Source organism: Dongia sp. P2_B8 (genome assembly GCF_056404715.1).
In genome coordinates, this window is record NZ_JBFUDM010000002.1 from 338,239 (window position 1) to 395,909 (window position 57,671).

General features: G+C 62.5%; 47 protein-coding genes (2 of these 47 only partly in view). 23 read left to right on the forward strand and 24 right to left on the reverse strand.

All coding sequences use genetic code 11. The features are described 5' to 3' along the window. The 4 genes from AC1DWZ_RS06475 to AC1DWZ_RS06490 all read right to left on the reverse strand — a co-directional run. Positions 1 to 1,283 carry the 5' portion of a cytochrome ubiquinol oxidase subunit I gene (locus AC1DWZ_RS06475; RefSeq protein ID WP_477168053.1) on the reverse strand. 85 nt of this gene lie to the left of the window's left edge, so 1,283 of the gene's 1,368 nt are visible here — the first part of the coding sequence; the start codon lies at positions 1,281 to 1,283; its stop codon lies off the left edge, out of view. A 135-nt stretch (positions 1,284 to 1,418) separates the two neighbouring features. Beyond that, a complete protein-coding gene (locus tag AC1DWZ_RS06480; protein ID WP_477168054.1) occupies positions 1,419 to 2,672 on the reverse strand; it encodes an adenylate/guanylate cyclase domain-containing protein in 1,254 nt (417 codons plus the stop codon). Positions 2,673 to 2,853: 181 nt separating this feature from the next. Next, a complete protein-coding gene (locus AC1DWZ_RS06485) occupies positions 2,854 to 5,346 on the reverse strand; it encodes a methyl-accepting chemotaxis protein (protein WP_477168055.1) in 2,493 nt (830 codons plus the stop codon). 329 nt (positions 5,347 to 5,675) lie between these two features. Beyond that, positions 5,676 to 7,127 carry a catalase gene (locus tag AC1DWZ_RS06490; RefSeq protein WP_477168056.1) on the reverse strand — a complete coding sequence of 484 codons (1,452 nt, stop codon included), beginning with the start codon at positions 7,125 to 7,127 and terminating at the stop codon, positions 5,676 to 5,678. A gap of 292 nt (positions 7,128 to 7,419) precedes the next feature. On the opposite strand from AC1DWZ_RS06490, the gene AC1DWZ_RS06495 reads away from it, so the two are divergent. Further along, positions 7,420 to 8,751, forward strand: a complete 1,332-nt coding sequence (locus AC1DWZ_RS06495) for a hypothetical protein (protein ID WP_477168057.1) — start codon at positions 7,420 to 7,422, stop codon at positions 8,749 to 8,751. 4 nt (positions 8,752 to 8,755) lie between these two features. On the opposite strand, the gene chrA is transcribed toward AC1DWZ_RS06495, so the two are convergent. The 11 genes from chrA to AC1DWZ_RS06550 all read right to left on the reverse strand — a co-directional run bounded on the left by chrA (position 8,756) and on the right by AC1DWZ_RS06550 (position 21,922). Next, positions 8,756 to 10,102 carry a chromate efflux transporter gene (gene chrA, locus AC1DWZ_RS06500; protein ID WP_477168058.1) on the reverse strand — a complete coding sequence of 449 codons (1,347 nt, stop codon included), beginning with the start codon at positions 10,100 to 10,102 and terminating at the stop codon, positions 8,756 to 8,758. Continuing rightward, positions 10,099 to 10,917: a chromate resistance protein ChrB domain-containing protein gene (locus AC1DWZ_RS06505; RefSeq protein WP_477168059.1), complete on the reverse strand. Its 819-nt coding sequence runs from the start codon at positions 10,915 to 10,917 to the stop codon at positions 10,099 to 10,101. Before AC1DWZ_RS06505 ends, chrA begins: the two co-directional genes overlap by 4 nt. A gap of 210 nt (positions 10,918 to 11,127) precedes the next feature. Continuing rightward, a complete protein-coding gene (locus AC1DWZ_RS06510; protein WP_477168060.1) occupies positions 11,128 to 12,009 on the reverse strand; it encodes an MBL fold metallo-hydrolase in 882 nt (293 codons plus the stop codon). Between the two features lie 204 nt (positions 12,010 to 12,213). Then, positions 12,214 to 13,104: a LysR family transcriptional regulator gene (locus AC1DWZ_RS06515; RefSeq protein WP_477168061.1), complete on the reverse strand. Its 891-nt coding sequence runs from the start codon at positions 13,102 to 13,104 to the stop codon at positions 12,214 to 12,216. Positions 13,105 to 13,220: 116 nt separating this feature from the next. Then, positions 13,221 to 13,457, reverse strand: coding sequence for a formate dehydrogenase subunit delta (locus tag AC1DWZ_RS06520; protein ID WP_477168062.1), 237 nt, complete (start codon positions 13,455 to 13,457; stop codon positions 13,221 to 13,223). A gap of 14 nt (positions 13,458 to 13,471) precedes the next feature. Further along, positions 13,472 to 14,320, reverse strand: a complete 849-nt coding sequence (fdhD, locus tag AC1DWZ_RS06525; protein ID WP_477168063.1) for a formate dehydrogenase accessory sulfurtransferase FdhD — start codon at positions 14,318 to 14,320, stop codon at positions 13,472 to 13,474. Between the two features lie 3 nt (positions 14,321 to 14,323). Then, positions 14,324 to 17,158: a formate dehydrogenase subunit alpha gene (fdhF, locus tag AC1DWZ_RS06530; RefSeq protein WP_477168064.1), complete on the reverse strand. Its 2,835-nt coding sequence runs from the start codon at positions 17,156 to 17,158 to the stop codon at positions 14,324 to 14,326. Between the two features lie 10 nt (positions 17,159 to 17,168). Then, on the reverse strand, positions 17,169 to 18,734 hold the full coding sequence (locus AC1DWZ_RS06535) for a formate dehydrogenase beta subunit (RefSeq protein ID WP_477168065.1): 1,566 nt from the start codon (positions 18,732 to 18,734) through the stop codon (positions 17,169 to 17,171). Continuing rightward, complete coding sequence (locus AC1DWZ_RS06540; protein ID WP_477168066.1) at positions 18,734 to 19,213, reverse strand: formate dehydrogenase subunit gamma; 480 nt, start codon at positions 19,211 to 19,213, stop codon at positions 18,734 to 18,736. Before AC1DWZ_RS06540 ends, AC1DWZ_RS06535 begins: the two co-directional genes overlap by 1 nt. 196 nt (positions 19,214 to 19,409) lie before the next feature. Further along, complete coding sequence (locus AC1DWZ_RS06545) at positions 19,410 to 19,937, reverse strand: GNAT family N-acetyltransferase (protein WP_477168067.1); 528 nt, start codon at positions 19,935 to 19,937, stop codon at positions 19,410 to 19,412. Between the two features lie 164 nt (positions 19,938 to 20,101). Next, positions 20,102 to 21,922, reverse strand: a complete 1,821-nt coding sequence (locus AC1DWZ_RS06550; RefSeq protein ID WP_477168068.1) for an ATP-binding protein — start codon at positions 21,920 to 21,922, stop codon at positions 20,102 to 20,104. A gap of 312 nt (positions 21,923 to 22,234) precedes the next feature. On the opposite strand from AC1DWZ_RS06550, the gene AC1DWZ_RS06555 reads away from it, so the two are divergent. The 9 genes from AC1DWZ_RS06555 (at position 22,235) to AC1DWZ_RS06595 (ending at position 32,768) form a co-directional block, all read left to right on the forward strand. Next, positions 22,235 to 23,017: a carbon-nitrogen hydrolase family protein gene (locus AC1DWZ_RS06555; RefSeq protein WP_477168069.1), complete on the forward strand. Its 783-nt coding sequence runs from the start codon at positions 22,235 to 22,237 to the stop codon at positions 23,015 to 23,017. Between the two features lie 148 nt (positions 23,018 to 23,165). Beyond that, positions 23,166 to 24,164 carry a phosphotransferase enzyme family protein gene (locus AC1DWZ_RS06560; RefSeq protein WP_477168070.1) on the forward strand — a complete coding sequence of 333 codons (999 nt, stop codon included), beginning with the start codon at positions 23,166 to 23,168 and terminating at the stop codon, positions 24,162 to 24,164. A 361-nt stretch (positions 24,165 to 24,525) separates the two neighbouring features. Beyond that, positions 24,526 to 25,413: a proline iminopeptidase-family hydrolase gene (locus tag AC1DWZ_RS06565; RefSeq protein ID WP_477168071.1), complete on the forward strand. Its 888-nt coding sequence runs from the start codon at positions 24,526 to 24,528 to the stop codon at positions 25,411 to 25,413. Between the two features lie 20 nt (positions 25,414 to 25,433). After that, a complete protein-coding gene (locus AC1DWZ_RS06570; RefSeq protein ID WP_477168072.1) occupies positions 25,434 to 26,378 on the forward strand; it encodes an ABC transporter permease in 945 nt (314 codons plus the stop codon). Then, positions 26,375 to 27,226, forward strand: a complete 852-nt coding sequence (locus tag AC1DWZ_RS06575) for an ABC transporter permease (protein WP_477168073.1) — start codon at positions 26,375 to 26,377, stop codon at positions 27,224 to 27,226. The genes AC1DWZ_RS06570 and AC1DWZ_RS06575 overlap by 4 nt, the downstream gene beginning before the upstream one ends. Before the next feature lie 47 nt (positions 27,227 to 27,273). Continuing rightward, positions 27,274 to 28,218: an ABC transporter ATP-binding protein gene (locus tag AC1DWZ_RS06580; RefSeq protein WP_477168074.1), complete on the forward strand. Its 945-nt coding sequence runs from the start codon at positions 27,274 to 27,276 to the stop codon at positions 28,216 to 28,218. Beyond that, the gene (locus tag AC1DWZ_RS06585) at positions 28,215 to 29,225 is read left to right on the forward strand and encodes an ABC transporter ATP-binding protein (protein ID WP_477168075.1); all 1,011 of its coding nucleotides are present in this window, start codon (positions 28,215 to 28,217) and stop codon (positions 29,223 to 29,225) included. The genes AC1DWZ_RS06580 and AC1DWZ_RS06585 overlap by 4 nt, the downstream gene beginning before the upstream one ends. Then, positions 29,218 to 30,738, forward strand: coding sequence for an ABC transporter substrate-binding protein (locus AC1DWZ_RS06590; protein ID WP_477168076.1), 1,521 nt, complete (start codon positions 29,218 to 29,220; stop codon positions 30,736 to 30,738). The genes AC1DWZ_RS06585 and AC1DWZ_RS06590 overlap by 8 nt, the downstream gene beginning before the upstream one ends. A 533-nt stretch (positions 30,739 to 31,271) precedes the next feature. Then, positions 31,272 to 32,768, forward strand: coding sequence for a methyl-accepting chemotaxis protein (locus AC1DWZ_RS06595; RefSeq protein ID WP_477168077.1), 1,497 nt, complete (start codon positions 31,272 to 31,274; stop codon positions 32,766 to 32,768). A 270-nt stretch (positions 32,769 to 33,038) separates the two neighbouring features. On the opposite strand, the gene AC1DWZ_RS06600 is transcribed toward AC1DWZ_RS06595, so the two are convergent. Then, positions 33,039 to 35,162: a methyl-accepting chemotaxis protein gene (locus AC1DWZ_RS06600; RefSeq protein ID WP_477168078.1), complete on the reverse strand. Its 2,124-nt coding sequence runs from the start codon at positions 35,160 to 35,162 to the stop codon at positions 33,039 to 33,041. A 321-nt stretch (positions 35,163 to 35,483) separates the two neighbouring features. Here AC1DWZ_RS06600 and AC1DWZ_RS06605 point away from each other — a divergent pair, with 321 nt between their 5' ends. The 4 genes from AC1DWZ_RS06605 to AC1DWZ_RS06620 all read left to right on the forward strand — a co-directional run bounded on the left by AC1DWZ_RS06605 (position 35,484) and on the right by AC1DWZ_RS06620 (position 41,362). Next, the gene (locus AC1DWZ_RS06605; RefSeq protein WP_477168079.1) at positions 35,484 to 36,317 is read left to right on the forward strand and encodes a pirin family protein; all 834 of its coding nucleotides are present in this window, start codon (positions 35,484 to 35,486) and stop codon (positions 36,315 to 36,317) included. A gap of 179 nt (positions 36,318 to 36,496) precedes the next feature. Then, positions 36,497 to 38,068: a trimethylamine methyltransferase family protein gene (locus tag AC1DWZ_RS06610; protein ID WP_477168080.1), complete on the forward strand. Its 1,572-nt coding sequence runs from the start codon at positions 36,497 to 36,499 to the stop codon at positions 38,066 to 38,068. 131 nt (positions 38,069 to 38,199) lie between these two features. Continuing rightward, complete coding sequence (locus AC1DWZ_RS06615; protein ID WP_477168081.1) at positions 38,200 to 39,003, forward strand: M55 family metallopeptidase; 804 nt, start codon at positions 38,200 to 38,202, stop codon at positions 39,001 to 39,003. 181 nt (positions 39,004 to 39,184) lie between these two features. Next, complete coding sequence (locus AC1DWZ_RS06620) at positions 39,185 to 41,362, forward strand: PAS domain-containing sensor histidine kinase (RefSeq protein WP_477168082.1); 2,178 nt, start codon at positions 39,185 to 39,187, stop codon at positions 41,360 to 41,362. Positions 41,363 to 41,365: 3 nt separating this feature from the next. Here the strand turns inward: AC1DWZ_RS06620 and AC1DWZ_RS06625 are convergent, their stop codons facing one another. Then, on the reverse strand, positions 41,366 to 42,949 hold the full coding sequence (locus tag AC1DWZ_RS06625; protein ID WP_477168083.1) for a winged helix-turn-helix domain-containing tetratricopeptide repeat protein: 1,584 nt from the start codon (positions 42,947 to 42,949) through the stop codon (positions 41,366 to 41,368). Between the two features lie 449 nt (positions 42,950 to 43,398). Here AC1DWZ_RS06625 and AC1DWZ_RS06630 point away from each other — a divergent pair, with 449 nt between their 5' ends. From AC1DWZ_RS06630 to AC1DWZ_RS06645, 4 genes are all read left to right on the forward strand, one after another. Further along, on the forward strand, positions 43,399 to 44,169 hold the full coding sequence (locus AC1DWZ_RS06630; RefSeq protein WP_477168084.1) for an SDR family oxidoreductase: 771 nt from the start codon (positions 43,399 to 43,401) through the stop codon (positions 44,167 to 44,169). 64 nt (positions 44,170 to 44,233) lie between these two features. Continuing rightward, positions 44,234 to 44,650, forward strand: coding sequence for a cupin domain-containing protein (locus AC1DWZ_RS06635; protein ID WP_477168085.1), 417 nt, complete (start codon positions 44,234 to 44,236; stop codon positions 44,648 to 44,650). Positions 44,651 to 44,920: 270 nt separating this feature from the next. After that, positions 44,921 to 45,787, forward strand: coding sequence for a carbon-nitrogen hydrolase family protein (locus AC1DWZ_RS06640; RefSeq protein WP_477168086.1), 867 nt, complete (start codon positions 44,921 to 44,923; stop codon positions 45,785 to 45,787). Then, complete coding sequence (locus AC1DWZ_RS06645) at positions 45,784 to 46,560, forward strand: substrate-binding periplasmic protein (RefSeq protein WP_477168087.1); 777 nt, start codon at positions 45,784 to 45,786, stop codon at positions 46,558 to 46,560. Before AC1DWZ_RS06640 ends, AC1DWZ_RS06645 begins: the two co-directional genes overlap by 4 nt. 51 nt (positions 46,561 to 46,611) lie before the next feature. Here AC1DWZ_RS06645 and AC1DWZ_RS06650 read toward each other — a convergent pair whose 3' ends face one another. The 3 genes from AC1DWZ_RS06650 to AC1DWZ_RS06660 all read right to left on the reverse strand — a co-directional run bounded on the left by AC1DWZ_RS06650 (position 46,612) and on the right by AC1DWZ_RS06660 (position 49,281). Next, positions 46,612 to 47,397, reverse strand: a complete 786-nt coding sequence (locus AC1DWZ_RS06650; RefSeq protein WP_477168088.1) for a sterol desaturase family protein — start codon at positions 47,395 to 47,397, stop codon at positions 46,612 to 46,614. A 19-nt stretch (positions 47,398 to 47,416) separates the two neighbouring features. After that, the gene (locus AC1DWZ_RS06655; RefSeq protein WP_477168089.1) at positions 47,417 to 48,223 is read right to left on the reverse strand and encodes a hypothetical protein; all 807 of its coding nucleotides are present in this window, start codon (positions 48,221 to 48,223) and stop codon (positions 47,417 to 47,419) included. A gap of 161 nt (positions 48,224 to 48,384) precedes the next feature. Continuing rightward, positions 48,385 to 49,281, reverse strand: coding sequence for a LysR substrate-binding domain-containing protein (locus AC1DWZ_RS06660; protein WP_477168090.1), 897 nt, complete (start codon positions 49,279 to 49,281; stop codon positions 48,385 to 48,387). A 131-nt stretch (positions 49,282 to 49,412) separates the two neighbouring features. On the opposite strand from AC1DWZ_RS06660, the gene betC reads away from it, so the two are divergent. The 4 genes from betC to AC1DWZ_RS06680 all read left to right on the forward strand — a co-directional run bounded on the left by betC (position 49,413) and on the right by AC1DWZ_RS06680 (position 52,337). Further along, positions 49,413 to 50,939 carry a choline-sulfatase gene (gene betC, locus AC1DWZ_RS06665; RefSeq protein ID WP_477168091.1) on the forward strand — a complete coding sequence of 509 codons (1,527 nt, stop codon included), beginning with the start codon at positions 49,413 to 49,415 and terminating at the stop codon, positions 50,937 to 50,939. A 140-nt stretch (positions 50,940 to 51,079) separates the two neighbouring features. Further along, complete coding sequence (locus AC1DWZ_RS06670; protein WP_477168092.1) at positions 51,080 to 51,457, forward strand: ArsR/SmtB family transcription factor; 378 nt, start codon at positions 51,080 to 51,082, stop codon at positions 51,455 to 51,457. Positions 51,458 to 51,467: 10 nt separating this feature from the next. After that, positions 51,468 to 51,899: a YeeE/YedE family protein gene (locus AC1DWZ_RS06675; RefSeq protein WP_477168093.1), complete on the forward strand. Its 432-nt coding sequence runs from the start codon at positions 51,468 to 51,470 to the stop codon at positions 51,897 to 51,899. Between the two features lie 3 nt (positions 51,900 to 51,902). Then, positions 51,903 to 52,337: a DUF6691 family protein gene (locus tag AC1DWZ_RS06680; RefSeq protein ID WP_477168094.1), complete on the forward strand. Its 435-nt coding sequence runs from the start codon at positions 51,903 to 51,905 to the stop codon at positions 52,335 to 52,337. Here the strand turns inward: AC1DWZ_RS06680 and AC1DWZ_RS06685 are convergent. Beyond that, positions 52,334 to 54,001 carry a methyl-accepting chemotaxis protein gene (locus AC1DWZ_RS06685; protein ID WP_477168095.1) on the reverse strand — a complete coding sequence of 556 codons (1,668 nt, stop codon included), beginning with the start codon at positions 53,999 to 54,001 and terminating at the stop codon, positions 52,334 to 52,336. The genes AC1DWZ_RS06680 and AC1DWZ_RS06685 overlap by 4 nt on opposite strands. A 178-nt stretch (positions 54,002 to 54,179) precedes the next feature. On the opposite strand from AC1DWZ_RS06685, the gene AC1DWZ_RS06690 reads away from it, so the two are divergent. Then, positions 54,180 to 54,794: a flavin reductase family protein gene (locus tag AC1DWZ_RS06690; RefSeq protein WP_477168096.1), complete on the forward strand. Its 615-nt coding sequence runs from the start codon at positions 54,180 to 54,182 to the stop codon at positions 54,792 to 54,794. A 6-nt stretch (positions 54,795 to 54,800) separates the two neighbouring features. Here AC1DWZ_RS06690 and AC1DWZ_RS06695 read toward each other — a convergent pair whose 3' ends face one another. The 3 genes from AC1DWZ_RS06695 to AC1DWZ_RS06705 form a co-directional block, all read right to left on the reverse strand. Continuing rightward, positions 54,801 to 55,661, reverse strand: a complete 861-nt coding sequence (locus AC1DWZ_RS06695; protein WP_477168097.1) for a TIGR01459 family HAD-type hydrolase — start codon at positions 55,659 to 55,661, stop codon at positions 54,801 to 54,803. A gap of 15 nt (positions 55,662 to 55,676) precedes the next feature. Further along, positions 55,677 to 57,077, reverse strand: coding sequence for an EAL domain-containing protein (locus tag AC1DWZ_RS06700; RefSeq protein WP_477168098.1), 1,401 nt, complete (start codon positions 57,075 to 57,077; stop codon positions 55,677 to 55,679). An 81-nt stretch (positions 57,078 to 57,158) separates the two neighbouring features. After that, positions 57,159 to 57,671, reverse strand: the 3' end of a protein-coding gene (locus AC1DWZ_RS06705) for a quinone-dependent dihydroorotate dehydrogenase (protein ID WP_477168278.1). 570 nt of this gene lie beyond the right edge of the window; the window shows 513 of its 1,083 coding nt (coding positions 571–1,083); its start codon lies off the right edge, out of view — the gene reads right to left on this strand; its stop codon occupies positions 57,159 to 57,161.

Below are 57,671 nucleotides of genomic sequence, written 5' to 3' on the forward strand. Positions count from 1 at the left end.
GTGACGACGCCGATATAGGCGACGATCAGCACAGCATAGACGGTGACGTAGAGGATGAAGCTAAGCCCGATCATCGGCGCCGGCACCGGGCTGATCGCATCTGCCGTTTTGAGGATGCCGGTGACGAGATAGGGCTGGCGGCCCATCTCCGTCACGTACCAGCCGCAGAGCGTCGCCACCCAGCCGGAGAAGGTCATGCCGATGAGCACGCGCTGCAGCAGACGCGGCAGTTCGCCTTTGCGCCACAGCAGGAAAGCCGATACCCACGACACCGCCAGCATCAGGAAACCAAGACCCACCATGATGCGGAACGCGAAGAAGAGCGGCGCCACCGGCGGATGATTGCCGGCATAATCGTTGAGCCCCGGCACCACGCCCTCGGGACTGTGGCGCAGGATCAGGCTGGCGCCATCGGGAATGGCGATCTCCAATTTGTTGCTGCGCGTCTCCAGGTCCGGCCAGGCGAAGAGCAGCAGCGGCACGTGGCTGCTGGTATTCCAGTTTGCCTCCATCGCCGCCACCTTCTGCGGCTGATGCTCCAGCGTGTTGAGCCCGTGCATGTCACCCGCCACGATTTGCAGCGGGATGAGGATGGCGGCGAGATAGATGCCGGTCTTGAGGGCTGCCTTCAAATCATCCGACCGCTCGCCCCAGAACCAGCGCAGCGCCGAGACACCGGCGACGAGAAAACTTGCCGTGATGCCCGATGCCAGCAGCATATGCGTCAAGCGATAGGGAAAGGACGGGTTGAAGATGATGGCGACCCAATCCTCCGCATAGACGATGCCATCGCGGATGACATGGCCGGTCGGCGTCTGCATCCAGGAATTCAGCGCGATGATCCAGAAGGCCGACAAGGTGGTGCCGAACGCCACCAGGAAGGTGGCGACGCTGTGCACCCAATTAGGGACACGGCGGAACCCGAACAGCATGATGCCGAGGAAGACGGCCTCGAGAAAGAACGCGGTCATGACTTCATAAGCGAGCAAAGGCCCGGCGACATTGCCGACCTTCTGCATGTAGCCCGGCCAATTGGTGCCGAACTGGAAACTCATGGTGATGCCGGAGACGACGCCCATGGCGAAGCTGAGCGCAAAGATCTTGATCCAGAAGCGATAAGCGAGGATCCAGCGTTCATCACCGGGTGATGTCCGTTGCAGCCGGTCGTGGCGCAGCTTGAAATAGAGCAGCACCCAGCCAAGGGCGATGGTGATGGTCGGGAACAGAATGTGGAACGAGATGTTGGCGGCAAACTGCAACCGGGCCAAGATCACGGCGTCCATGGTGTCACTCCTGCGCACCGATGCCGCGGTCGCATGACCCGCTCGGGCTGGCTGAATATTGGAACAACTCTAACAAGCATTGGCGGCTGCGGCCTAGCCGGCAATTGGCCGCATGCGTCGAGATGTCCTAACGCGCTACAGAATCGGTGCGTAGAGATCGATCGGCGCCTCGACACCGCGCACATGACGCGAACCCAGCGGACGCATCGGCACCGGCAGGGCGGCGGCAAAATCGCCAGACGCCAGAATCGGTGTCTGCATTTCCTTGGTCAGATCCTGAATGCGGCTCGCATGATTGACGGCAGGCCCGATGACGGTGAAATCCAGCCGCGTCTTGGTACCGATATTGCCGAAGGCGACCGTGCCCGCATGAAGCCCGATGCCGAAATCGATGGCGGCCTTGCCTTCCGCAATAAGGGCCGCGTTCAGGCCAGCAAGATTGACGCGGGAGGCCAGCGCCGCGGCCAGGGCCTTGCCATGCATGATGCCGGGGGCGCGGCCCGCCTCTGCCGGGAAGACGGCCAGCAGCCCGTCGCCCATGAATTTCAGGATCTGCCCGTCATGGGCCTCAATGGCATCGCCCAGCGTATCGAAATAGCGGTTGAGCAGATCGACCATGGCGATCTCGCCCAGCTGATCGCTGAGCTGCGTGAAGCCGCGCAGGTCCGCGACCAGGATGGCGGCATCGATGGGGTCGATCGCACCGCGCTCGATCTGCCCGGCAAAGACCCGCGCCCCTGCCGCCTTGCCGACATATGAATCGAGAAGGTCGAGCGCGATGATGTGCAATGCCACGCGCTCGAGATAAGGGGTCATCGCCCAGGCAACACGGCGCAGGACGCCAAGACCCTGCGCGTCACCGCCCAAATCGCCGAAGCCGCCAGGGCGCCTGGTGGCGAAGGACATGGTGCTGGTCCGGCTGGTATCCAGGATTGGCAGGGGGAACAGGCAGTAATCGGTGACGCCCTGTGCGTGAAGATCCTGGATAAGCTGCATGTCAGGAACCGGTTCGCCCACGCGCCAGCGCCAGGGCCGGTTGGTCTGTTCGGATTGATAGACCGGGCTGCGCAGGTAATCATCGAAGGTAAGGATGCCGGCACGCTTGATCTGCGCTTCCTCGATCTCGCCGTCCCGCCAATACAGTGTCCCGCCGGAAAGTTCCGGATGCAGGACCTCCATGGCAAGCGAGATGCGCGAGAACGGCCCGATCCAATCATGCAGCCGGTCGCAATAGCCGGCAAAGACATCAACGAACGGAAGCGCGCCAAGATTGTTGGCAGGCGACCCGTCGCTGCGCCTGCCGGTATCGCCCAGCGCCGCCGTGGCAAGCCAGGCAATGAGCCGGCCAAAGCCGGCATCGTCGGCGCGGGTATGAAGAGTGGTTGTCATGGCGAGGAGGATAAGCGGTGCTCGCTATCACCGCAACGAAGGAAGCCCCCTCTCCCTAACCCTCCCCCACGTTGGGGGGAGGGGACTATAGCGAGACTGATCGCGATGTCCGATGCAAACTCGATGGGATTCCCTCCCTCCAACGTGGGGGAGGGTTAGGGAGAGGGGGTCACCTCGGTCTCTACGACAATTTCAGCGCCAACCTTACCGCGCCCCAATGCTTGCCGCCGGCGCGGATCGGGGCATCGATTTCTTTCAGCACGACGAATTTGCCGCCGCCCATGTCGCGGGCATAGGTCTGCACCACGGGCCGCGTGGCGCGGCCGGCAAGCGTGCCGGCGCGGTCGGTATAGATGCGGCGGTTCCGGCAATTGGCGGTGTTCCAGACCGTCTCGCCGCGCTTCTGCGGGTGCGAGTATTTCTTGTTGTGGGCGGCGATATAGCCCTTGCGGTCGATGATGCAGCAGAACACCAGGCGCTGGTCCTTCTCCAGCGGCGGTTCGATGATCGGCGGAAACAGGCGTTCGACCAGCAAAGTGTGCTTGGCCATCACCTGCTGCGGATCGGAACCGGTGATCGGCTCATATTCGACATCGAAGAGATCGTCGAGATTGATGCTGCGCTCCTGCAGCGCCTGCTCGAGTGCTGCCGATGCCCGCTCAGCCACGTCGTTGGCGAGCGCCATATAGGGCTCGTCCTCCACGCTTGCCGCCTGCAGACGGGCCTGCAGCGCCGCGATCTCGCCAGCCCCTGGATCGATGAACTGCACATGAATGCCAAGCGGATCCTGGCTGACGAGCTGTGCCTTGAAGCGGCCGACATCCTTCAGTTCGCAATAACCCTGGCCGGGTTTGACCACTGCGTTGCCATCGGCCACCACCAGCACGCCGCCATCGGAGACATCGCCGGTGAAACCGGTCACGATCTGCCCGCCAAAATCGCCGCGGAAGGCGATGGCGGCGGTGCGCCGGTGCGAATCGCCGCGACTGCCGCCGACCGACGAGCGCAGGATGACATAAAGGCGCTGCTGCAGAGCGGCGATGTCGCGGTTGACCAGGGCGGAGAGGTCGTTCACCTGGCCGGCGGTGACGCCGGTCAGCTCGACGCCTTCCAGCATGCGCGCGACATTGCCGGCAACCGAACGGGTGGACGCGGCTGCCTGGTTGGCGCTCTCCATGATCTCGGCCGTGGCGGCGCGCTGCTCTTCGCTGGCGCGTGCTACTTCGACCGTGACCGCATCGATATCGCGAATGCCGCCGGCCACCGCGTCGACGATGCCGACCGCCTTCGCCGTCGACTGTGTGATCTCCTCTGCCTGCGCATTGACCTGGGCGATGCCTTCTTCGGTCTGGCGTGCCAGGCTCTTCACCTCATCGGCCACCACGGCGAAACCCTTGCCCATATCGCCGGCGCGCGCGGCCTCGATGGTGGCATTGAGGGCCAGCATGCGGGTGCGTGCCGCGATCTCCTGGATCATGGTGACGACATTGCCGATATGGCTCGCGGTCTTGGCAAGGCCGGCCACCTCATTGTTGGCGACCTCCGCCCCATCACGCGCCTGGCCAGCGAGCTTCGTCGAATGGCTGATCTGGGACGAGATCGAGCGGCTGGATGCTTCCAGCTCTGCCGTGGCGCTGGCGACCGTTTCGACATTGCGGTTGGTGGCGTCGACCAGGCCGCTGACTTCCTGCGCCATCTCGCGGAGATGGCTTGCGGTCTGCGACAGCTTCAGCGCGTTTTCCGACAGCTTGTTGGATTGGACCGTGATGTCACCGACCGTTTCCTTGACCTCGTTCTCCAAGGTTTCGGTGAGCTGTGCCATCTCGTGTTTCAATTGCTCGTCGGCCCGCTGCCGGTCTTCTTCCTGGCGGTGCCGCAATTGTTCATTCTCGCGCGCGTTGTTGCGGAAGATTTCGACGGCGCGCGCCATGGCGCCGATCTCGTCGCGGCGGCCGAGCGAGGGGATCTCGATCTCGTTCTGACCTTGCGCCAGATTGGTCATGGTGCCGGTCATGCGGATAATCGGCCGGATGACGCCAAGGGCAATGGCTGCGATCCCGGCAGCAACCAGGGCCAGCACGATGATGGCCACGGACCAGACGATGACGAGGAAGCTGCTATCCTTGGCGGCAGCCAGCGCTTCGGTTTTGGCATTGGCATCGTTGGCGCCGGCGACGATCTCGTCGACCACCTTGCGGTGTGCCTGATAGGCGCTGCTCACCGCGGCATAGGCGGTTTCGATGGCGCCCTGATCGTTCTTCTCGATCGCCGGCAGCAGTTGGTCGATCGCCGCGAAGAATTTCACCACCTCGGCATGGCTGGTCTCGACCAGCTTCTGGCGCAGGCCGGTATCGTAATCGGCGGTCAGCCAATATTCGTGGCGCAGATCGTAATCCTTGCGCAGCTGCGCCAGGCGGTCGCGATGGGCGGCAAGCTCGCCGGGATTGCGCACCGCCAGCGTCGCCTCGAGATAGGCCTCGATGACATATTCCGGCGGCGGCAGGATGTCGGCGATGAGGTCCTTGCCAAGGACGACCTGCCGGTAGAGCGGACCGCCGACCTTGAGCTCATTCAACGCCAGCGAATTGGTGACGAGAATGGCGGCGAACCCGCCGGCGATCAGCAGGCCGAACAACAGGATGGCCTTGGCGACACTCACTCGAAGACGCATCATGTCCCCTGCCCGAAGAATGGGTTAATGGCAAATAGGTAAATGGACCCAGCTCAACCATCAGTATGCGGCTGTTGGACTTAAGGGTGGGTTAAGTCGGCACGGGGCGGAAGAGCGACGAACGTCGTAGACGGATGGTGTCGTCGATGGGCGGCGCCCGGATACGCGGTTTGTGCAGCTGCAAAACGCGCCGCGGCAGCATGCCGCATAAAGTAAACGGGCAGCCCAGCCTTGTGGCCCGACTGCCCGTTCATCCCATCCCGCGGCCTCTCCTGCTACTGGAGGACGGCCATTCGGTGACCGGGGCCTGACCCCGATCAGTCGCCGCAAAGTCAGGCGCGTTGGAGAGCCTCAGCCACGCCCTTCGCGTAATCGGGATGGACCTTCTCGAAATGCGCCAGCTGGCGCGCCACGATCTCCTTCGGTACGCCGCCCATGGCCGCGGCGATGTTGCTGAACAGACGCTGCTTCTGCGCGGCATCGAACAGGTTGAACAAGGCCCGCGGCTGACCGTAATCGTCATTGCCCGTGCGATGATTGTAGCGGTCGGCATCGCCCGAGATCTTCAGCGGCGGCTCACGGTAATCGGGGGCCTCTTTCGGCCCGCTGAACGAATTGGGCTCGTAATAGGCATCCGGGTTTGGGTTATTCGGGGTGAACCGCATCGCCCCATCCTTGTGATAATGATGCACCGGGCATTTCGGCGCATTTACCGGCAAGGCTTCGTAATGCGTCCCCAACCGATAGCGATGCGCATCGGCATAGGAGAAGATGCGCGCCTGCAGCATCTTGTCCGGCGAGAAGCCGATGCCCGGCACGATGTTGGAGGGCGAGAATGCCGCCTGCTCGATCTCGGCAAAATAATTCTCCGCATTGCGGTTGAGCTCGACCACGCCGACATCGATCAGCGGATAGTCGCCATGCGGCCAGACCTTGGTGAGATCGAACGGGTTGTAGGGCGTTTTCTCCGCATCCAGCTCCGGCATCACCTGGATCTGCATCTTCCATTTCGGGAACTCGCCGCGCTCGATCGCCCCAAAGAGATCGGCCTGGGTCGATTCACGCGTCTGCCCCACGACCTTCTCGGCCTCGGCATTGGTCCAGTGCCTGTGGCCCTGCAGGGTCTTGAAGTGGAACTTCACCCAATGCCGCTCGCCTGCAGCACTGATCAGGCTGAACGTGTGCGAGCCATAGCCGTTGATATGCCGCACATCCGTGGGCAGGCCACGGTCGGAGAACAAGGTCGTGACCTGATGCAGGCTCTCCGGCGACAGCGACCAGAAATCCCACATCGCCGTGGGCGAGCGCATGTTCGTCTTCGGGTGGCGCTTCTGCGTGTGGATGAAATCCGGGAACTTCAGCGGATCGCGGATGAAGAAGACCGGCGTATTGTTGCCGACCAGATCCCAATTGCCTTCCTCGGTATAGAATTTAAGCGCAAAGCCGCGCACGTCGCGCTCGGCATCCGCCGCACCCAGCTCGCCGGCCACGGTCGAGAACCGGAGCAGCATGTCGGTCTTCTTGCCGACGGCACCGAAGATCTTGGCGCGGGTATATTTGGTGATGTCATGGGTGATGGTGAGGGTGCCGAACGCCCCCCAGCCCTTAGCATGGACCACGCGCTCGGGAATGCGCTCGCGGTTCTGGTGGGCGAGCTTTTCCAGCAAATGCACGTCCTGCAACAGCACCGGCCCGCGCGGCCCGGCGGTCAGGGAGTTCTGGTTGTCGACGACGGGGGCACCGCCGGTCGTCGTCAATGTCGGAGATTTCGTGTTGTCACTCATTATTGGCTCCCTTTGGGTGGCTTTTGACTTCCCAGGGATAATGGTCGCGATCGCAAAGGCGGGGAAATTGATAGTCCTGGGGTCAGTAATCGGAAGAATCGATTAAGGTGACCACACCGCGCTGAAAAATCGATCAACATGGCCTTCCCAGAGGTATAGGGATAGGCGCGGAACGTGCCGCCGCACCAGCTGTTACACCGTGGTTCAGGCGGCAGGATTTGAGAGACGGGTGAGCGCATAGATGGGCCGGGAAATGCCAGCCAACAGGACCGCTCCGGGCGGCGGGCCTGAGATGAGCGACGAAGATCTCGCTGCCGAGATCAGGCGGCGCATGGATATGGCCCAGCAGCCACCCCGCATCGTCCGCGCGCCGGCAGCGCCTGCCCCGGCCCTTCCACCATCGCCATCCGTCCAGGCACAGCCCGTTCAAAAGGAGCCGGCCGTTCAAAAGGAGCCGGCCGTTCACAAGGAATTGGTGGAGTCCGGGAAGCCGTTAGATGCAGCCGATTTCGGTCTGCTCGACGGCATGCGGATGCCCGCCGATGAACTTGCTGCCGAGATCCAGCGCCGGCTTGCTTATTGGCGCGAGCATGGCGGGACCGCCCCGGAGTCCCGGAATCTCGAGACCCGCGATCCGGAAATTCTTGATCCGAAGACCCGCGATCTGGAGGCCTGGGAGCAGACTCCAGACGGGCTGCCGCTCATGTCCGCGAGCTTGGTGTCGGAGCCTCCCGCGGAACCGCAGCGGCTGGTTGTCCGCCCATCCGACACCCACCCACTCGACACTCACCTCGCCGCAGCTGAGCCGGCCGAGCTCGCCTATATGCCGGTCACGCTGCCAGCCGACCAGGTGATCCTGCACGGTGCGTATGACAGATACGAACAGAGGCTCCGCACGCCACCGGTGCTGGCACCCCGCTCCCGCCGAGGCCGCTACATCGTCGCAGTCGCGGCACTCCTTGCCAGCGTCGCGGCACCCGGTTCCTGGAATGTGATCTCGCGCCACGAGGATCAGGCTGCCACCAACGCAACCAGCCAGCCGGTGACCGCGCCGCGAACTGTCTCCGAAGCACCGCAAGCCATGCCGCAGACCGCGCGTGACGATGATGTGTTGGCGAAATCTGCTTCGCCCGCAAATTCCTCAACAAGCGAGAACCCTGCCGCGACGGCAGCGCCGTCGCAAACAGCCATCGCACCGGCATCGCCAGCATCCGCCCCTTCGCCGGTGGAATCGGCACCGCAGAAAGCGATCACGGAGAAACCGGCGGCAGAGGCTCCATCACCAGCGAAGACGCCAACTGCCGAGCCATCGGCATCAGCGCCGCAAACCGCCGCAGCGCCAGCAAAGCAAGAGCCTGTGAAGCAAAAGCCTGCAAAGCAAAAGCCCGTATCGAAAGAATCTGCGCCGCAAGAATCTATGGACGACGTCATCACCAGGACCAAGACGCTCGTTCCCTCGGTGGACGCCATGACGCCCAAACCGTTGGCGCCATCAGCGCAGTCGCAGAAGGCACAGGCGCCGGCCACCAGCACGGGCGCGTCCGGCGGCACTCTCCCGAAATATACGCCCTCGACGTCGGATAGCTGGCTGAAGCCCAAGCCCTTCGACCCCTCAACGCCTTAAGAAATCAGACGGGAACGAACCAGCTCAGCACCAGACCGGCGATGGCCGTGATGGCAAGCGTGCGGCCCAGCCCTTGGTGCAAGGCAAAGAGAGACAGGGCGGCCAGCGCGGCAAGGCCGAGGACATAGGGATCGAGGCTGCCAATTCGCGGCAGATCCAATGTGATGGGGCCAAGGACGAGTGGCACCTGTTCCCTGAACAGGACATGAAGGCCGAACCACAAGGCCAGATTGGCGATCACGCCCACCACGGCCGCGGTGATGGCAGCAAGGCCACCGGCCAGCAGACGGTTGCCATGCAGACGCTCGATCACCGGCGCGCCCAGGAACACGAAGGCAAAGCAGGGGGCGAAGGTGACCCATAGGGTGAGAAGCGCGCCCGCGACGCCGCCGGCAATGCCATCTGCTTGAAAACCGGCGAGGAAGCCCACGAATTGCAGCACCAAGATAAGCGGTCCCGGTGTGGTTTCGGCCAGGCCGAGGCCCGTCAGCATCTCGGCCGATGTCAGCCAGTGATAGACGGCAACCGCTTCCTGCGCCACATAGGCCAACACCGCATAGGCACCGCCCACGGTGACCACCGCCATCTTGGAAAAGAATCCGGCGATGTCGCCATAGGTGCCGCCGATGAACAGCATGATGAGGGCGACCGGCAACAGCCACAGCAGGATGGCGCAGATGCCGGCATGCCGTGCCCCCTTTGCCATGTCGCGCGCCCGCTGCGGTTCCGCGGCAAACCAGGCATCGATGAGGGCGGGCGGCCCGCTCTCAGCGGCCTCGTGCCAGCGATGGGTGAAGGCATGGGGAAAGATGAGGCCGATGGCGCCTGCCCCCAGCACGATGATGGGAAACGGCAGATGAAACAGGAACAAGCCGACGAAGGCCGCTACCGCCATGCCATAGGCTGCCTTGCCCTTCAACGCACGGCGCGCCACGCGCAGCAGGGCCTCGACAACCAGCACCAGGACAGCGCATTTCAGGCCGAAGAACAGGCCGCCGATAAGCGGTACCGCACCGAACAGCACATAGATGAGCGAAAGGCCCATCATGACCAGGGCACCGGGCAGCACGAACAGGATGCCGGCGGCGAGCCCGCCCTTCACCCCATGCATCAGCCAGCCGAGATAGGTGGCGAGCTGCTGCGCCTCCGGCCCCGGCAGCAGGGTGCAGAAATTGAGCGCGTGGAGAAAGCGCCGCTCTCCGACCCAGCGCAGCTCGTCGACGACGATGCGGTGCATCAGCGCAATCTGCCCGGCCGGCCCACCGAAGGACAGGAGGCCGATCTTCAACCAGATCTTCACCGCCATGCCGAAACTCGGCAATGGCGGTGTCAGCGTGCCGTCGGCGCTCATGAGTCGCGCCCTGGATTGGGCCAGTTGTGGGATTCGGCGACAGCGTCGCGGCACCAGCGATAGAAGGAATCATAAAGCGCCATCGTCGCGTCCAACTGCTCCAGATCGTCCCGGTACATGCGCGAGAAGCCGAGCGAGGCCGCGAGCAAGCCTGCCGCCTGTGGGGCAAGATCCAGCCGGTCGGTATCTGCTGCACGCACGATCAACGCGAGCCGGTCCAGCACATCCGACTGCAGCCCGAACTCCTTCAGCATCACGTCGAAGGTACAGGCCTCGCCGCGGTGGCTCCAGAACACACCATCGATGTCGAAGGGCGTGGCACCGAAGCGCTCGGCCACCGCCAGCACTTCCGATTGCGCGACATAGAGAAAGACGGCGTCGCGGTCGATGAAGCGGCGGATGAGCCACGGGCAGGCGATGCGGTCGATCTTCGGCCGTGCGCGCGTCACCCACACTGTGCGGCCGGCTGCATCGCGGCCGGGCAAGGCAGAATCGCGCAGCAGCAGCCCGTCGCCGGCGACCCAGGCTTCGTGCCCGCCTTCCAGGCTTTCTGCGCTGGCACCTGCCTGCCGCAGCCAGGCGGCAGCACCTTGGCTGAGCTTCAGCCCGCGCTGGCAGGTGACGACGGTCGTCTTGCCGGCAAACCCCGGCGCCCAATCGGCGACCGTGCGATAGTCGCGGCGAATTGCCGTGGGTAAGGACCTGGGATCGCTGGCGTAATCCTCGTCATCGCGCACGTCGATGATGATGGGCGCATCGGGCAAACCGATGCGGCGGGAAAGCTGTGTTGTGGTAATGCTGTCGGGACCGGCCATGTGACGTCCACTCCTAAGCGGGAGACAGGACGCGATTCTCTAGCCAAGGCCTCACGGGGCGATCGCGGTCAACCCCTTGGCCCGCATTGTCGGAAGAAGTGGGGTTGGTGTCAAGGGTGGGGTGCATTGCTTCGATCGGCACAGTCCTATTCGTCATGGCCCGCCTTCGCGGAGGATGACGAATTAAAACACCGCCGGAAACCCTATCTCTCAAAACCTATTCAGCGGCAGCTTCAAGTACCGGACGCCATTGGCCTCCGCCGCCGGCAATTGCCCCGCGCGCATGTTGACCTGGACGGCGGGCAGAATGAGGCGCGGCATGTCGAGCTTCTTGTCTTTGCTCGTGCGCATGGTGACGAACTCGTCTTCGCTGGTGCCCAGCTTCACATGAATATTGTGACGCTTCTGGGCGCCGACGCTGGTCTCCCAGCAGAATTCCGTGCGGGCCCCGGGTGCTTTGGTCGGCAGGTAATCATGACAGAGATACATGCGCGTTTCGTCCGGCAGCGTGAACAGGCGCTGGACGGATCGGTAAAGCTGCCGCGCATCGCCGCCCGGAAAATCGCAGCGCGCTGTCCCGTAATCCGGCATGAACAGGGTGTCGCCGACGAACAGGGCATCGCCGATGAGATAGCTCATGCAGGCCGGCGTGTGGCCGGGCGTATGCAGCGCCCGGGCCTCGATCGACCCCAGCTTGAAGTTTCCATCATCGGGAAAGAGTTCATCGAACTGGCTGCCATCGCGGGCAAAGCCGGCCTCGGCATTGTAGATCTGCGCAAAGGCCTGCTGCACGTCGGCAACGTGCGTGCCGATCGCGGTCCTGCCGCCCAGCCTGCCCTGCAAATAGGGGGCAGCCGACAGATGATCGGCATGAAGATGTGTCTCGATGATCCACGCGACCGTGGCGCCGTTCTCCTCCACACAGGCAACCAGCCTGTCGGCGGACCCGGTGCTGGTACGCCCCGCCGCTTGGTTGAAATCCAGCACGGAATCAATGATCGCCGCCTGTTTCGTCGCGGGATCGATCACGACATAGGAAATCGTCGCGGTATCGGGATCGAAGAAACCGTGGACGGTGGGAGAGATGGGCATCGGGAACTCGCACGATATTCAGCAGAGTGCGAGTGTACAACTGACTTCACTTAAGATTCTACTCCCTCGCCCCACGATAGTGGGGAGAGGGTTGGGGTGAGGGGCGTTACACCGGATCTGCCTCAACGACCCCTCACCCTGCCCTCTCCCCGCAAGCGGGGCGAGGGTTCTAAGATAGGAGGAGGCGAAGGGTGATGGTATCGCCTACCCCTCGTTGAACCCCGGAAACTGCATCGAAAACAAGGCGAGACTGATCGGCGATAGGGGTTCGCGGTCGGGGACGACGAGGCCCACCTGCCGGCTGATGTCGGGCTCAGTCAAATCCAACGCGACGGCACCGCTCGGCATGCCCAGCACTTGAATGAGTGATTTGGGCACGATGCTGGAAAGCCGTCCCGAGCGCACATGGGCGCAGAGGTTGACGACCGAATTGGTCTCCAGCTGTGGCCTTGGGCTGCAATCGACCGACTTGAAGATGGCATCGATGATGCGCCGGTTCTGCATGTTGGGTGTCAGCAGGCAAAGCGGCAATTCGGCTGCCTGCTTCCAGGTGGCGATCCGCGCGGTTCCCAGGGGACCGTGTTCCGGCGTCAGCAATACATAGCGTTCGGTATAGAGCGGCCGCTGCAGCACGCCCTTCAGCGGCTCGGATTCAAGATAGGTGACGCCGGCATCGAGCTCGAAATGATCGATGCCCTGCTGGATCTCGGCGGAGCTCGTCGACCAGACGGTGACGCGCACCTGCGGGTGGCGGTCATAAAGCGGGTCGGTCAGCAAGGGCACCAGCGGCAAGGCCGATGGAATGACGCCGAGCCGTAATGTGCCGGTCAATGAGCGCTTGGCGTTCTGGATACCTTGGCGCAAGGAATCATAGTCGGACAGGATGCGCCGCGCCCACAGCAGCACCTCCTGCCCCTCCGGCGTGAAGCCCTTGAAGCGCTTGTCGCGATCGACCAGCGGAACGCCGAGCTCTTCCTCCAACTGCTTGATGGCGGTGGAAAGCGCCGGCTGCGTGATGTTGCAGGCCGCCGCCGCCCGCGCAAAATGCCGCTCGCGGGCAAGGGCTGCGAGATAGACGAGCTGACGGACGAGCATTTTAGGGCAACAATTCCGTCGTCATGTGGACACACCGTTTGCAACCGCTCGCTCAAAACCCTCTCCCCCCGCGGGAGAGGGGGAAGAGAAAGCCGACCATGACGTGGAAAAAGGTATCACGCGCTCTTCGACAGATTGGGCTGCGTTTCAGCAAGATGCTGCAGCGCTTTCAAGGCAATGGGCTTCAAACCGGCACCGCCGGCATTGAGATGCGCAAAGATGCCCTGGCGCATGCGGGGGTCCCAGAATTTATGGATATGGACGGAAACGCCCTCGATGGCTTCTGCTTCCGGATAGCTCTGGAAGAAATCGGCGATCTGGTTGGCCATCGTGATCAGGCGGTCGTTGTTCAAGGCCAGTGCTCCCGTTAAACCGAAATACGTTCTTGGTGTGTGACACAAAGCGCGCTGTCGTCGCGCGCCAGCGCCAGCAAGGTGATGCCCGCTTCATCCGCCACGCGCTTGGCCATCAGGGTCGGGGCCGACACCGCGACCAGGATGGGGAAACCGGCGATGACCGCCTTCTGCACCATCTCGACCGAGCAGCGGCTGGTGATGACGCAAAAGCCGCTCTGCGGATCGATACCGGCCTTGCCGATAGCCCCGATAAGCTTGTCGAGCGCATTGTGGCGGCCGACATCCTCGCGCAGCAGCAGCAGGTTGCCGGTCCCGTCGCAATAGGCCGCGGCATGCAGCGCCTTGGCCTGGGCGTTATAGGTCTGTGCCGCCGGTAGCGCCAAAAGCGCATGGCGCACGGCGCTCAAGCCGATCTTCCGCCCGCCCGTCACCTGCGGCAGGTCGCGGGCAACCTGTTCCAGGCTGTCGAGACCACAGAGGCCGCAGCCGGTACGCCCGGCAATCGTGCGGCGGCGCTCTTTCAGGCGCCAGAAGGATTCCGGGGCAAGATCAATGAGAAGCTCGATGCCCTTCTCGTGCGGTACGGCCTCGACACCGCGGATCTCAGCCGCACGTTCGATGATGCCTTCGCTCAAGGAAAAGCCGCGGGCGAAATCTTCGAGATCGGCGGGGCTTGCCATCATCACGGCATGAGAGATGCCGTTATAGACCAGCGCCACCGGTACCTCTTCCGCCAGCATGTCGAGCCGGTCGAGACGGGTGCCGTCATAGCGCAGCTGCTGCAGCGTCACTGGCGACACCACTGGCGGCATCTCTGCCACCGGTGGTTCGCTGTCATCCTGCTGCAGGCGTTTGGTCATCGTTTACTCGGCTGCCGTGCCGATGCGGCGCGAGGCCTGGCGGAACAAGGCGTTCTCGCGCTGCCATTCCGACTGGTGGTTGGAAAGACGCACTTCCACCGCCGTCACCTTATATTCCGGGCAATTGGTCGCCCAGTCGGAGAAGTCGGTGGTGATGACGTTGGCGCCGGTACCGAAATGGTGGAAGGTCGTATAGACGACGCCGGGCTGCATGCGCTCGGAAATGACGGCCTTGAGCGATGTCTCACCGACGCGGCTCACGATCGCCACATTGTCGCCGTCGCGGATCCCGCGTTCCTCGGCATCATGGGCATGGATTTCCAGAATGTCTTCCGGATGCCAGGCGATGTTGCCGGTGCGCCGTGTCTGCGCGCCGACATTGTACTGGCTGAGGATTCGCCCCGTCGTGAGGATGAGCGGGAAGCGCGGCCCCACCCGTTCCTCGGTCGGCACGAATTCGGTGATCATGAAGCGGCCCTTGCCGCGCACGAAATGGTCGATATGCATGGTGGGCGTGCCGTTGGGGGCCGCGTCATTGCACGGCCATTGGATCGAGCCCATCTCGTCGAGCCGCTTATAGGACACGTTCTTGAAGGTCGGCGTCAGATGCGCGATCTCGTCCATGATCTCGGACGGGTGCTTGTAATTCATCTCATAGCCCAGCGCCTTGCTGAGCATCATGGTCACTTCCCAATCGGCATAGCCCGGCACCGGCGGGATGGCCTGACGCACCATGTTGATGCGGCGCTCCGCATTGGTGAAGGTGCCGTCCTTTTCCAGGAACGTGGTGCCCGGCAGGAACACATGGGCATAGTTCGCCGTCTCGTTGAGGAAAATATCCTGCACGACCACGCATTCCATCGCCTCAAGGCCGGCGGTCACATGCTTGGTGTTGGGATCGGACTGGGCGATATCTTCGCCCTGGATGTAGATGCCCTTGAAGGTCCCGTCGACCGCGGCATCCAGCATGTTGGGAATGCGCAGGCCGGGTTCCGGATCCAGTGTAACGCCCCAGGCGCTTTCGAACTGATGTCGCACGGCGTCGGTCGCCACATGGCGGTAGCCGGTCAGCTCATGCGGGAACGATCCCATGTCGCAGGAACCCTGGACATTGTTCTGCCCGCGCAGCGGATTCACGCCGGCGCCGATATGCCCGACATTGCCGGTCGCCATGGCAAGGTTCGCCATGCCCATGACCATGGTCGAACCCTGGCTGTGCTCGGTGACACCAAGCCCGTAATAGATGGCGGCATTCCGGACGCTGGCATAGAGCCTTGCGGCGGCCCGCACCTCTTTGGGATCGACGCCGGTATATTGCGCCATCTCTTCGGGCGAATGACGCTTGTCGGAGACGAAGTCGCGCCAGCGGTTGAATTCCGTCATGTCGCAACGCTCGGCGACATAATCTTCCCGCACCAGCCCCTCGGTCACGATGACATGGGCCAGCGCATTGATCATGGCGACATTGGTGCCGGGCTTCAGCGGCAGGTGATGCTGCGCCTCGATATGCGCCGACCTCACCAGGTCGATGCGCCGCGGATCGACGACGATGAGCTTCGCTCCCTGGCGCAGGCGCTTCTTCATATGGCTCGCGAACACCGGATGCGCATCGGTCGGATTGGCGCCGATCACCATGATGACGTCGGCTTCGCGGACGGAATCGAAATCCTGCGTACCGGCCGAGGTGCCGAAGGTGGTGGACAGGCCATAGCCGGTCGGGCTGTGGCAGACGCGGGCGCAGGTATCGACATTGTTGGTGCCGAACGCCGCGCGAATGAGCTTCTGCACCAGATAGGCTTCTTCATTGGTGCAGCGCGACGAGGTGATGCCACCCACCGAGGTGCGGCCGTATGTCTTCTGGATGCGCTTGAACTCAGAGGCCGCGTAACCGATCGCCTCGTCCCAGGAGACTTCCTTCCAGGGATCGGTGATCTTGGCACGGATCATCGGCTTGGTGATGCGGTCCATATGCGTGGTGTAGCCCCAGGCGAAGCGGCCCTTGACGCAGGAATGGCCATGATTGGCTTGGCCGTCCTTATAGGGGACCATGTTGACGACTTCCGTCCCGCGCATCTCGGCCTTGAACGAGCACCCCACCCCGCAATAGGCGCAGGTGGTAACGACCGAATGTTCCGGCTGGCCGGCTTCGATGACGGTCTTCTCCATGAGCGTCGCGGTCGGGCAGGCCTGCACGCAGGCACCGCACGAGACGCATTCGGACCCTAGGAAATCTTCCTTCTGGCCCGGCGACACGGTGGAGGCGAAGCCGCGGCTGTCGATGGTGAGCGCAAAGGTGCCCTGCACTTCTTCGCAGGCGCGCACGCAGCGCGAACAGACGATGCATTTCGAGGCGTCGAAGGTGAAATAGGGATTGCTCTCGTCCTTCACGGCGTCGAGATGGTTGGCGCCCTTGAAACCATAGCGCACATCACGGAGGCCCACGACACCCGCCATGTCCTGCAATTCGCAATTGCCATTGGCCGGGCAGGTCAGGCAATCCAGCGGATGGTCGGAGATATAGAGCTCCATGATATTGCGGCGGAGCTTGGCAAGCTTGCCGGTCTGGGTCCAGACCTTGAGGCCGTTCTCGACCGGCGTCGTGCAGGAGGCCGGCGTGCCGCGGCGCCCTTCGATCTCGACAGCGCACAGACGGCACGAACCAAAGGCCTCGATGCTGTCGGTGGCGCAGAGCTTGGGCACCTTCGTCCCCATCTCGGCGGCGGCGCGCATGATCGAGGTGCCTTCCGGCACCGTCACTTCCTGGCCGTCGATGGTCAGCGTCACCAGATTGGTGGAGAGGCGGATCGGGGTGCCGTAATCGGTTTCCTGGATCAACATGGTCTATCTCCTACTCAGCCGCTGCACGCTTCGCAGCGCTGGGGCGGTTGAAATCTTCCGGGAAGTGGCGGATGGCGCTTTGCACCGGGAAGGGCGTCAGGCCCCCCAGCGCGCAGAGCGAGCCATCCAGCATGGTGTCGCAGAGATCGGCCAGCAGCTCGATATTCTTCTGCCGGTTCTCATCATTGCGGATGCGGTCGATGACTTCGACGCCGCGGGTCGAGCCGATGCGGCAGGGCGTGCATTTGCCGCAGGATTCGATGGCGCAGAATTCCATGGCAAAGCGCGCCTGCAGGGAAAGATCGACACTGTCGTCGAAGACGACGATGCCGCCATGGCCCAGCATGCCCTTGGCCGCGGCCATCGCTTCATAATCGAGCGGCGTGTCGAGGAGCGAGGTCGGGAAATAGGCGCCCAAGGGGCCGCCCACCTGCACCGCGCGCACGGGCTTGCCCGTCGCTGTCCCGCCACCGAAATCCTCGATCACCTGGCGAAGCGTGATGCCGAAGGCTTTCTCGACCAGGCCGCCGCGGCGGATATTGCCGGCAAGCTGCAACGGCATCGTGCCGCGCGAGCGGCCCATGCCGAAATCCTTGTAGAACGCAGCCCCCTTGTCGAGGATGGTGGGCACCGCCACGAAGGAGAGCACGTTGTTGATGACGGTAGGCTTGCCGAAGAGGCCCTTGATCGCCGGCAGCGGCGGCTTTGCGCGCACCATGCCGCGCTTGCCTTCCAAGCTCTCCAGCAACGAGGTTTCCTCGCCGCAGATATAGGCACCAGCCCCCAGGCGCAGTTCGAGATCGAACGCCTTGCCCGAGCCCATCACATCGGGACCGAGATAGCCCTTGCGGTTGGCGGCCACGATCGCTGTTTCCAGCCGCCGGTAGGCATCGGGATATTCGCTGCGGATATAGATGAAGCCCTTGGTGGCACCGACCGCGAGGCCGGCGATGGTCATGCCTTCCACCAGCAGGAACGGATCGCCTTCCATGATCATGCGGTCGGCGAAGGTGCCGCTGTCGCCTTCATCGGCATTGCAGACGATGTATTTCTGGTCCGCCTCGCAGCCCAGCACCGTCTTCCACTTGATGCCCGTGGGGAAGCCGGCACCACCGCGGCCGCGCAGGCCCGATTCCGTCACCGCCTCGACGATGGCGGCACCCTGCATCCGGATCGCGTTCTTCAGACCGCGATAGCCCTCATGGGCGATATAATCTTCGATGTCGCTGGGATCGATGATGCCGCAGCGCGCGAAGGTCACGCGTTCCTGGTTCCGGAGGTACGGGATCTCCTCGGGCTTGCCCAGATAGAGCGGATGGTTCTTGGAGCCCTTGAGGAAATCATCGTTGAACAGACCCGCGACGTCGGTCGCCGTCACGGGACCATAGGCGATGCGGCCGGCAGGCGTCACCACTTCCAGCATCGGCTCCAGCCAGAAGAGGCCGCGGCTGCCATTGCGGATGATCTTGATGTCGAGCTTGCGGGTGAGCGCTTCGACCTGGATCGCGTTTGCGACCTCGTCGGCGCCCAGCGCCAGGGCCGCGGAATCACCAGGCAGGTAAAGAGTGAGGCTCATCAGCGTTTCTCCGCCACGAGTGCATCGAAACGTTCCGGCGTCACCCGGCCGTGCAATTTGCCGTCAATCACCATCGCCGGCGAACAGGCGCACAAGCCCAAGCAATAGACGGCCTCCAGCGTGAACTTCTTGTCGGGCGAGGTGGCCCCCAGCTCGACATTCAGCCGCCGCTTCACATGTTCCTCAAGATCGCGGCCATGCATCGACTGGCAGGCTTCGGCGCGGCAGATCTTCACCACATGGCGGCCGGCTGGTTCCTTGCGGAAATCATGATAGAAGGTGAGGACGCCATGGACTTCGGCGCGGCTGAGATTCAGCTCTTCGGCGATGACCGGCACGACGCTGGCATCGACATAGCCGAATTCGTCGTTAAGGGCGTGGAGGATGGGCATCAAGGCGCCATCCAGTGATTTCTTTTCCTGCACGATGCTCAACGCAGCATCGTTATCCCAGGATCTCGCGGCGGCTAATCCCGACATTGGCTCTCTTCTTCTCTCCCGACGACCGGCTCATATTATGATTGAACCATTAAGCCTTGATTTAAGACGTTGGTGTCGGTTTTGGTGTCTCAAAAGCGACACGCTGGGAGTAATCCACCACCCGGTGGCGAGATTCAAATCTCTCCGGGTTATTACCTAATAAATGAAATTTATCAAAAAGGGCGGTTGAAGCCTATCAGCTTGCCGCCGGAGTCCCTTCCAGGGTCGCAATGCCGAAGGGTGCAGGATAAATTATCCTGCCTTTTCTACCACTTAAGCTATTTTTTGTCAATTCCAGCGCCATGAAGGCCGGGCCCGAGAAGGGAGCGTCGAAGCCCATGGCGGTCTCCGCCCGGAAACCGAAGCGGGCATAGAATTCCGGATGGCCCAGCACGATCACGGCTTCCCACCCTTCCTGTCGCGCCCTCGCCAGGCCAGCCCTGGTGAGGGCGCTGCCGATTCCCCGGCGATGATAGGCCGGATGGACGGCCAAAGGCGCCAGCGACAAAGCCAGCGCGGTCTCGTCCCCGACTTCGGCAATCAGCGGGCTGAACAGGACATGTCCGGCGATGCGCCCGTCCACGACCGCCGTCAATGAAACCACGGCCAGCTCCGCAGCGATCAAATCGGCCACCAGCTTGCCCTCCTCGGGCGTCCCGAAGGCCGCATCATGGAGTGCGATAAGGGCAGGCAGGTCGCCCGCCGATGTCTCTCTGATATCCATGCATGGGATATAAGCAGTTGTTAGCTGACACCAAGCTTAAGCGGTGCCCAAGTGATCCGGCCTCGCACAAAATTGACCATGAAACCCGACTTTGAATGCCGAAACCGGGTGTCAGGCCCAAGCTTCAGACTGGGGGCTTCACGCAGAGGCTTCACGCGGTGGCGTCACGCCCGGTCGCGCTGCCGGAACAGGGCATGGGCACGGCATTGGGTGATGGCGTCGGTCAAGGCATCTGCCCGATAGGGCTTGGCGATGATGGGCAGGTTTTCGGCTGCCACCTCGGCTGTGGCACTGGAATAGCCGCTGGCCAAGAGCACCGCCTGGTCGGGAAAATGCCGGCGAATGCGGCGCGCAAGGTCAAGTCCGCTCATGCCACCCGGCATGACGATATCCGAAAAGACCAGATCAAAGCGCTGACCGCCGAGCAACAGTGCCAGCGCCGTCTGCGCATCCTGAACCCAATGCACGCGATAGCCGATTTGTTCCAGCATGCGGCGCGAGGTTTGCGCAACCGCCGCATCATCTTCGACCAGCAGCACGGTCCCACCGCGCCCGCTGGCGACAACTGCCGGTGTGGCCGGTAGATCGATCTGGACCGCAGCAGCCTTGGCGCGCGGCAGGTGCAGGGTGACGGTGGTACCCTGGCCCAGCGCGCTCTCGATGCCGGCAAAGCCACCGGCCTGGGCGGCGAAACCCTGGACCTGATGCAGGCCGAGCCCACTGCCCTTGCCGACGTCCTTGGTGGTGAAAAAGGGCTGAAAGACCCGTTCCAGGATATCGGCGGCAATGCCGGTCCCGGTATCCCGCACATTGAGCGCCACATAGTCGGCACGCTGCCCATCGGCGTCGGCAGCGCGTGTGACATTGCTGGCATCGATATGCACCATGCCACCGTCCGGCATGGCATCGCGGGCATTGACGCAAAGATTGATGAGGGCCAGCTCCAACTCGTCGAAATCGCATTCGACCGGCCACAGATCCTCCGGCAGGTCGATGTGGATACGCATGTCGCCGCCCAGCACCCGCCCCAGAAATTCCCGCCAGATGTCGGCATGCCCTGACAGTTTGATGATTTCCGGGCGCAGCGCCTGCTGGCGGGTGAAGGCCAGCAACTGGCGCGTGAGGCGCGCACCGCTCACGGCCGCATGTTCGATGGCCTCGACCATGGCGGCGCCATCTTCGTTGGCGACGAAGCGCTCCACCAATTCGGCATTGCCCAGGATGATGGTCAGCAGATTGTTGAAATCATGGGCGACGGCACCGGTCAGGCGGCCGATCGCTTCCAGCTTGTTGCGCTCCAGCAGCGCCTCTTGGGCGCGCTGCCGTTCGTGGATCTCGGCTTCCAATTGCTGCGTGCGCTCCAGGACGCGCTGTTCCAGCGTGGCGTTGAGCTGCTGCAGGCGCTCTTCGCTGTGGCGCAGGGCCTGGTTGCTGGCCAGCAGTTCCTGCGTGCTGCGGACAATCTCCGCCTCCATGCGCTCAGCCACCTGGCGCAGGGAGCGCGTCTCCTGGTCCTTGCGGCTGTCCTGCTGCGACAGATGGATGAGCGCCGTCACATCCTCGACCCGGTGAATGATCCAGGCGACATCGCCGGCTGCATCGAGTACCGGCGTGTTGATCGGGCTCCAATATTTCTCCTCGTAACCGCCGCCTTCATCTTCCGGCCGTCGCACATCGTATTTCTGCACCGCCATCGAATCGGCCATGCGGTTGTGCAGCACCCGCAACAGGGAGGCGCGCAGATTGCCGACCCCATCGGCCTGCAGATCGTCCGGATTGTCCGGAAAGACGTCGAAGATGTTGCGGCCGAGAATGGCGTCGCGCTGGGTGAGGGTGGCTGCCAGATAGGCGTTGCTCACCGCGACGATGTCGAGGTTTGGGTCCAGGATCAGGTAAAGTCCCGGTACTGCTTCAAAGATCGTCCGGAAATCGACCGATTGCGGCACCGGATCGCCGCTGGAAGGCGTGTTGGGTGGCGGAGTCATTCATTCTCCCGACAGAACGCGGCGCATCGAGGCCAAGACCTCGCGAGCTCCCTCCCCAGCTCTCTCACATCGGCCGGCAGACTTTTTAATCTTCATGAAGCCTATCATCGCGCGGAAAGATTTCAAGCAACGGATCGGCTTGCGCGTCACGAGGGTAGGTATTTTCATCACATGACGTCGCTGCAGCACCTGCCCGGCCGGCGAAGATCGTGTATAGGAACGACCCACATGGCCGTCCCCCCAGGACGACGTCTCTAGGACGACGTTTCTGGGGCGATGCAGCTGGGGTGACAGATATCGATGAGGACCGCGATGCGCCTTGCGCTGTTGCAGAATGATTCCGTGCCGGGCGACACCGCATGGCAATTCACCGCACTTGCCGAAGTGGCGCGCCATCTGGCCGGCCGCGCCGATCTTCTGGTAACGCCGGAACTGTTCCAGACCGGCTATCGCATCCCGGCTGCCGACATGCAGCGCCTCGCGGAACCGGCCGACGGCCCCTTTGCGAAAAAGGTGGCAGCCCTGGCGGCGGAAACGGGTGTCGCCATTCTCTATGGCTTTCCGGAACGCGCGGGTGATCTCGTCTACAATGCCGTGCAGGTGTTTGGTGGCGATGGCAAAGCGCTTGCCCTCTATCGCAAGCTGCATCTCCCCAGCGACGATGAGCGTGATGTCTTTGCCGCCGGCGACCGGATCGTGACCTTCGATCTCAAAGGCTTCAAGGTGGCACCGCTCATCTGCTACGACGTCGAATTTCCGGAATCGGTGCGTGCCTGTGCCGCCGCCGGTGCCGATCTGGTCATCGCCCCAACGGCTTTACGCAAGCATTGGGCCCAGATCGCCGAGATGATGATCCCCGTGCGCGCGCTGGAAAACGGATTGTTCCTCGCCTACGCCAACCAGGCCGGGTCCGAGGCCGATTGGCACTATGCCGGCCTGTCGTGCATCATCGGCCCCGACGGCCAGCAGTTGGCGCGCGCCGGCGACGAGCCCGCGGTGATCCTCGCCGAACTCGATCACGGCGCCATCGCCAAAGCGCGGGCGAAGCTGACTTACTTAACTGACGTTCGCTTCAAACTCACCGGGCCAACATGATCTCTTTTGTTTTCCCGTCATGCCCGGGCTTGGCCCGGGCATCCACACCATCCGCGGCACTCGTGGATCCCCGGGTCTCCGCCCGGGGATGACGGGTTTTTAGGACACTCGGCCACCTCACCTGCAAATTCCGGAGCAATACCGACTCATGAGCTCACCGCTCACCTCTGCCACCCTCACACCTATCATCGATGACATCGCTGCCGCCGCGCTCCCGCGCTGGGGTCTTGGCGGGGCTGATCTCACGCTGATCAATCATTCGGAAAACTGGACCTACCGCGTCACGCCAGCCGGTGCCGCACGGCCGGTGATCCTGCGGGTGCACCGGGCCGGCTATCATTCCCTGAACGGCATCCGCAGCGAGCTCGCCTGGATGCGGGCCTTGCAGGCGGACGCCGGTGTGAAGACGCCACAGGCCATTCCGGCGCTGGACGGCAGTGACATTCAGGCCATCTCACATCCTTCGCTCGATGAACCGCGCTATTGCGTGCTGTTCGCATTCATCGACGGAATTGAACCGCCGCAGGACAATCTCATCGCCCCCTTCCGCCAATTGGGCGAGGTCACCGCCCGTTGTCACAATCATAGCGAGACCTGGACCCGTCCGGCCTTCTTCGAACGCCTGTCCTGGGACTTTGCCCATGCGGTGGGCACGTTGCCCAATTGGGGCGATTGGCGCCACGGCCCGGATTGCACGCCAGGCCGCGTGCAGCTCATTCAGCGCGCCGTCGATCTCCTTGAAAAAAGACTCATCGCCTTTGGCCAGGCCCGCAACCGCTATGGCTATATCCACGCCGATTTCCGCCTCGCCAATCTGCTGCTGCATGAGGGCGACGTGCGGGTGATCGATTTTGACGATTCGGGCCTGGGCTGGTTTCTCTACGACGCCGCGACGGCGGTCAGCTTCTTTGAAGACCGCGCCGACGTGCCGGATCTCATGGAAGCCTGGAAGGAAGGCTATCGCCGCCAGCGCGCCTTGCCCAAGGCGGATGAGGACGAGATCTGGACTTTTGTCCTGCTGCGCCGCCTCACCCTCTTCGCCTGGATGGGCTCCCACAGCGAAACCGACCTCGCGCGTACGGAAGGACCGGGTTACAGCGTCGGGACGTGCGAACTGGCGGAGCGGTATCTGACAAGGTTTGGGTGATACTCGGTACGCCCAATATGGACTCACCCCGACCCTCTCCCCTCGCGGGAGAGGGTCGGGGTGAGGGGGTGGAGAGATCGGACTCGCTGAGAGATCCCCCTCACCCGCTCGCGTCGCTCGCACCCTCTCCCGCAAGGGGAGAGGGTGCACATCGCCCTCGCTGTCAAACCCACACGCGCACGCGTCAAGCTCGGTCCCGCCTACCGCACTAAGTTCCATCTTGTTGTCATTCCGGCAGCGAATGCGCTTGATATCGCAACTGCGAAAGCCCTAGCATTGCGCCGCACGCGCGCCGCTCTTCAAGAGCGCGCGGCATGACAGGTTGGCCGTGACTGGCCGGGTTGACGCGAGAGGGACGGGTATGTGGCGCGAGATTGCCGCCGACGAGCGGCATGAGATCACCGTCGATGGCTACAAGGTCGTGGCCTACAGTTTTGGCAGGGGGCCGGAAACGGTTCTCCTGCTCAACGGCGGTCCGGGCCTGCCCTGCGATTATCTGCGCGAGGCGCATTCCTGTCTCATTGATCAAGGTTATCGCGTGGTTGCCTTCGACCAGCTGGGCACCGGTTCTTCCGACCGCCCTACGGACGAAAAACTGTGGAACATCACGCGTTACGTGGCGGAGGTGGAAACAATCCGCATGGCGCTGAATCTTGGCCAGGTGCATCTCCTTGGTCATTCCTGGGGCGGCTGGCTAGCAATCGAATATGCCGTGACGCATCCCCGGAATCTGAAGACCCTGATCCTCGAAGATACCAATGCCGACATGCCGCATCTCATCGGCGAGTTGATGCGCCTGCGCGATGCTTTGGGCTCCGAGACGGTGGCCATGATGCAGCGGCACGAGGCGCAAGGCACACTCAATCATCCCGAATATCAGGCCGCGGTCACCATCCTCAATTACCGCCATGTCTGCAGGCTCGAGGAATGGCCGGCGCCGGTCAAGCGTTCGCTCGACGATTGGAACATGGGACCCTATGGCACCATGCAGGGGCCCAATGAATTCCTCTATACCGGCAATCTGAAAGATTGGAACCGGGTGCCCGATCTCCACAAGATTCCCTGTCCCGTGCTCATCACCACCGGCCAGCATGACGAGCTGACGCCGGCCTGCGCGCTCCGCATGAAGCTGCATTTGAAGAATGCCGAACTGCATGTGTTCCCGAACAGCAGCCACATGCCCTTCTACGAGGAGCCGCATGCCTATTACCCGGTGCTGATCGACTTCCTGCAACGTCACCGCAGTTAAGACAAAGCTGACAGAAGCAGATGTCCCTGCATCGCTATCGCTTCATCCTCACCCGGCCGCTACAGCTCATTCCGGTGCTGTTCGGTATCAGCATCATCACCTTCGTGCTGGTTCGGCTCATTCCCGGTGATCCGGCCCGCGTGCTCCTCGGGGCCAAATCGACCCCGGAAGCCATCGCTCGCATCCGCGCGCAGTTCGGCCTCGATGAACCGATCTGGCTGCAATATGCCTACTTCCTCAAGAATCTCGGGTTCGGCGACATGGGGAAGTCGATCCTCTACAAGGTCCCGGTGCTGCAATTGGTGATCGAACGGGTCGGCCCGACCTTGGCGCTGATCCTGGGTAGCGTATTGCTGGCGTTGTTGCTCGCCATTCCGTTGGCGTCATTGGCCGCGACACAACGCGGGCGCGTTGCGGACCATGCCATCCGCCTCTTCTCGACCGCCGGCCTCGGCTTCCCGCCCTTCTGGCTCGCCATCATGCTGATCATCCTCTTCAGCGTGAAACTCGACCTCTTCCCCGTGGCGGGCTGGGGCGACACGCTGGCCGATCAGCTCCATCATCTGGTGCTGCCTTGCTTCACCGTCGCCCTCGCTTTGTCCGCCGTCATCACGCGCAATCTGCGCGCCAGCATGATCGCGGAGTTGGCGTCCGATCACGCCACGGCGGCACGGGCCCGGGGGCTTGCTGAATCGCGGGTGTTCTGGCGCCATGTGCTGCCCAACGCAGTCATCCCGGCGATCAACCTCCTTGCCGTCAATATCGGCTGGCTCATTGGCGGCAGCGTGGTCATCGAAACCGTGTTCTCGATCCCCGGCATGGGCCAGCTCCTGGTGCGCGGCATTTTCACCCGCGACTATATGGTGGTGCAGTCGGTTGCCATGATCTTTGCCGTGGCGACCGTGCTGGTGAACTTCCTTGCTGACGTGCTCACCGTCGCCATCGATCCGCGGGTGGAGTTGTGAGCGTCGCCGCGGTCTCATCGCGACCCGGCTGGCTGCCGCGTTTCGGCCGCTATCCGCTGCCGCTCTATCTCGGCGCCGGGTTGATCGGCTTCATCATTCTCATCGCGATCTTCGCACCGCTCGTGGCGCCGTTCGATCCCATTGCGCAGAATCTCGACGTCAAGCTGCAGGGACCAAGCTGGGCCTATCCGTTCGGCACCGACAATTTCGGCCGCGACATTCTCTCGCGCATTATCTGGGGTGCGCGCATCGATCTGCAGATGGGCCTGATCGGCGTCGCCTTTCCGTTCATCATCGGCACCACCGTCGGCGCCATCGCCGGCTATGCCGGCCGCGCGGTGGATGCGGTCGCCATGCGCATCGTCGACATCGTGCTGGCCTTCCCGTTCCTCGTGCTGATGCTGGCCATCATCGCCATCCTGAAGCCGGGCCTGTCCAGCTTCTACATCGCCATGGCCCTCGTCGGCTGGGTCTCCTACGCACGCCTCATCCGCGCCCAGGTGCTGGTGCTGAAATCCGCGGACTTCGTGCTGGCGGCGCGCAGCCTCGGCTACAGCCATCCGCGCATCCTCTTCCGCCACATTCTGCCCAATGTGCTCACCGGTTCGATCGTCTTCTCGATGTCGGACGTGGTGCTGGTGGTGTTGAACGGTGCCGCCATCTCCTATCTCGGCCTCGGCGTCCAGCCACCTACGGCGGAGTGGGGCATCATGATCGCCGAGGGGCAGAACTTCATCACCACCGCCTGGTGGATCACCGCCTTCCCGGGCTTTGCCATCGTCGTCATGGCCCTGGGCTTCAGCCTGTTGGCCGATGGCCTCGGCGAATGGCTTGGTATACGCGAATGATAAGCACTCTCACAAAAAATCCTTTGTTATCAGTCAAGGATCTGCGGGTGACAGCGCGCCGGCACGACCAGCTATTCGACATTGTAGAACAAGTGTCATTTTCCGTCGGTCGGGCTGAGGTGCTGGGACTGGTCGGCGAGAGTGGGTCGGGCAAGAGCGTTACCTGCCGCGCCATCCTCCGATTGCTGCCGGGCGCCAACCTCAGCTTGAGCGAAGGCGAGGTGATCTTCGAGGGCCGCGACTTCGCGAAAATGTCGGATGCGGAGATCCGCGCCGAGCGGGGATCGTCGGTCGGCATGATCTTCCAGAACCCGGCGAGCCATCTCGACCCGGTCATGAGCATTGGCGATCAGGTGGCGGAATCCATTCTGGTGCATCGGGGTGTCAGCCGTGCCGAGGCCTGGGGCCAAGCCATTGATCTGCTGCGGCAAGTGGGTATCCCGGATCCGCAACGCCGCGCGCGGGGCCATGCCCATGAATTCTCCGGCGGCATGCGCCAGCGTGCGATGATCGCTGCGGCTCTCGCCTGCGATCCGCAACTCCTCATCGCCGATGAACCGACCACCGCCCTTGATGTCACCGTGCAGGCGCAGATCCTGCGCTTGCTCTTGGATCTCCGCGACAAAAGAGGCCTGTCGATCATCCTGGTCACCCACGATCTTGGCGTGGTGGCGCAGGCCTGCGACAGCATCGCCGTCATGTATGGCGGGCGCCTCGTCGAGACGGGGCCGAAGCGCGATGTCTTGAAGGCACCGTTCCATCCCTATACCGCAAGGCTCATCGCCTGCCAGCCGGGCCACAAGCTCGATGGCCGGTTGCTGCCGAGCATTCCGGGCCAGCCGCCCAGCGCCGGCGACATGCCGGATGGCTGCCGCTTCCACCCGCGCTGCGATCTTGCGCGACCGAGCTGCAGGCAAGCGGTGCCGCCTTTGGTGCAGCGCGCCGCACAGCATCTGGCGGCCTGTCCTGTCACCGCGGAGATGCAGCCATGAGCGCCCCCTTGCTGCGGGTCGAGGATCTTGCCGTGCATTTCAAGGCCGGTGGCGGGTTGGGGCAGAAGAAGAAGTTGGTGCGTGCGGTCAATGGGGTGTCGTTCGAGCTCAAGGCCGGCGAGACATTGGGCCTGGTCGGTGAAAGCGGCTGCGGCAAGAGCACGCTGGGGCGCGCACTCTTGCGCCTTGGCGATATCACCGAGGGCCGCGCCTTCTTCGACGGCATCGACGTGGCACGCGCCGACGCGGCGGGCATCGCACGCCTGCGCCGCGAAACTGCCATGATCTTCCAGGACCCCTACAACGCCCTCAATCCCCGCCTGACCATCGGCAACGCCATCGCCGAGGTGCTGCGCGTGCATGGCAAGGTGCCGCCCACCCAAATCAAGACGCGCGTGGCCGAGCTGATGCAGCTGGTCGGCCTGTCGCCGAATTTGGCCAGCCGCCGCCCCGCGGCCTTGAGCGGCGGGCAGTGCCAGCGTGCCGGCATCGCGCGGGCGCTGGCGATAGATCCCAAGCTGATTATCGCCGACGAATGCGTGGCAGCACTCGATGTCTCAATCCAGGCGCAGATCATCAACCTGCTTATCGAGCTCAAGGCGAAGATGAATCTTGCCCTCATCTTCATCGCCCACGATCTTGGCGTGGTACGGCGGTTATGCGACCGCGTCGCCGTCATGTATCTGGGGCGCATCGTCGAGGAAGGATTGACCGAGGATGTGTTCGGCAATCCGCAGCACCCCTATACCAAGGCACTGATGCGCGCCATTCCGGAGATCGACCCGGATCGCGGCCTGCCAGCCGATCCGCTGGGCGGCGAACCGCCGAGCCCGCTCAACCTGCCCACGGGCTGTGCCTTTCACCCGCGTTGCCCCGACGCGATGGCGATGTGCACCCAAGACCCGGTGCCGGCGCAGCGCTTCGTCAATAATTGCCATGTCGCTTGCCATCTCTATCCGGAACAACAAACCAACGATCGTCAAACAAGGGAGAGGATCCATGCTTAAGAAAAAATGGTTGAGTATCTGTGCGGCCAGTGTGTTCGCGTTGCTGACGCTGGGGACGAGTATGGCGGAGGCCGACGGTGTGCTGAGCATCGGCCGGCGCGAGGACGGCACCACGTTCGATCCCATCAAGACCACGCAGAATACCGATTTCTGGGTGTTCTCGAACGTCTTTGATGTGCTGGTCCGTGTCGACAAGACCGGCACCAAGCTGGAACCGGGTCTTGCCGAAAGCTGGGAAGTCTCGCCCGACGGGCTCGTTTATACCTTCAAGATCCGCGACACGAAATTCTCCGACGGCTCGCCCCTCACGGCCAAGGATGGTGCCTTCACCCTGCTGCGCATCCGCGACAATCCCGGTTCGCTCTGGGCCGATACCTACAAGGTGATCAAGACCGCGGAAGCCAAGGACGATCGCACGCTGGTGGTGACGCTGAAGCAGCCGGCAGCGCCGTTCCTGGCCTCGCTCGCCATGCCTGGTGCCTCGGTCCTCTCTGAAAAATATGTCACCGCCCAGGGCGAGGACGCGATCATGGATCATCCGCTGGGATCGGGCGCCTTTGAGCTTGGCGAATGGAAGCGCGGCGAGAAAGTCGTCTTGAAGAAGAACCCCAATTTCTGGGAAGCCGACCGGGTGAAGCTGGATGGCGTCGAATGGATCTCGATCCCCGACGACAATACCCGCATGCTGAAGGTCCAGGCCGGCGAACTGGACGCGGCGATCTTCGTGCCGTTCTCGCGCATCGCCGAGCTGCAGAAGGATCCCAACCTCACCGTCGAGCTCGATCCCTCGACGCGCGAGGATCATCTCCTGATCAATCAGCGCAACGAGACCCTGGCCAAGATTCCGGTGCGCCAGGCGCTCGACATGGCGATCGACAAGCAGGCCATCGTCGACACCGCGACCTTCGGCTTTGGCGAAGTCGCCAATTCCTATGTCCCCAAGGGCGCCCTCTATCACAACGACAAGAACCTGCTGCGGCCCTATGATCCGGAAGGCGCCAAGAAGATGCTGGCCGATGCCGGTGCCAGCGATCTGACCTTGAACTACATCGTCGATGCCGGCGACGAAGTGGCGGAACAGACCGCCATCCTCATCCAGCAGCAGCTGGCCAAGGCCGGCGTCACGGTCAACATCAGCAAAGTCGATCCAAGCTCAAGCTGGCAGATGGAAGTGGATGGCGAATACGATATCGCCACCAATTACTGGACCAATGACGTCATCGACCCGGACCAGAAGACCACCTTCGTGCTGGGCCATGATGCCAACAACAACTACATGACCCATTACAAGAACGACAAGGTAAAGGAGCTGGTGGCCGCGGCCCGCGTCGAGATGGACCCGAAGAAGCGCGAGGCCATGTATATCGAGATCCAGACCATCGCCAAGGACGAGGCGCATTGGATCGATCTCTATTACAGCCCCTATCGCAACGTCAGTCGCAAAAACGTCGAAGGCTTCTACCAGAATCCGCTCGGCCGGTTCTTCCTCGAGGATACGGTGAAGAAGCAATAGCGGCTTATCGCATCGATTGTTGCGACGGCCGGGCAAGAGATTGCCCGGCCGTTTTCTTAAAACGCGGCACCATACCCGCCGTTATGCCCAGTTTGACCAAAGGCATCCGCGAGCTGATGCCTCTCACAGAGAAACACTTAGCCCCCAACATTAAGTGCGAGGGTGACTGCGGCGAGAGCGTCTATTCGCGGGTCGCTCTATTCGCCCCTTTTACTCAGAGCGGTGCGGGTACTGCCGACGCGTCAAAGTCATCCCGCAATTCATGGTGGGCCAATTTTTATACGAATGTCTCATCATCGATGACTCTCATTGGACGAAGAGACGCAGGACGCTAGTCCTGATCGATATTTAATCTTTTATTATCTGCTATTGGCGCAGATTTTAGAGAAGCGCTGGTGGCAGTGTCTACCGGGTTGCATTCACAGGTTGGTGCCGCATCTGATCGCGTCTCGCCTAGCGCAACTCATGAAACCGACCCTGTTCCGCGCGGAGATTGATTGCGTTTCTTTGCAACGTCATTGAGGTCACAGACAATGTCGATATTTCGTAGTGATGCCGCTGCCATCCTTGGCGCCTTGAACCGGTCCCAAGCCATCATTGAATTCAACATGGATGGCACGATCATCAAGGCGAATGAGCCGTTCCTCAAAGCCATGGGATACAGCCTTAGCGAAATAAAGGGGCAGCATCACAGCATGTTTGTGGAGCCGCAATACAAAGCGAGCGCCGACTATCAGAAATTCTGGGATATTCTGCGGCGTGGTGAATTCCAGGCTGCCCAGTTCAAGCGCCTCGCGAAGGGCGGGAGAGAAGTATGGCTTGAAGCATCCTACAATCCCGTCTTCGACAGTCGCGGCCGGCCGGTGAAAGTCGTCAAGATTGCGACTGACATCTCCGTCCAAAAAGCAGTCAATGCCGACCTGCTTGGCAAGGTCGAAGCCATCTCCAGATCGCAGGCCGTGATCGAGTTCAATCTCGATGGCACGATCATCACGGCGAACGACAATTTTCTCAAAGCGATGGGCTACCGGCTTGAGGAAATACAGGGCAAACACCACAGCATGTTTGTCGAACCTCAGTATAAGAACAGCTCAGAGTACAAGCAGTTCTGGGAGGCGCTGCACCGGGGTGAGTTCCAGGCCGGTCAGTTCAAGCGCCTTGCAAAGGGCGGGAAAGAAATCTGGCTGGAGGCTTCCTACAATCCGGTGCTGGATGCCAATGGAAATCCCTGCAAAGTGGTAAAATTTGCCACCGACCTGTCGCAACGCAAGGCGGAAAACGAGGCCTTGGCGCAAAACTTTGAAACCGGCGTGAAAGCGCTGGTCGATGACATTTCAACGTCGGCCCATAGTATGGAAAAAACCGCACAGTCGCTGGCAGCGGCGGCGGAACAAACCAGCCAGCAGTCGAATACCGTCGCCACCGCGACGGAAGAGCTGTCGGCATCCGTGAGCGAGATTGCCAGACAGCTTGCCGAAGCGACGCGTGTGGTCGGCATTGCCGTCTCGCGCGCCGAGAATTCCGGCAAGATGGTCAGCGACCTCGTCACCGCTGCCGAAAAAATCGGCAATGTAACCCAGATGATCAACGACATTGCCAGTCAGACAAACCTTCTTGCCCTCAATGCGACCATTGAAGCCGCGCGCGCCGGCGATGCGGGGAAAGGGTTTGCTGTTGTCGCCTCGGAGGTGAAATCGCTCGCCAATCAGACGTCGCAGGCAACCGATGAAATTGCCCAGCAGATCAAAGGCATTCAAGAGTCGAGCCAAGCCACGGCAACAGCCATTGGCGAGATCGGGAAAATCATCAACCAGGTGAGTGAGATCAGCACGTCGATCTCGGGTGCGGTCGAAGAACAATCGGCGGCCACGCGCGAGGTGTCAGCCAATATCAGCGGCGTGACAATGGCGGCTGGCGAATCTGGACGCTCTTCGTCAGATGTTCTCAATGTCTCTCAGTCCCTGGCGGCCCAGGCGTCAAGCCTCGGTGTCAGTGTCGACAAGTTCCTGCTCGACGTTCGCGCGATGTGACGCGGCGGAACATCGACGGTTTTTACCGGAGCCCGCTGGGAAGGTTCTTCCTGGCGGATATGGTGAAGAAGCAATAGCTGGTTGAGGTCGAATGACCGGGCAAACTATTGCTCGGTCGGATAACCCTCTCCCCTCGCGGGAGAGGGTAGGGTGAGGGGCTCTATCAACGAGCCCGGTCTTTCCACCCCCTCACCCCGACCCTCTCCCGCGAGGGGAGAGGGAGTGAGTTCGCAGGGGCAGTGCCTTAGCGCGGAGATAAAAGAAGACGCCTTAAAGCGTCCTCACCACATGCAGGAAGCTTTCCACTTCCCGGCGCAGCATGGCGCCGTTTTTGGCGAGTTCGGCGGCGGCGGTCAGCACCTGGCCGGAGGCGAGGCTGGTCTGTTGCGAGGCTTCGGTGACGCCGCCGATATTGGCGGAGACCTCGCTGGTGCCGGCGGCGGCCTGTTGCACGTTCCGCGAAATCTCCTGAGTGGCAGCCCCTTGTTCTTCGACCGCCGAGGCGATGGCGGTGGAGATCTCGCTGACCCGGCCGATCACCTGGGTGATGCCGCGGATGGCGTCGGCCGAGCTTTCGCTGGATTGCTGGATGGCGCGGACTTGGCCGCCGATCTCCTCGGTGGCCTTGGCGGTCTGCATGGCGAGGTTCTTGACCTCCGATGCCACCACGGCAAAGCCCTTGCCGGCTTCCCCGGCGCGGGCGGCCTCAATGGTGGCGTTCAGGGCTAATAGATTGGTCTGGCTGGCGATGGCGTTGATGAGCGTCACCACGTCGCCGATCTTCTCGGCCGCGGCCGACAGTGCCTTGACGCGGTCATTGGTGGTGTCGGCCTGAGCGACGGCGTCGCCGACAATGCGGTTGGATTCGGTGATCTGGTTGCTGATCTCGTGGATCGAGGATGAAAGTTCCTCGGTGGCCGAGGCCACGGTCTGCACGTTCTGGGTCATCTCCTCGGCGGCGGCGGCCACCACATTCGATTGCTGCGCGGTCTCTTCCGCTGTTGCCGACATTGCCTGGGCGGTCGATTGCAATTCGGTGGCCGCGGCACTCACTGCCTCGACCACGACGCCGATCGCCGTGTCGAACTGTGTCACCGCACTTTCCATGCGCTTGCCACGGTCGATCTGGCGTTCCTGCTGCGCCGCCTGTTCCGCCGCGAGCGCGCGGCCTTCAATGAGCTTGCCGCGGAATTGTTCGGTGGCCTTGGCCATGTCGCCCAGCTCATCCTGGCGCGCCGTCGCCGGGACGGTCACATCATATTTCCCGTCGGCCAAGGTCGCCATCGTGCCAGAGAGGCCACCCAGTGGCCTGGTGATGGTGCGTGCGCCGAAGAAGCCGAACAAGGCCGCGATGATGAGGGCAAGGAGGCCGATGCCGATGATGTAATTGCGCGTCTCATGGGCTGCGGCATAGACCTCGTCGCTGTCGATCTCAGCGAGAATGCCCCATTTGACGCCTTCGACCTCGAGCGGCTTGAAAGCCGAGACGACGGGGATCCCCCGGTAATCCAGGCCCTCGGCAACGCCGCTCTCGCCGGCCAGGGCGGAATCCGCGGCCGCGGTGCGGACCTCTTGGACGAGAATCGAGGTTTCACCTGTTTTCAGGAACCGTGAATCACTGCGCATCTTATGATCCGGGCCGACAATGTAGGTTTCGCCGCTTTCCCCCATGCCCTCGGCGCGCTGCATGATGGCGTTGATGCGGCCGATCGGCATTTGAAAGACGAGCGTGCCGAGAACCTTGTCGCCGCGCTTGATCGGCGCGCCGATGAAGCTTGCCGCCACATTGTTGCTGGGGGCATAGGCGGCAAAATCAGCAAAGGATTTGGCAACACTGCCATTGCCCTCGGTGATCTGGCGCCAGACAGCGGCTAGGCCGGACTCTTTCCATTTGCCGGTGGCGAGGTTGGTGCCGTAGTCGGGCTCCTTGGTATAGGAGTAGACGACGTCGCCGGCGGATGAGATCAGGAAGATGTCATAATAGCCGCGTGTCTCGGCATAGGTCCTGAACCATGGGTGGAAGCTGCCATGCATGGTGCTGTAATCCGACCCGTCGGTTGCGGCATCGAGCTCCCACAATTTGCCCTTGCTGGGATTGTTATCGACATAGAGCCCGCGTGCGGTATCGCCGCCGAGGAGCGCGAAGGTGCGGGTAAAGCCGGCCATTGCCTGGATCGTGACGCCATCCGCCGCGAGCAGGTTGAGATCTTCCTCGATCGCTGCGAGATAATCATGGAGGGCCGCACCGCGCGCATCGGCCAGCGCCAGAAGCCTCTCTTCCGCGGATTTCTTGAGGGCGCTTTGCGCAAAGGACACAGCGACAATGCCGACGGCGGCAACTGCGAGACAAAGAAGCATCACGACAGCGGCGGGAATCTTGGTGGCAAGGCGCATTGCACTTCTCCCCAGAAGGTAGAGCCATGAATATTGAAAGATGCTCCGGCTCCGCGGTGCATTCCCGCCATACGGGAAAGACCTTTCATGCAAAAACGCTACGCCGATATAATTAATTTTCGGCAAACCCGCGAGAGTTGCGTAAAGAATTGAAATGACAGCGCTTTCTGCACTTATAAAGATGCGCTGGAAAGACCTTGAAAGCCCAAAAAGATTGTCCCGATCGGGTAAACAATTAGGTGACCAGGCGACTTATTGTTCGCACCGCCTGCGAACCCTATTTTAGGGCCAGGTATGAGAATTCCAGAATGAGGTGCCGCGATGGCGATCAGAGAGACCCAGCATATCATCACCGGCCAGGAGACATCGGACGGGGCGGGCGTGCATATGAAGCGCCTGTTTCCGGTGCAGGGGATCATGCAGATCGATCCCTTCCTGCTGTTCGACGAATTCGGCTCGGACGATCCAGGCACCTATATCGGCGGCTTTCCGGACCATCCGCATCGCGGCTTCGAGACCGTCACCTATATGCTGGCGGGCCTCATGCGCCATTTCGACAATAAGGGGAATAGCGGCCTCCTGGAGCCCGGCGGCGCGCAATGGATGACCGCGGGGCGGGGCCTCGTCCATTCGGAAATGCCGGAACAGACCGATGGCTTGATGCGCGGGTTCCAGATCTGGATCAATCTGCCGGCGGCGGAAAAGATGGTGGCGCCGCGCTATCAGGATTACCGGCCGGATCAGATTCCAGCAAAGACGCTGGCGAACGGCATTGTCCTGAAAGTCGTGGCCGGTACGGCCGGTGGCATTGCCGGGCCGGTCAACGGCGTCTCGCGCCAGCCGCTGCTGGTCGATGTCACGCTGCCTGCCGGCACGGCATGGCGGCATGCGGTCGATGCGGAAGCGACTGTGCTGGCTCATGTCTTCGAAGGGTCGGCCGCCATCGGTGGCCTCGACCTTGGCACCACGCAGATGGGGGTGATGGGTCCCGGCGACGAAATCGAGATCACGGCCGGGCCGGATGGCGCGCGTGTTCTCATTCTGGCTGCAAGGCCGATCGGCGAACCGGTGGCGCGTGCCGGTCCCTTTGTCATGAACACCCGTGCCGAGATCGAGCAGGCTTTCGCGGACTATCAGGCCGGTCATTTCGGCTAATGGCGATTTGTCTGATGATGCGATGCGGTATTGCGCAAAGCGCATCGCGCTAGTGGATAAATTCTCATAGGCATTCTGTTCAGGCTGAACGCACCTCGGTAAGGTCGGTCCCAACTCCATGCGTCATCCCCGGGTCAAGCCCGGGGATGACGGAGGAAAACGGACGGGACAGAAACAACATGGCCAGTGAGAGCGAAAGCGGCGCCCGCGTTTCCGCACGGCGCCGGCGTCCGGATGCCGATCATCCACGCCGCCCGCGGGATGCCGGTCTCGCCCAGGGCAATTTCCCCGCCATCCTGCATCGCAGCCTGAAGCCTATTGAGCCGCTGGATCCGGAACAATTGGAGGCGATCCACCGCGCGTCGCTCATTATCCTGGATGAGATCGGCATCGAGTTCATGGGGAAGAAGGCGCGGGATGCATTCCAGAAGGCCGGCGCCAAGGTCGACCATGGCACCGGCCAGGTGCGCATTCCGGCGGAGCTGGTGGCCGAGGCGCTGAAGACCGCGCCCGGAAGCTTTCGCCTGACGCCGCGCAACCCCGCCCGCATTGTTGAGCTGGGCGGGGACAGCCTTGCCTTCAGCCTGGTCGCCGGCCCGCCCATGGTCGAGGATCGCATCAACGGGCGGCGCGCCGGCAATCTCCCCGACTATCAGCGCCTCATCCAATTGGCGCAGAGTTTCGACATCATCCACCTTCTTGGCAACCAGCCGACGGCGCCGCAGGAACTGCCGGCGGTGAGCCGCCATCTCGATTGTTATCTCGCCAATCTCACTTATTCGGACAAGGTCTTTCACTGCACGGCGATCGGCGCCGAGCGGGCGCTCGACGGCATCGACATGATGGCGATCGCGCGCGGCAAGAGACGGGAAGATCTCATCGAGGATCCATCGCTCTTGACCATCATCTCGGTCAACTCGCCGCGCCGTTTCGACGAATCGATGAGCGACGGGTTGATGGCGATGAGCGCCTGGGGCCAGGCCACGGTGGTGACGCCCTTCACCCTGATGGGCGCCATGGCGCCGGTCTCTCTCGCAGCGGCCTTGGCACAGCAGAATGCGGAGGCCCTAGCCGGCATTGTTCTCACCCAGCTGACGCGGCCGGGGGCGCCGGTGGTTTACGGCGCCTTTACGTCCAATGTCGATCTGCGCTCCGGGGCACCCGCTTTCGGCACCGCGGAGAATGCGCGTGCCACTTTGTGCGGCGGGCAATTGGCGCGGCGCTATGGCCTGCCCTACCGGGCCAGCAATGCCAGCGCCAGCAATACGGTGGACGCGCAGGCGGCCTATGAATCGCAGATGTCGCTCTGGTCCTCGGTCATGGGCGGGGCGAACCTCGTCTATCACGGTGCCGGCTGGATGGAAGGCGGTCTCTGTGCTTCCTTCGAGAAGATCGTGCTCGATGTCGAGATGCTGCATTTGATGGCGACCCTGGTGCAGCCCTTCATCGTCAACGATGCCGAGCTGGGCCTCGATGCACAGCGCGAGGTGAGCCCAGGCGGGCATTTCTTCGGCGCGCAGCATACGCTGGAGCGCTATCAGACGGCGTTTCATAAACCGCTGCTGGCAGATTGGCGCTCTTATCCCAACTGGTCCGAGGACGGCGCCAAGGATGCCACCATGCGGGCGACGGCGGTGTGGCAGCAGGCCTTGCATGTCTATACGCCACCGCCGCTGGATGTGGCGGTGGTCGAGGCACTGAATGATTTCGTGGTGCGGCGCAAGGAAGAGCGCAAGAGTGCCGGGGATTGACGCCCTTTTATCGTCATGGCCCGCCTTCGCGGACCATGACGAAGGGGGAACCTCGCTCCAATTGCATTTCCGCCATCATTCATGCATCAATCGCGGCGGGATCTTTTACGACCGTATGATTGGAATGCATCATGAAGGTTTTCATCAGCAGCGATATTGAGGGCACTGCCGGCATCACCCATTGGGACGAAGCCGACAAGAAGCATTTTTCCTATCCGGAAATCCGCGAGCTGATGACGGGCGAGGTGCTGGCGGCGATCGAGGGGGCAATCGAAGGCGGCGCCACCGAGATCCTGTTGAAGGATGCCCATGATTCCGGGCGCAACATCATCACGGCCAATCTGCCATCCTGCGTCCGCATCATCCGCGGCTGGAGCGGGACGCCGCTCAGCATGGTGCAGGGCATCGACGGCGGTTTCGACGCGGTGGTGTTCACCGGTTATCATTCCCGTGCCGGGGCGGAGACCAATCCGCTGGCACACACCATGAATTTGCGGGTGAATGAGTTGCGCCTCAATGGCGTGCCGGCGTCCGAGTTCCACATGCATGCGACAGCGGCCGCCTATTACCATGTGCCTGCCGTGTTTCTCTCCGGCGACAAGGCGATCTGCGAAGATGCGCAAAGGCTCAACCCGAACATGGTGACGGTGCCGGTGCTGGAGGGGCTCGGCCGGTCGACCATTTCGCTGGCGCCCRCTGTTGCACGGGCGAATATCAAGGCCGGGGTGAAGAAGGCGATGAGCCTCGATCGCAAGAGCTGCTTGCTGCCGGTGCCCAAGGAGACCGTGCTGGAGGTCGAGTTCAACAACCCGACCGATGCCTATCGCGCCGCCTGGTATCCGGGCGCCAAGCATATCGGCCGCCGGACCGTGCAATTCGCGAGCGCCGATTTTTTCGAGATCATGCGCGCCCAAAAATTCATCCTAGGAATCTAGGCTGGGAAGCCGGCCAGGTTGATGTGCCGTCGTGCCGGCGCGTAATAGTTCGTTAGGAGTCTCGTAAGACTTCAGGCCCAGTATGGAGCCTGGCGTCGCCGCTCCAGCGACCAGCTTGCCGCCCGATATGCGCCGATGCCAAAGAATGCCCGATATGGACAGTAGCCGGGGATTTGGATCGGTGCAGAAGCAGACCTCGACCATCACCCCGATCCTGCTGGGCGCCGGAATCATCGTCGCGCTGGCGGTGGGTGCAGCCTATGTCGCCCCCAGCCCTCTCTACACCGCCTTCTTTGACAATGTGCATTGGACGGTGGCGACCTTGGCTGCGGCCTGGATCGCCTGGCTTGGCTATCGCCATGCGCCGACAGAGCAGGCTGGGAAAGTTCCCGGGAAAACTCCTGGGGAGTGCGCTGGCGATCCCGCCGCCGATAAGAGGGCGCGCTTCTGGTTCGCCTGCGGCCTCACCAGCTATGCCGCCGGGCAACTTCTCTGGGATCTCCAGGCCTATCTCGATTGGAACTTCTTTCCAGGTCCATCCGACCTCTTCTACATGCTGATGGGGCCGTTCTGCGCGGTCGGGTTCACGGCGGCGCTGGGCAACCGCACCGCTGCTGCCGACCGGCGCGCCTACGGCCTCGACGCGGCGGCGCTGTCGGTTGGTGTCCTGGCCATTGTGCTGGCCCTCTATCTGCCGAAGCATGGCATGCTGGGCACACTGCAGCTTGCGGTCATGGTTGCCTATCCCTTCGGCCTGCTGGGCGCCATCTGCTGTGCCCTGGTCCTGGTGCTGATGACCCGGCCGCGTGGCGACATGCCGTGGATCATGCTGCTATGCGGCCTCACCGCGATCAGCTTCATCTGGATGCTGTGGAACGCCTTGGTGCTGAACAATACCGTCGGCACGGGCAAGGGCTTGAATGCCATGTTCTCGGTGGCCAGCCTGATCAGTGGCTATGCCGCCGCCAACTGGCGCCTGCGGCCGTCGCTCAGCCTCACCTATGACCGCATCGCCGGCACGATCCGCTATCTGCTGCCGATGATCCTGGTGCTGCTGGCTTGTGCGGGCATCGTGCTCACCACGGTGCTGCCCGATATGCCGCGGGCCCTGCAGCTGGTGATCGATGGCGGCGCCATCCTGGTGGCGATCCTGGCCATCATCCGCCAGAGCTTCCTGCTTAAGGAACGCGACGTGCTGCTGCAGGCCGAGAGCCACGCGCGGCGTTTGGCGGACCGCATGCGCGCCTTCTTCTCCGTGAGCGACGACCCGATCTTCGTCTGCCGGGTGGAGGGCGACCGCTTCGTCTATGAAGAACTCAACCCGGCGGCGCTGGCGGTCATCAACAAGCAGCCCGGCGAATTTCGCGAGGTGACGCCCCAGGACATCATGCCGCCCGACCTTGCCGAAAAAGTGTGCGCGCTCTACCGGCAATGCGTCACGAGCGGCCAGCCGATCCGCTACGAATATGCCTTCGACAGCCCGACCGGCGTGCACTGGTTCGATACCAGGCTGCTGCCGGTGCGCGATATCCATGGGCGGGTGACGCATCTTCATGGCATTTCGCGCAGCGTCACGGAAATCAAGAAGCAGACCGGCAAGCTGGAGCAGCTGGCCGTCGATCTCGACCGGGCCCGGCGCGAGGCGGAATCGGCCAACCGCGCCAAATCCATGTTCCTGGCGAAGATGAGCCACGAACTGCGCACACCTTTGAACGCCATCCTGGGCTTCACCGAACTCATGGACCGGCAGGTGTTCGGCCCGATCGGGTCGGAGCGCTATCAGGGCTATCTCGGCGATATCTACAATAGCGGACACATGCTGCTGCTGCTGGTCAATGATGTCCTCGATCTCTCCAAGCTGGAAGCGGGCCAGTACCAGTTGCGCGAGGAGAGCGTCGATCTTGGCGAGATCGCCGCCGAAACCTGCGCCATGCTGGAGCAGCAGGCACATGCCAAGGGTGTCAAGCTCGCCAACATCCGCAGGCCCTTGCCGCGCGTCATGGCGGACCGGCGTGCCATCGGCCAGATCCTGGTCAACCTGGTCGCTAACGGCCTTAAATTCACGCCGAGCGAGGGCAGCGTCGAGATCATCACGGACCGTGGCGTCGACGGGGCACCGCAGCTGGTGGTGCGCGACACCGGCATGGGCATTCCGAGGCACGAGATTCACGCCGTGCGCGAAGCCTTCGTTCAAGGGGCCAGCGCCACCCGTTCGGCCGAAACCGGCACCGGCCTCGGCCTCACCATCGTCTGCTCGATGGCCGAATTGCATGGCGGCGCCGTGACGATCGACAGCGAGGAAGGCAAGGGAACGACCGTGACGGTGCGCCTGCCGGCAAGCCGGATGCTGGCAGCTTAGAACTCACTCCGGCAGCCCGGCTTTGCGAAGGCCGTCTGCGAGTGTGGCCCGGTCTTCCGGTCGCCTGAGCGGGAGCCAATCCTTGAGATTGGAGATCCGGAGAGCGGAATCCAGCCTTCGTACATGGAGCATCGCCCGCTGTGCATCGTCCATTTGACCGGCGAGCGCATGGCTTGCCGCGATGATGACGGCCACCAGCAGAAAGCTCGGCAGATTGGTGAATGCCTTCTCGGCCCAGGACGATGCCTGATCGGTGCGTCCTGCGAAGAGATGCGCCAGCGCCATGCCGGCCTGCATGCGCACCATCTCCGGATCGAGCGGGCTCAAGCGCATGGCGCGCGCGAAATGCTCGATCGCATCGTCCTGCTCGCCTCGCGCCACGCGCTGGAAGCCGCCGAGATACCAGGCGGCCGACAAATTCGGATTGAGCATCAGCGCCCGGTCGAGCAAGGCAATGCAGCTGTCGAGATCGGCGCCGAAATGGCCGAGCGCATGGCCGCCGCGCGTCAGCGCCGCGGCATCGTCCTTGCCCAGTTCCACCGCGCGGCGGGCCAGCCTGGCACCTTCCTCGATTTCCTGCGTGCGATCCGTCATCCAGCCGTTGATCTTGCGCCAGAAGTGACACCAGGCGGCCATGCCATAGGCCGAGGCGTAGTCCGGATCGAGGTCGATCGCCTGATAGAACAGCGGCAGCGCCTCGTCGATCGCCTCCCGGGTTCCTCGATGAAATTGCGCCATGCCGCGCAAATAAAGGTCATACCCATCAAGGCTTTCGGTGGACTTCCGCTTGGCCCGCTCGATTTCCGCCCGCTCGATCTCCGGCGATATCGCACCGACGACGCTGGTGGTGATCTGATCCTGCAGGTCGAAGATGTCGTCGAGGGTGCCTTCGAACCGGTCCGCCCAGATATGGGCGCCTGTGGTCGCATCGATGAGCTGGCCGGTGATGCGGACCCGGTTCGCTGACCTGCGCACGCTGCCTTCCAGGATATAGCGGACGCCCAATTCGCGGCCGACCTGCTTTACGTCCACCACGCGGCCCTTGTAGGTAAAGCTCGAATTGCGCGCGACGACGAACAGCCAGCGGATGCGCGACAGTGCCGCGGTGATGTCTTCGACCACGCCGTCGGCAAAATATTCCTGCTCCGGATCGCCGCTGAGATTATGGAACGGCAGGGCGGCAATCGATGGCTTGTCGGGCAGGGCCAATGGGGGTGCGGATGTGCCAGTGGGTCCGGCGGGTTGCGCCACCGTGACGCTGGGCCGATCCGACGAATTTGTTTCCCGGACATCGCCCACGAAGCGCAGGCCCTTGCGCGAGACCGTGCGGATCAGGCGCTGGTCGGCACCGGTGTCGCCGATCGCCTTTCGCGCCGCGTTGATGTGGGAAGTGAGGGTCGATTCAGAGACGATCCGCCCGCCCCACACCGCGTCCAGCAGATCGTCCTTGCTGGCAACGCGGTCACGGTTCCGCAGCAGATAGAGCAGCAGATCGAAGACTTGCGGTCCGATGGCGACCACCTCGGATCCACGCGTGAGTTCCCGCCGATCAGGATCGAGCAGGTAATTGTCGAAAGCGAATTGCACGTCGGCACTCCCTGACCCCGCGATGGCTTCTATTGCGGCAAGGCATTGAGAATACGTTGTTTTTGCCTCAGGCAGGCTGCTGGCCCGCCTGCCGACATTGGGGCTATTGCATACGGTGCTCTTCTCAATTCGTCATCCTCGGGCCCAGCCTTGATACAAACCGGCCGAGGATCAGGTCCCGCCGCCGAGCTGTTGCCGGCAGATCCCCGGGTCAAGCCCGGGGATGACGGACAAAGCGGATATTTGCCTGCCATAGCCGATGGCCTTGGGAATATTACCGCGGCGCCCAGGCTTTTTGGACAAATATTGGAGCCAAATCCAAGGGCGATTGAAGCCCTTTACAAAGTCTTCCGGGCGGCCTGCAGGCATCCTCCACACATCGACCGCGCCACATCGACCAAACTGCGTCGATCAATTTGGTCGCGGCGAAAATCAGACAGGAGGATCCCATGTGTGCAGATAAGTCATCGAAGAAAATCGTGGTCATCGGCGGCAGCGGCCTGATCGGCAGCAAGGTCGTGAACAAGCTGCAGGCACTCGGCCATAACGTCCTCGCGGCGTCGCCCAGCTCCGGTGTCAATTCCGTCACCGGCGAAGGGCTGGCGGATGCGTTGGCCGGCGCCGACATCGTCGTCGACGTGGTGAACTCGCCCTCCTTCGAAGAGAAGGCGGTTATGGAATTTTTCGAAAAGTCGGGCCGCAATCTGATGAAGGCGGAAGCTGCGGCGGGTGTTGGCCATCACGTCGCCTTGTCGGTGGTCGGCACCGACCGCCTCACGGACAATATCTACCTCCGCGCGAAGCTGGCCCAGGAAAAGCTGATCAAGGAATCGAAGACCCCATACACGATCCTGCGCGCGACACAGTTCTTCGAATTCGTCGGCGCCATCGGTGAATCCGCTGCAGACGGAAAGACGATCCGCCTGTCGCCGGCCTTATTCCAGCCGATCGCGTCGGATGACGTCGTGGCGGCCTTGGTTGACGTGACGCTTGGGGCGCCGGTGAACGGCATCGTCGAGGTGGGCGGGCCAGAGAAGATCAGCCTCGATGAATGCGTTCGTCGTTTCCTCGCCGCCAAGAAGGATCCGCGCGAAGTCGTCCCGGACGTTCACGCGCGCTATTTCGGGTCAGTACTCAACGATCTGTCGCTTACGGCAGGCAGCGCAGCGCGCGTTGGCGAGGTGAGGTTCGCCGACTGGCTCGGCCGGGCCGTCGCTTGAGCCTTAAGAAGCACCTTTCGACGGATTCCCATCAGCGCGTTCATTCCGACAAGGGAGAGTATAGATGTCTCGAAAATTGTTCTGCGGCGTCGCCGTTGCAGGCCTCATCTTCACAGCGATCGCCATGGGCGAAGCTCATGCCGACAATCGCAAGATCACCGTGGTCTTCGATCATGTGCTGCCGAATGTGCCCGGCAAGAGCATGAAGGGCGTGCTGGTCGAATACGGACCGGGTGCCTCATCGCCAGCGCACACCCATCCCGCCTCGGCCTTCATCTATGCGACGGTTCTCGAAGGTGCCGTTCGCATCAAGGTCAATGACGAGCCGGAAAAGATCTATCACGCCGGCGAGAATTTCGTGGAAATGCCGGGCGATCATCACGCGGTCAGCGCAAATGCCAGCGACACGGAACCCTCACGCCTGCTGGCCGTCTTCGTTGTCGACACCGACGCCAAGGATCTCGTGACAGAGGATAAATAGTGACACGCGGCAGCGACGGCCGCCCGCGACCAGGTTGGCGGCCGGAAGCTGTTTCACATGCCAGTCGGCATTGCCTCGGTTCTAGGTCGTCATCCCCGGGCTTGACCCGGGGATCGGTGAGTAACTGATGAGCGGCGCGCCCAATCGCTCCTGATCCCCGGGTCAAGCCCGGGGATGACGATTGAGAAAAGTGCCCCCGGCGATCATCGCTTGCTGATCACCCCGTTGCTCCTCTATCGTTTGCGCCTCAACCAATCTTGAGTGGCGCTCATGACCGACGCACGGCCGATCACCATTTCCATCGCCCAGTTCAATGCCCAGGATGATGACAAGCCGGGCAATCTGGCGCGTGCGGCGCACTATCTCGATCTGGCCGGAACCCGCGGCAGCGACATTGTGGTGCTGCCGGAGCTTTTCACCGGTACCGGCTTTTCCAGCGGCGATGCCCATCAGGCGCTGGCGGAACCGATTCCGGGGCCGACCTTCGAGATGATGGCAGCTGCCGCCCGCAAGCACGCCATGTATGTGACCGGTTCCTTCTATGAGCGCGGGCCGGATGGCAGGCTCTATAATTCAGCACCGGTGGTGGGCCCGGCCGGCGAGCTGCTCGGCTGCTATCGGAAGACGCATCTTTTCGATGTGCCCAATCGCACCGATCTGCCGCCCGGCATCATGGAATCGAAGAAAGTATCGCCGGGATCGGAGTTGCAGCTCTATGACACCAATCTGTGCCGCTTCGGTGTCGGCATCTGTGCCGATATCCGCTTCCCGGAAATGTTCCGCGCCTATGCCAAGGCAGGGGCCGAGCTGATCCTGCTGCCGACCGCGTTTCTGTCGCCCCGTTTCGATCATTGGGATTTCCTGCTGAAGGCGCGCGCCACGGATCATCAGATGTTCATCGCGGCCTCCGGCATGACGGGCCGCGAAAAAGTCACCGGCATCGGCTTCATCGGCCGTTCGGCCGTGGTCGATCCCTGGGGTGTCATCCTCGCCGGTGCTCCCGATGAGGAAGCGCTGCTCACCACGACGATCGACCTCGACCAGGTTCGCCGCGTGCGCAATTGGTGGCCGCTCAACGACCAGACCCGGCCGGAGCTCTATGCCAAGGTTGCGGTGAAGGCGACAATTCCCGCATGATCGCGCCCCTGCACCGCCTGGCTTTTGCGCTTCTTCTGCTGGGCGCGGCCAGTGCGGCGCGTGCTGAAGGCCCCCTCACGATCGTTGCTGAAAACAATTGGTTTCCTTACTCGGCAGAGCGCGACGGCGCGCTGCAGGGCCTCGCGGTCGATCTGGTGCGCGCGGCTTACCGGGCGGCCGGACGCGAGGTCAGTCTTGTCAGCCTGCCTTACGCCCGCTGTTTGGAAGAAGTGGAAGCGGGCCGCGAGCTGGGCTGTTTCGACACCATCCGTGAACCGGCGAACGAGGCGCGCTTCCTGTTCCACGATGTGCCGTTGTTCGCAGCCACCATCGTCATCGTGGCGCCGGCCGATGCGACCGTGCAGGGTCTGACACCGGCCGATCTCAAGGGACAGAATGTCGCCGTGACCAACGGTTATACCTATGACGAACCGTTCCAGAGTGATGGCGATGTCCACAAGATCGTCGTGACCTCGGACCTTTCCCTCCTGCGCGTGGTGGGGTTCAAGCGGGCACCCTATGGTGTCATCTACGACAAGGTGATGAGCAGCCTGCTGTCGGAACATGCGGATGAGCTTGCCGGCAAGGTGAAGATCGTCGGAATCCTGTCGCATCCCGAACTCTACATCTCGTTTTCAAAGACACGGCCGGAAGCCGCGGGCGCGATCGCGGATCTCGATCGGGGCCTCGCCTCGATCAAGGCAGACGGTACCTATCAGTCGATCGAGAAAGATTGGGCAGCACGCTTCAACGTTGATGGCGCTGGCAACTAGTCGGCCCTGGCAATTGGTCGGCCCTGGCAATTGGTCGGCCCTGGCAATCAATCAGCGTGGCTTGAAGGGCGCCATCAGCAGGGCGACAAGGCCCAGCCGGTCGGCATGGCGTTCGTCGGCCAAGCCGAGCAGGACGCCCTCCTGGCCCAAGGCCGGTTCCCAGAAATAGGTGCGAAAGAGGCGGTCCCACAGCGACAGCACATTGCCGTAATTGGAATCGGTCTCAGTGCGCACCACGGAATGGTGGCGCCGATGCATGTCGGGCGTGCAGAAGAGGTGCCGCAGCTTACGGTCCCAGCGCACGGGCAGCGCGATATTGCCATGGGTGAAGAGGGTCATGCCGTTGAGCAGCGCCTCGAACACCAGCACCACCAGCGGATCGGCGCCGAGCAGGGCAATGAGGGCCGCCTTGTAGAGCAAGGAAAGCAGGATCTCGACCGGGTGAAAGCGCAGGCCCGTGGTGACATCGACATCGAGGTCAGAGTGATGCACGCGGTGGAGGCGCCACAGTAGCGGCACCTTATGGGTCGCCACATGCTGCAGATAGATGCCGGCATCCAGGATCACCAAGGTGATGAGCCCCTCGAACCAGAGCGGCAGCTGGAGAAGATTGAAGAGGCCCCAGCCCTTCTCGCCGACATAAAGGGCGGTCGCAAAGGCAGCAGCGCCCAGGGTCATGCGTTGTGCCAGGATGTCGATAAGGATCAGGCCGAGATTGGTGCGCCAGCGCTGCGGCTTGTTTTCCAGAAGCTTGCGGCGTGGCCAGACCAGTTCTGCCAGGCCCACCAGCGCAAACAGGATCAGAAAGAGACTGAGGCGAAAGGCGGCTTCGTCCATGCCGCCATTAAAGCAGACGTCAGTTCGCGGCGGTCAATGCATATTCGGGCGAACCCACGGCCTGCCGGGCCTGGTAGCCGGCATCAATGAGGATTGCGGTGAGCCAGGCGGAATCCGTGGCAAGTTCCGTATCCTGGTCGATGCCCTTGGCGGCAAGCCAGGCGGCGATCTCGGCCCGGGGTCGGAGCTGGCCGTCATCGGCCAGCAGTTCGGACATCGAGCGCGTGCCGAGCCGTACCAGGTCGCGATCGGGCGCCTGAGCATCGACCGACCAATCATCCCGGCGATCGACAATGAAGCTGCCCGGATGGAAAGGCGGCTGGATGGATGGCAGGCCGGCGGCGAGCAAGGCCGGGAGGCCACCATCGACCATGACGATGCGGCCGTGGCCGAGCGAGCGGAGGGCCCAGACCACCTGCGCATCCTCGCCCAGATCCCGCAGCGGGTCGGCAAGGACAATGACCGGCAGGCCGGCATCGACGCCCAGTGCCTGGAGGCGGAGCGACAAGGCGGCATCGTCGGTGGAAAGCTGGCCGCGCGTATTGCTGAGATCCTGCCAGCGGATCGGCTGGGCATTCTTCACGGGTGCCGCGGCCCGGAGGCCGGCGTTGCGGGCATCCAGCACCAAAGCGCCATTGGCGATCAGGGCGCGGGCTTCGTCGGCCGAAACCAGCCATTTCTGGTCAAAATCGATGACATCCACGGCAACGGCCGGGGCGGCGGCAAGGCCGGTGAGGGTCGCGACGGCACCGACCGAGACTGGCAAGCCCGCGATAAAAGCGGCGACAATCAATGATTTGGGCTGAAACAAATGGTGGAAATTCATGTCCGGCACCCTGTTGGAAGACCTTGCCGGCCCGCATCAGGAGGCGACCCGGGATAAGGGTCAGCGCAACGGACCTATCAGGATTTCTTTAAACACTATTAGATCGATAGAGTAAAGAGAGAAATCCTCGCCGCTGTATCAAGAATTCCTTGATGATTGTCCTATCCGGTGGCGGCTTCGCTGAGGATCCAATCCCGGAACAGTCGCGCTGGAAGCGGCAGGCGTTCCCCTGCCCGCTCGACCAGATAGAAGGCTTCCGCACTTTTGATCTTGGCGGCGCAGGGTGCGACCAGCCGCCCGGCCGCGAGATAAGGATCCACGAAGCAGGAGCGGCCCAGCATGAAGCCACCGCCGTTCAAGGCGAGATCGATGGCGAGCGTCGCCGTGTCGAAAGTGATGCTGCATCTATCCGGCGGTGATGGCTGCTGCGCCCCGGCGCCGCGAAACCATTCCGCCCAGCCTTCGGCAAAGCCCTGAATGTGAATGAGGCGCTGGCCATGAAGGAAATCCGGGGCCAGCGGCCGCGCTGCCGTGCCAAGAAGGGCCGGTGCGCAGACCGGAAAGACGCGGTCGCGCGTCAAGGGATAGGCGGTGAGGTCCGGCCAGGCGCCGATGCCGCAGCGGATTTCGAAATCTGCATCGCGGTCGATCTCCAGCGGTGTCCATAAGGCGGTGAGGAGCCGCATCTGCAGGCCGGGCGCTTGGGCGAGGAACCGGTGCAGCCGGGGCGCCAGCCACAGATGTGCAAAGCCCGCGGTGACGCGGACCGAGACGATCTCGGCGGCACGGCCATGAAACAGCTCCTCGGTCCCGGCTCCCAGCCGGTCGAAGGCATCGCGGACGATAGTGAGATAAGAGAGCCCGGCCTCCGTCAGGCCGAGGCCCTGGGGCCGGCGCAGGAACAAGGGCTGCCCCAGATGCTCCTCGAGTGCCCTGACCTGCTGGCTGATGGCGGCGGCGGTCACGGCGAGTTCCTGCCCCGCCCGGGCGAAACTGACATGGCGGGCAGCCGCCTCGAAGCTTCGGAGCATGGCCAAGGGCGGCAGCTTGCGGCTCATCCCGTTCTTTCAGGTTGCCTGGGCTTTCAGGCTAAGTGCAGCTTAGTCTATGGGGGCATAATTTATCGTTTGTCGCCGCCAAAGACAAATATGACACTTACCCTAGATGGATTTTTAGGGGAGCAACCGCCATGGCAGCCAAAAAGCCCAATTTCGTCATCTTCATGCTCGATCAATTGGCCCCCCAGTTCATGCCGACCTATGGCCATAAACTGGTGCAGATGCCGGCCATGCAGGCCTTCGCCGAGCAGTCGGTCGTGTTCGATGCGGCCTATTGCAACTACCCGCTCTGCGCCCCCGCCCGCTATTCCTTCATGGCCGGCCGGTTGCCGACCAAGATAGGCGCCTGGGACAATGCAGCCGAGTTCGCGGCCGAGATCCCGACCTTTGCCCATCACCTCTCGGCCTTGGGCTATGACACGACTCTTTCCGGCAAGATGCATTTCTGCGGGCCGGACCAGCTCCATGGCTTTCATCGGCGCCTCACCACGGATGTCTACCCCTCGGACTTCGCCTGGGTCCCCAACTGGGACAGACCGGAAATGAAGCTCGACTGGTTCCACAATATGGATGTGGTGCGGCAAGCGGGCATCTGCACACGCTCCGCCTATCTCGATTTCGATGATGAGGTGGTGTTCCAGGCGAAGCGCCACCTTTTCGACCTTGCCAGAAAACAGGATGATAGGCCGTTCTGCCTGGTGGTGTCGCTGATCAGCCCGCACGATCCCTATCTGGCACGGCGCGAACATTGGGACCGCTACCGGCATGACGATATCGATATGCCCAAGCTGGGTATCGGCGATGTGCCGATGGACCCGCACAGCCAGCGTATCATCAACGGCATCGGCATGCAGGATCCAGCACCGACACCGGACGAAGTCAGGAATGCGCGCCACGCCTATTACGGCTCGGTCAGCTATATCGACGAACGCTTCGCCGACCTCATGCAGGCGCTGAAGGAAAGCGGCTTTGCCGACAATACGGTGACCATCGTCACCGGCGATCATGGCGACATGCTGGGCGAGCGCGGCCTGTGGTTCAAGATGAACTGGTTCGAAAATGCCGCGCGCATTCCGATGATCGTGCATGCGCCGAACCGCTTCAAGCCGCACCGTGTCGCCAAGGCAGTGTCGCAGATCGATATCCTGCCCACCCTGCTCGACCTCGCCAATGACGGCAAGGATCTGCATGAAGAAGTTGTGACCGAAGGGCGCTCCCTGGTGCCGCACCTCACCGGCAGCGGCGGCCATGACGAGGTGATCGGCGAATATATGGGCGAGGGAGCAAGCGCGCCCGGCATCATGATCCGCCGCGGCAACTACAAATTCGTGCATTGCCCGACCGACCCCGACCAGCTCTATGACGTGGTGGCCGATCCACTGGAGAAGGTGAATCTCGCCGGCGACGCGGCGCATGCCGCACGCGTTGCCGCCCTGCGCCAGGAGATCGCCAAGGGCTGGGACCTGGAAGCGATCCGCAAGACCGTGGTCAGCAGCCAGCGTCGCCGCCGCTATCTCAACGATATCCTGCGCGACCAGAATGTCGCCTGGGACTATCAGCCGGTGGCCGATGCCAGGAACCTCTATATCCGCAATACCGTGCCGATCTTCGAACTGGAACAGCGCTCGCGTTTCCCAGCCGTGAAGGCGGCGGAATAGGCGGTGGCTTCTTTCCCCTCTCTCCCGGAATTCGGCCGTCATCCCCGAGCTTGACCTGGGGATGACGAATTGAGAAATCGGGATATCCGGCTGCCCTGCCCGATCTTGACAGCTCCATTTATATTCATATATTCGAATGTATGAATATAAAAGCCACCCAGAAGAACGATACCGGCGTTTCCGATTTGCTGGCGAAGGCGGCGCTGGCGGCGGACTTTCTGCGCTCGCTGGCGCATGAGCATCGCCTGGCCATCCTGTGCCTGCTGGACACCGGGCCGATGAGTGTCGGGGCGATTGCGGCCGAACTTGGCCTCGCCCAACCCAAGGTCTCGCAGCATCTCACCCGGCTGCGGACGCAGAAACTGGTGGTGGCCGTGCGCAGCGGCACCAGCGTGCACTACCGCGCGGTGAGCCCCACGGCCCGCCGCATCGCCGCGGCCTTGAGGGCGGAATTCTGCCCGCCGGAAACTGAACAAACACTACCGCGCAAGCGCAGGCGGGAGACAAAGGCTAAATGATGGACGCTAAATGATGGATTGGCAGGCCTTCAACCCGATCGCAGCCCTCGCCGGTGGCGCGCTCATCGGCCTATCCGCCGTGATCCTGCTCGCCGGGATCGGGCGTATTGCCGGGGTGAGCGGGATCATCGGCGGCTTGTTCGAAAAGCCCCGCACCGATTTTGGCTGGCGGATTCTTTTTCTCATCGGCATCGCGCTGGGTGGTTTCAGCATGGCGAGCAGCATGGGCGGCTTTGCAGCAGCAACGACGGCGGATATGACCCAGCTGATCATTGCCGGCCTTCTGGTCGGCTATGGCACGCGGCTGGGCGGCGGTTGCACCAGCGGCCACGGCATCTGCGGCCTCGCCCGCTTTTCACCGCGCTCGCTGGTAGCGGTCCTGGTGTTCATGGCTGTGGCGATGCTCACGACCTTTGTCATGCGCCATATCGTGGGGAGCTGATCGATGTTCGTGCGCCTTCTCGTTGGTTCTTTCGCGGGCACGATCTTCGGTGCCGGTCTCGTGCTCTCCGGCATGGCCAATCCGATGAAGGTCCTTGGCTTCCTGGACCTTGCGGCAATCGCAACGGGCGGCTGGGATCCGAGCCTTGCCTTCGTGATGGCAGGGGCTCTCCTGGTCGCGGTTCCCGGCTTTGCGCTGCTGCGGCTCCGCGCCAAGCCCTTCGCTGCAGAAAGCTTTCAGCTGCCGGCGCCAAAGCCCATCGATCGCCGGCTGATCGGGGGTGCGGCTCTTTTTGGTGTCGGCTGGGGCCTTGCTGGCATCTGCCCGGGGCCAGCAATGGTCCTGCTGGCTCTTGGCGGTGGGCCAGGCTGGATCTTCTTTGCAGCGATGCTGGCCGGGATGGGCCTGTTCGCCCTGCAGGGGCGCCGGCGGTCTTAGGCCGCGCGAATGGTGGCGAGGAAGCGGCTCACTTCGGCCGTCAGCGTTTCCGCCTGGCGGGACAGTTCGCGGGCGGCCCCCAGCACTTCGCCGGCGGCACTGCCGGTGTCGCTTGCGGCCTGATTGACCTCGACAATGTTGCTCGAAACGGCGCTGGTGCCTTCGGCGGCCTGCTGTACGTTCCTGGAAATCTCCAGCGTTGCCGCACTCTGCTCCTCGACCGCAGAGGCGATGCTGGCGGTGATGCCGCTGATCGATTTGATGGTATCGCCGATGCCGGAGATGGCACGCACCGAACCTTGTGTGGCCGACTGGATGCCCGACACATGTTCGGTGATTTCTTCCGTGGCCTTGGCGGTCTGACCGGCGAGGTTCTTCACCTCCGACGCCACCACCGCAAAGCCGCGGCCGGCTTCACCCGCCCGCGCCGCTTCGATCGTGGCGTTCAAGGCGAGGAGATTGGTCTGGCCGGCAATATCGCTGATGAGGCGCACGACATCGCCGATCTTCTGGGCGGCCTGGGCCAGCGTTTCAACCTCGCGGTTGGTGCGCTCGGCTTCCGAGACCGCCTCGCTGGTGATGCTGTTGGACTGCGCCACCTGGCGGGCGATTTCCTGCACGGAGGTAGTCAGTTCCTCGGCCGCCGCCGCCACGGTCTGCACATTGGTCGATGCTTCTTCCGAGGCCGAAGCGACGATGGTGGACTGCCTGGCCGTGCGCTCGGCGGTGATCGACATTGATTCCGCTGCTGCCTGCAATTCGGTGGCGGCGGAGGAGACGACCTTGATGATCGAGCCCACGGCGGCCTCAAAATCGCTGGCCATCTGCAGCATGCCGGCACGCCGCTCGGAGGCGGCATGCTCCTTGGCGCGCTCCTGCTCAATGCGCAGACGCTCGCTTTCAATCATGCTTTCCTTGAACACGTTGACCGACTTGGCCATGTCGCCGATCTCGTCTTTTCGCGTCTGTCCCGTCACCGGAACGCTGGTATCGCCGCTGGAAAGACGCTTCATGACGGTGGTCATGGCGCGGACCGGCGTGGCGATCGCGCGGGCACTAAGGACGGCAAGGCCCAGCGCGACGACAATGGCAATACCGGCAATGACCAGGGTCATCAGGCTGCTTTGCTGGCCGACAGCGTGGAACGTCTCGTTCCCGGCCGTCGCTTCGTCGTCCATGGCCTTGCGCTCTTCAAGGAGGCTTTCCGACAGCTTCTCGGCCGCGGCGTCAATCTTGTCGTCGAGGAGGCGCACCTTCTCGTCCACGGCGGCCGCCGACTGCAATGCCGGCAGCATTTCCGCCTCGAACAATTTCACCATTTCCTGATAGGCAGCGCGACTCTCGGCCAGCAACGCCTTTTCACCCTCGGTAACGGCATAGCTCTCGATCATCTGCAGTTCTGCGTCGGCCACGCTCTTTTTTTCCGCCCAGCTCTTGGCGGTGGCCTCGAAGTCGCGGTTGATCACTGCATCGGTGACCACTTTGTAAAGTTCTCCGCCCAGGCTGGAAGCTTCCGTCGTCTTGATCGCATGCTCCGCGAGGACATCGCCTTCATCCTGCAGCTGCCGCAGATGGCTGATGGTCCAATAGCCGAGCACGGCAATCACCAGCATCAAGGTGATGTTGGCAATCGATCCACTGACCAGTTTTCCGGTGATGGACATCGATGCTTCCCTAGGTGAGAGACGACATACACGGCCGTCCCGGTAGGGCTTTGGCCGCATCCGACTAAAGTACGATTTTGAGGAAAAGACCTTAAGAAATCGTGTAAACACCATCAAAGATTAGGCTTTTACCCCTTTTGCATCACAAATTGCCCGCGAACGGGCCTGGAGTTTTGCCATGTTTTACGAGCCACGCCTGCGCAACAGCGGGTTGCAGATCGACCCCTTGAAGGCCTTGGTGGTGCCCCGCCCGATCGGTTGGGTCAGCAGCGTCGACCTTGATGGCAAGGTCAATCTGGCGCCGTTCAGCTTCTTCAATCTGGTGGCGGATTCGCCGCCCATCGTTTGTTTTGCCCCCAACGGCACCAAGCCCGACGGTGCCATCAAGGATTCGAGGCGTAATGTCGAGGCGGTGGGCGCCTTTGTCGTCAACCTTGCCACCTGGGACCTCCGGGAGGCGATGAACGCCACCTCTGCCTCGCTGCCGGCCGGGACCGATGAGGCCGATGTGGCGGGGCTGGAGATGGTGCCGTCGAAGATCGTGGCGCCGCCTCGCGTCGCCGCCTCACCGGTGGCGCTGGAATGCCGCTATCTGCAGACCGTCATGCTGCCCAGCCTCGATCCCGACGAGCCCAACAGTGTCATCTTCGGCGACGTGGTCGGCATTCATATTGCCGATCACCTGATCGAAAACGGCCGTGTCGACATCACGCGGGCCAAGCCGATCGCCCGCATGGGCTATTCACTCTATGCCGTGGTGGAGCAGGCTTTCGCCATGAAGCGGCCGCAATAGAGGCGATCACCAGGCCAGATAAGGCAAGGCAAAGTCCGGCTGCGGGCCGCCGGCGGCGAGGCGTGCCAGCGCATCCTGGTCGAGGATTGTTCCTTCCAGCAGGACGCTGTGGTGGATGCCGCCGGCAATGAGCAGGGATTTGGCGCCGATACCCTTGGCGCCGGCCACATCCGTGCGCAGGGCATCGCCAACGCCCAGCAGGCGCTGCGGGTCGGTGATGTTGAAATCCTGCAGCACCTTGCGATAGATGCCGGGATAGGGCTTGCCCTCGATGATGATCTGGCCACCCAGGGCGGCATAGCTTTCAGCGATGGCCCCGGCGCAGATCTCGGCGATGCCGCCGCGATGGACGACGAGGTCCGGGTTGGCGCAGATCAGCGGCAGTGCCCGCGCCCGTGCGGCCTGGAGGAGACCTGCAAAATCCGCGACCGTGTCATTGGGGCTTTCAACGCCGATGGTGAGAACAAAATCGGCGCGGGCGATGTCATTGACGATGGCTAGGTCAAGCCCGTCGGTGAAGGTGCGGTCCTGCGCACCGATGATCTGATAGGCGTTGCGGCCGAGGGCTGCATAGGCCGGCTGATCTTTCCTTGCAATATGGTTCCAGACTTCCTCGCCGGAGGTATAGAAGCCGGCATAAAGATCGTCGGCGATACCCATTTCCCGGAGGCGCGGCCGCACGGTTTCGACACGGCGCGGCGCGTTGGAGACCAGGGCCACCTTGACGCCGCACTTCTTCAATTGGTGCAAGGCATCGAGGGCAGCCGGATAGACGGTGATGCCGTCATGCATGCAGCCCCACAGATCCATGACGATAAGGTCAATGTCGGCGACGATGGCACTAAGGCCATTTGGAAAGCTGGTCATGATGGCTGAATTCTCTTAGTGAATGGCGGTGGTCTCGGCCCGCGCGATGCGCGGTTCGCCGAACAGATAGCCCTGGCCGAAATCGAGATGCATGTCGAGAAGCTCGAGCAACGTCGCCTCGGATTCGATGTGGTCGGCAATGAGGTCGATGGCGAAGGAATCCAGCATGCGCTTGAATTCCTGCGGATCGTCGCCGAGCGCACCGGCCCGCGCGGCGGCGATCAGCCGTTCAGCTTCGATCTTCATGAAGCGGAAATGATGGCTGGAAAGCTGCTGCGGGTTGATGTCGAAATGCGTGACCTGATCGAGCGAGAAGCGATAGCCCAATTGCGCGAGGCGATCGAGGTCGCGGAACAGCGATTCGTCGGCCATTTCCATCGTGCGCTGCGAAAATTCGAACACGATGGCGGGGGCGAGCTCCGCGTTCTGCGCCATGAGATTGATGAATTCGTGGAAGAAGGTGCGATCGGCCCAGGTGTGATGCGAGATGTTGAGAAAGAAGCCGACGCTGGCATTCGATTTCCGGATCCGGCGCAAGGTCTGGATGCAGCGGAACAGCTGCATGTTGTCGATCGCCGTCACCAGCCCGTGCCGTTCGGCAAGGTCGAGATATTGTTCCGGTGTCAACACGCGGCCGTCGCTGATGCGCACGCGCGAGAAGCATTCGAAATAGCGGCGCTTGCGCTGCGGCAAGGTCACCACCGGCTGCAGCGCCAGCTCAACGCCGTTCTCGCGCAATCCGTCGCGCAGCGCATCCAGGATTTCGTCTTCCGCCAGATCATAGGCGATGGGCGGCATCGGCAGGCTGGCGCTGCCAGTGGTTGGCCCAGTGGTTGGCCCCATGGTTGGTGCTGAGGTTGGTGCTACCGAAGGGGCCGGGGAAGATATTGGCGCCGCTGCTGCGGGCATGGCTCCGATCGGCTGGTCGAGCGGCACGATCCTGGGCGCCGGTGCCTTGACGGGCTGCAGCTTCGCCATCGATTTGGCGCCGGCATTTTTGCCGGTACCATCCTTGACACCATCCTTGGCGCCGGTCCGCGCCGTGTAAAGCTGCTCGATCAGATTCTGCAGCACCTTTACTTCGTTGACGACGTCGCCGACATCCTGTTGCGGCGACGAGGCGAGGTTGGCGAGTGTCGCACGCAATTGCAGCATGTCGTCTTCAAGCTTGCGCTGGTCCCGGAGGATATCGCCCAGCATGCGGTTGAGCTCGGCCATCGAGCGCGCCTGCACCCGGCTGCGGCCCTGGTTGAGCGCGGTCTGGTGGAGGAGGCCACCCACCATGATCACGAAGCCGCCGGCGATGGCGCCCAGGATATGCGAGACGTTGGGCAGGAATTCGGGCAGCCAGAAGGCGAGGACAACCGCACCCAGCGAATAAAGCAGGAAGATGAGGAAATGCGCGCGCGCGGTCATGATGCTAGCACTAGCCCGTACGTGGTTAAGAGGATGTTAAGATAGCGGGTCTTGCCAAGATAGCTGGTCCTTGGGGTGCCATCACCGGTGATCTGCACCGATGGCATCCGTCACGCGCGAAAACCCGTCTGCGGCCAGCAAGGGTGCCAAGCCGGCAACGACGCGCGTAGCGAGGCCCGGGCCCTCATAGACCATGGCGGAATAAAGCTGCACCAGAGATGCCCCGGCGCGAATCTTGGCGTAGGCATCCGCGGCTGTCGCCACGCCGCCCACGCCGATCAAGGGCAGCTTGCCGCCGGTGAGCCGATACATGCGGCCCAGAAGAGCGGTGGCGGGGGCCAGCAAGGGTGCCCCGGAGAGGCCGCCGGCTTCCTGCGCCAGCCGGGCATCCAGAGCCGCCGGACGTGCGATGGTCGTGTTGCTGATGATGAGGCCGTCGAGCCCATGCTCGAGGGCGACGCTGGCGATGTCCGCCTGGTCCTCGTCGGTGAGGTCGGGAGCAATCTTCAGCAACAAAGGCGGCCGGCTTGAAAGCTGGTCCCGCGCTGCCCGGGTACGATCGATGAGGGCTGCCAGCGGTTCCTTGCCTTGCAG

Bases quoted from the DNA above. Each gene is read 5' to 3' on its own strand.
- AC1DWZ_RS06480 (WP_477168054.1), bottom strand. From the start codon at position 2,672: ATGACAACCACTCTTCATACCCGCGCCGACGATGCCGGCTTTGGCCGG.
- AC1DWZ_RS06485 (WP_477168055.1), bottom strand. From the start codon at position 5,346: ATGATGCGTCTTCGAGTGAGTGTCGCCAAGGCCATCCTGTTGTTCGGC.
- AC1DWZ_RS06490 (WP_477168056.1), bottom strand. From the start codon at position 7,127: ATGAGTGACAACACGAAATCTCCGACATTGACGACGACCGGCGGTGCC.
- AC1DWZ_RS06495 (WP_477168057.1), top strand. From the start codon at position 7,420: ATGAGCGACGAAGATCTCGCTGCCGAGATCAGGCGGCGCATGGATATG.
- chrA (WP_477168058.1), bottom strand. From the start codon at position 10,102: ATGAGCGCCGACGGCACGCTGACACCGCCATTGCCGAGTTTCGGCATG.
- AC1DWZ_RS06505 (WP_477168059.1), bottom strand. From the start codon at position 10,917: ATGGCCGGTCCCGACAGCATTACCACAACACAGCTTTCCCGCCGCATC.
- AC1DWZ_RS06510 (WP_477168060.1), bottom strand. From the start codon at position 12,009: ATGCCCATCTCTCCCACCGTCCACGGTTTCTTCGATCCCGATACCGCG.
- AC1DWZ_RS06515 (WP_477168061.1), bottom strand. From the start codon at position 13,104: ATGCTCGTCCGTCAGCTCGTCTATCTCGCAGCCCTTGCCCGCGAGCGG.
- fdhD (WP_477168063.1), bottom strand. From the start codon at position 14,320: ATGACCAAACGCCTGCAGCAGGATGACAGCGAACCACCGGTGGCAGAG.
- fdhF (WP_477168064.1), bottom strand. From the start codon at position 17,158: ATGTTGATCCAGGAAACCGATTACGGCACCCCGATCCGCCTCTCCACC.
- AC1DWZ_RS06535 (WP_477168065.1), bottom strand. From the start codon at position 18,734: ATGAGCCTCACTCTTTACCTGCCTGGTGATTCCGCGGCCCTGGCGCTG.
- AC1DWZ_RS06540 (WP_477168066.1), bottom strand. From the start codon at position 19,213: ATGTCGGGATTAGCCGCCGCGAGATCCTGGGATAACGATGCTGCGTTG.
- AC1DWZ_RS06545 (WP_477168067.1), bottom strand. From the start codon at position 19,937: ATGGATATCAGAGAGACATCGGCGGGCGACCTGCCTGCCCTTATCGCA.
- AC1DWZ_RS06550 (WP_477168068.1), bottom strand. From the start codon at position 21,922: ATGACTCCGCCACCCAACACGCCTTCCAGCGGCGATCCGGTGCCGCAA.
- AC1DWZ_RS06555 (WP_477168069.1), top strand. From the start codon at position 22,235: ATGCGCCTTGCGCTGTTGCAGAATGATTCCGTGCCGGGCGACACCGCA.
- AC1DWZ_RS06560 (WP_477168070.1), top strand. From the start codon at position 23,166: ATGAGCTCACCGCTCACCTCTGCCACCCTCACACCTATCATCGATGAC.
- AC1DWZ_RS06565 (WP_477168071.1), top strand. From the start codon at position 24,526: ATGTGGCGCGAGATTGCCGCCGACGAGCGGCATGAGATCACCGTCGAT.
- AC1DWZ_RS06570 (WP_477168072.1), top strand. From the start codon at position 25,434: ATGTCCCTGCATCGCTATCGCTTCATCCTCACCCGGCCGCTACAGCTC.
- AC1DWZ_RS06585 (WP_477168075.1), top strand. From the start codon at position 28,215: ATGAGCGCCCCCTTGCTGCGGGTCGAGGATCTTGCCGTGCATTTCAAG.
- AC1DWZ_RS06590 (WP_477168076.1), top strand. From the start codon at position 29,218: ATGCTTAAGAAAAAATGGTTGAGTATCTGTGCGGCCAGTGTGTTCGCG.
- AC1DWZ_RS06595 (WP_477168077.1), top strand. From the start codon at position 31,272: ATGTCGATATTTCGTAGTGATGCCGCTGCCATCCTTGGCGCCTTGAAC.
- AC1DWZ_RS06600 (WP_477168078.1), bottom strand. From the start codon at position 35,162: ATGCGCCTTGCCACCAAGATTCCCGCCGCTGTCGTGATGCTTCTTTGT.
- AC1DWZ_RS06605 (WP_477168079.1), top strand. From the start codon at position 35,484: ATGGCGATCAGAGAGACCCAGCATATCATCACCGGCCAGGAGACATCG.
- AC1DWZ_RS06610 (WP_477168080.1), top strand. From the start codon at position 36,497: ATGGCCAGTGAGAGCGAAAGCGGCGCCCGCGTTTCCGCACGGCGCCGG.
- AC1DWZ_RS06630 (WP_477168084.1), top strand. From the start codon at position 43,399: ATGTGTGCAGATAAGTCATCGAAGAAAATCGTGGTCATCGGCGGCAGC.
- AC1DWZ_RS06635 (WP_477168085.1), top strand. From the start codon at position 44,234: ATGTCTCGAAAATTGTTCTGCGGCGTCGCCGTTGCAGGCCTCATCTTC.
- AC1DWZ_RS06640 (WP_477168086.1), top strand. From the start codon at position 44,921: ATGACCGACGCACGGCCGATCACCATTTCCATCGCCCAGTTCAATGCC.
- AC1DWZ_RS06645 (WP_477168087.1), top strand. From the start codon at position 45,784: ATGATCGCGCCCCTGCACCGCCTGGCTTTTGCGCTTCTTCTGCTGGGC.
- AC1DWZ_RS06650 (WP_477168088.1), bottom strand. From the start codon at position 47,397: ATGGACGAAGCCGCCTTTCGCCTCAGTCTCTTTCTGATCCTGTTTGCG.
- AC1DWZ_RS06655 (WP_477168089.1), bottom strand. From the start codon at position 48,223: ATGAATTTCCACCATTTGTTTCAGCCCAAATCATTGATTGTCGCCGCT.
- AC1DWZ_RS06660 (WP_477168090.1), bottom strand. From the start codon at position 49,281: ATGAGCCGCAAGCTGCCGCCCTTGGCCATGCTCCGAAGCTTCGAGGCG.
- betC (WP_477168091.1), top strand. From the start codon at position 49,413: ATGGCAGCCAAAAAGCCCAATTTCGTCATCTTCATGCTCGATCAATTG.
- AC1DWZ_RS06670 (WP_477168092.1), top strand. From the start codon at position 51,080: ATGAATATAAAAGCCACCCAGAAGAACGATACCGGCGTTTCCGATTTG.
- AC1DWZ_RS06675 (WP_477168093.1), top strand. From the start codon at position 51,468: ATGATGGATTGGCAGGCCTTCAACCCGATCGCAGCCCTCGCCGGTGGC.
- AC1DWZ_RS06680 (WP_477168094.1), top strand. From the start codon at position 51,903: ATGTTCGTGCGCCTTCTCGTTGGTTCTTTCGCGGGCACGATCTTCGGT.
- AC1DWZ_RS06685 (WP_477168095.1), bottom strand. From the start codon at position 54,001: ATGTCCATCACCGGAAAACTGGTCAGTGGATCGATTGCCAACATCACC.
- AC1DWZ_RS06690 (WP_477168096.1), top strand. From the start codon at position 54,180: ATGTTTTACGAGCCACGCCTGCGCAACAGCGGGTTGCAGATCGACCCC.
- AC1DWZ_RS06695 (WP_477168097.1), bottom strand. From the start codon at position 55,661: ATGACCAGCTTTCCAAATGGCCTTAGTGCCATCGTCGCCGACATTGAC.
- AC1DWZ_RS06700 (WP_477168098.1), bottom strand. From the start codon at position 57,077: ATGACCGCGCGCGCGCATTTCCTCATCTTCCTGCTTTATTCGCTGGGT.